At 57.5% G+C, this 57,671-nt stretch carries 52 protein-coding genes and 1 pseudogene (2 of these 53 cut by a window edge); 21 read left to right on the top strand and 32 right to left on the bottom strand.

Annotated elements, in window-relative coordinates:
* The 5 genes and pseudogenes from queC to GOV53_RS05555 all read left to right on the top strand — a co-directional run.
* Positions 1 to 312, top strand: the end of a protein-coding gene (gene queC / locus GOV53_RS05575) for a 7-cyano-7-deazaguanine synthase QueC (RefSeq protein ID WP_170464666.1). 387 nt of this gene lie to the left of the window's left edge; the window shows 312 of its 699 coding nt (coding positions 388–699); its start codon lies beyond the left edge, outside the window; it ends in the stop codon at positions 310 to 312.
* Positions 312 to 665, top strand: coding sequence for a 6-carboxytetrahydropterin synthase QueD (gene queD, locus GOV53_RS05570; protein ID WP_170464665.1), 354 nt, complete (start codon positions 312 to 314; stop codon positions 663 to 665). Before queC ends, queD begins: the two co-directional genes overlap by 1 nt.
* A pseudogene (gene queE / locus GOV53_RS05565) lies at positions 662 to 1,362 on the top strand (7-carboxy-7-deazaguanine synthase QueE). The gene queD and the pseudogene queE overlap by 4 nt, the downstream one beginning before the upstream one ends.
* Before the next feature lie 16 nt (positions 1,363 to 1,378).
* Positions 1,379 to 1,843: a preQ(1) synthase gene (queF, locus tag GOV53_RS05560; RefSeq protein WP_170464664.1), complete on the top strand. Its 465-nt coding sequence runs from the start codon at positions 1,379 to 1,381 to the stop codon at positions 1,841 to 1,843.
* A 150-nt stretch (positions 1,844 to 1,993) separates the two neighbouring features.
* Complete coding sequence (locus tag GOV53_RS05555; protein WP_170465065.1) at positions 1,994 to 3,850, top strand: SLC13 family permease; 1,857 nt, start codon at positions 1,994 to 1,996, stop codon at positions 3,848 to 3,850.
* Between the two features lie 540 nt (positions 3,851 to 4,390).
* On the opposite strand, the gene GOV53_RS05550 is transcribed toward GOV53_RS05555, so the two are convergent.
* From GOV53_RS05550 to GOV53_RS05485, 14 genes are all read right to left on the bottom strand, one after another.
* Positions 4,391 to 5,149 carry a methyltransferase domain-containing protein gene (locus GOV53_RS05550; RefSeq protein ID WP_170464663.1) on the bottom strand — a complete coding sequence of 253 codons (759 nt, stop codon included), beginning with the start codon at positions 5,147 to 5,149 and terminating at the stop codon, positions 4,391 to 4,393.
* Entirely contained in the window at positions 5,146 to 5,766 is a 621-nt protein-coding gene (locus tag GOV53_RS05545; RefSeq protein WP_170464662.1) for a pimeloyl-ACP methyl esterase BioG family protein, read from the bottom strand. The genes GOV53_RS05550 and GOV53_RS05545 overlap by 4 nt, the downstream gene beginning before the upstream one ends.
* Positions 5,763 to 7,049: an adenosylmethionine--8-amino-7-oxononanoate transaminase gene (bioA, locus tag GOV53_RS05540; protein WP_170464661.1), complete on the bottom strand. Its 1,287-nt coding sequence runs from the start codon at positions 7,047 to 7,049 to the stop codon at positions 5,763 to 5,765. Before bioA ends, GOV53_RS05545 begins: the two co-directional genes overlap by 4 nt.
* Positions 7,046 to 7,666: a dethiobiotin synthase gene (bioD, locus tag GOV53_RS05535; protein WP_170464660.1), complete on the bottom strand. Its 621-nt coding sequence runs from the start codon at positions 7,664 to 7,666 to the stop codon at positions 7,046 to 7,048. The genes bioA and bioD overlap by 4 nt, the downstream gene beginning before the upstream one ends.
* Positions 7,663 to 8,796 (bottom strand): 8-amino-7-oxononanoate synthase, encoded by a 1,134-nt coding sequence (locus GOV53_RS05530; protein ID WP_170464659.1) that lies wholly within the window; start codon positions 8,794 to 8,796, stop codon positions 7,663 to 7,665. The genes bioD and GOV53_RS05530 overlap by 4 nt, the downstream gene beginning before the upstream one ends.
* A complete protein-coding gene (gene bioB, locus GOV53_RS05525) occupies positions 8,793 to 9,773 on the bottom strand; it encodes a biotin synthase BioB (protein WP_170464658.1) in 981 nt (326 codons plus the stop codon). Before bioB ends, GOV53_RS05530 begins: the two co-directional genes overlap by 4 nt.
* Positions 9,774 to 9,917: 144 nt before the next feature.
* Positions 9,918 to 10,844: a 3-hydroxyacyl-CoA dehydrogenase NAD-binding domain-containing protein gene (locus GOV53_RS05520; RefSeq protein WP_170464657.1), complete on the bottom strand. Its 927-nt coding sequence runs from the start codon at positions 10,842 to 10,844 to the stop codon at positions 9,918 to 9,920.
* Positions 10,844 to 11,584 carry an SDR family NAD(P)-dependent oxidoreductase gene (locus tag GOV53_RS05515; protein ID WP_170464656.1) on the bottom strand — a complete coding sequence of 247 codons (741 nt, stop codon included), beginning with the start codon at positions 11,582 to 11,584 and terminating at the stop codon, positions 10,844 to 10,846. Before GOV53_RS05515 ends, GOV53_RS05520 begins: the two co-directional genes overlap by 1 nt.
* Positions 11,584 to 13,002 (bottom strand): aminobutyraldehyde dehydrogenase, encoded by a 1,419-nt coding sequence (locus GOV53_RS05510; protein ID WP_170464655.1) that lies wholly within the window; start codon positions 13,000 to 13,002, stop codon positions 11,584 to 11,586. The genes GOV53_RS05515 and GOV53_RS05510 overlap by 1 nt, the downstream gene beginning before the upstream one ends.
* Positions 13,003 to 13,013: 11 nt before the next feature.
* Positions 13,014 to 13,943, bottom strand: a complete 930-nt coding sequence (locus GOV53_RS05505; protein ID WP_170464654.1) for a 3-keto-5-aminohexanoate cleavage protein — start codon at positions 13,941 to 13,943, stop codon at positions 13,014 to 13,016.
* Positions 13,940 to 14,734 carry an SDR family NAD(P)-dependent oxidoreductase gene (locus GOV53_RS05500; RefSeq protein ID WP_170464653.1) on the bottom strand — a complete coding sequence of 265 codons (795 nt, stop codon included), beginning with the start codon at positions 14,732 to 14,734 and terminating at the stop codon, positions 13,940 to 13,942. Before GOV53_RS05500 ends, GOV53_RS05505 begins: the two co-directional genes overlap by 4 nt.
* Positions 14,731 to 16,266 (bottom strand): choline-sulfatase, encoded by a 1,536-nt coding sequence (gene betC, locus GOV53_RS05495; protein ID WP_170464652.1) that lies wholly within the window; start codon positions 16,264 to 16,266, stop codon positions 14,731 to 14,733. The genes GOV53_RS05500 and betC overlap by 4 nt, the downstream gene beginning before the upstream one ends.
* The gene (locus tag GOV53_RS05490; RefSeq protein ID WP_170464651.1) at positions 16,263 to 17,402 is read right to left on the bottom strand and encodes an aromatic ring-hydroxylating oxygenase subunit alpha; all 1,140 of its coding nucleotides are present in this window, start codon (positions 17,400 to 17,402) and stop codon (positions 16,263 to 16,265) included. Before GOV53_RS05490 ends, betC begins: the two co-directional genes overlap by 4 nt.
* A 138-nt stretch (positions 17,403 to 17,540) precedes the next feature.
* Positions 17,541 to 18,551, bottom strand: a complete 1,011-nt coding sequence (locus tag GOV53_RS05485; protein WP_170464650.1) for a GlxA family transcriptional regulator — start codon at positions 18,549 to 18,551, stop codon at positions 17,541 to 17,543.
* 224 nt (positions 18,552 to 18,775) lie between these two features.
* On the opposite strand from GOV53_RS05485, the gene GOV53_RS05480 reads away from it, so the two are divergent.
* Together GOV53_RS05480 and GOV53_RS05475 are read left to right on the top strand one after the other, a co-directional pair.
* Positions 18,776 to 20,497, top strand: coding sequence for a type I secretion system permease/ATPase (locus GOV53_RS05480; RefSeq protein WP_437436790.1), 1,722 nt, complete (start codon positions 18,776 to 18,778; stop codon positions 20,495 to 20,497).
* Positions 20,497 to 21,813, top strand: coding sequence for an HlyD family type I secretion periplasmic adaptor subunit (locus GOV53_RS05475; RefSeq protein ID WP_170464649.1), 1,317 nt, complete (start codon positions 20,497 to 20,499; stop codon positions 21,811 to 21,813). Before GOV53_RS05480 ends, GOV53_RS05475 begins: the two co-directional genes overlap by 1 nt.
* 14 nt (positions 21,814 to 21,827) lie before the next feature.
* Here the strand turns inward: GOV53_RS05475 and GOV53_RS05470 are convergent, their stop codons facing one another.
* The 4 genes from GOV53_RS05470 to GOV53_RS05455 form a co-directional block, all read right to left on the bottom strand.
* Entirely contained in the window at positions 21,828 to 22,076 is a 249-nt protein-coding gene (locus tag GOV53_RS05470) for a hypothetical protein (protein WP_170464648.1), read from the bottom strand.
* Positions 22,077 to 22,288: 212 nt separating this feature from the next.
* Positions 22,289 to 22,987, bottom strand: a complete 699-nt coding sequence (locus GOV53_RS05465) for a response regulator transcription factor (protein ID WP_170429183.1) — start codon at positions 22,985 to 22,987, stop codon at positions 22,289 to 22,291.
* The gene (locus GOV53_RS05460; RefSeq protein WP_254439196.1) at positions 22,987 to 24,852 is read right to left on the bottom strand and encodes a PAS-domain containing protein; all 1,866 of its coding nucleotides are present in this window, start codon (positions 24,850 to 24,852) and stop codon (positions 22,987 to 22,989) included. Before GOV53_RS05460 ends, GOV53_RS05465 begins: the two co-directional genes overlap by 1 nt.
* Positions 24,853 to 24,982: 130 nt before the next feature.
* Positions 24,983 to 26,515, bottom strand: coding sequence for an alkaline phosphatase family protein (locus GOV53_RS05455; protein WP_170464646.1), 1,533 nt, complete (start codon positions 26,513 to 26,515; stop codon positions 24,983 to 24,985).
* 263 nt (positions 26,516 to 26,778) lie between these two features.
* Between GOV53_RS05455 and GOV53_RS05450 the strand changes: the two genes are divergently transcribed.
* The 4 genes from GOV53_RS05450 to GOV53_RS05435 are packed head-to-tail and all read left to right on the top strand — an operon-like array spanning position 26,779 to position 30,677.
* The gene (locus GOV53_RS05450; RefSeq protein ID WP_254439195.1) at positions 26,779 to 27,891 is read left to right on the top strand and encodes an ABC transporter permease; all 1,113 of its coding nucleotides are present in this window, start codon (positions 26,779 to 26,781) and stop codon (positions 27,889 to 27,891) included.
* A 1-nt stretch (position 27,892) separates the two neighbouring features.
* Positions 27,893 to 28,708 carry an ABC transporter ATP-binding protein gene (locus tag GOV53_RS05445; RefSeq protein ID WP_170464644.1) on the top strand — a complete coding sequence of 272 codons (816 nt, stop codon included), beginning with the start codon at positions 27,893 to 27,895 and terminating at the stop codon, positions 28,706 to 28,708.
* Between the two features lie 5 nt (positions 28,709 to 28,713).
* Positions 28,714 to 30,030 (top strand): MlaD family protein, encoded by a 1,317-nt coding sequence (locus tag GOV53_RS05440; protein WP_170464643.1) that lies wholly within the window; start codon positions 28,714 to 28,716, stop codon positions 30,028 to 30,030.
* Entirely contained in the window at positions 30,027 to 30,677 is a 651-nt protein-coding gene (locus GOV53_RS05435; protein WP_170464642.1) for an ABC-type transport auxiliary lipoprotein family protein, read from the top strand. Before GOV53_RS05440 ends, GOV53_RS05435 begins: the two co-directional genes overlap by 4 nt.
* Before the next feature lie 40 nt (positions 30,678 to 30,717).
* Here the strand turns inward: GOV53_RS05435 and GOV53_RS05430 are convergent, their stop codons facing one another.
* The 3 genes from GOV53_RS05430 to GOV53_RS05420 all read right to left on the bottom strand — a co-directional run bounded on the left by GOV53_RS05430 (position 30,718) and on the right by GOV53_RS05420 (position 34,816).
* Positions 30,718 to 32,637 carry a VWA domain-containing protein gene (locus GOV53_RS05430; RefSeq protein WP_170464641.1) on the bottom strand — a complete coding sequence of 640 codons (1,920 nt, stop codon included), beginning with the start codon at positions 32,635 to 32,637 and terminating at the stop codon, positions 30,718 to 30,720.
* Complete coding sequence (locus tag GOV53_RS05425; protein WP_170464640.1) at positions 32,634 to 33,173, bottom strand: RNA polymerase sigma factor; 540 nt, start codon at positions 33,171 to 33,173, stop codon at positions 32,634 to 32,636. The genes GOV53_RS05430 and GOV53_RS05425 overlap by 4 nt, the downstream gene beginning before the upstream one ends.
* A 62-nt stretch (positions 33,174 to 33,235) precedes the next feature.
* Positions 33,236 to 34,816, bottom strand: coding sequence for an FMN-binding glutamate synthase family protein (locus tag GOV53_RS05420; protein ID WP_170464639.1), 1,581 nt, complete (start codon positions 34,814 to 34,816; stop codon positions 33,236 to 33,238).
* Between the two features lie 216 nt (positions 34,817 to 35,032).
* Here GOV53_RS05420 and GOV53_RS05415 point away from each other — a divergent pair, with 216 nt between their 5' ends.
* Positions 35,033 to 35,440, top strand: coding sequence for a fluoride efflux transporter FluC (locus GOV53_RS05415; protein WP_367648756.1), 408 nt, complete (start codon positions 35,033 to 35,035; stop codon positions 35,438 to 35,440).
* Positions 35,437 to 35,799, top strand: coding sequence for a fluoride efflux transporter FluC (locus GOV53_RS05410; RefSeq protein WP_170464638.1), 363 nt, complete (start codon positions 35,437 to 35,439; stop codon positions 35,797 to 35,799). The genes GOV53_RS05415 and GOV53_RS05410 overlap by 4 nt, the downstream gene beginning before the upstream one ends.
* Here the strand turns inward: GOV53_RS05410 and GOV53_RS05405 are convergent.
* From GOV53_RS05405 to GOV53_RS05380, 6 genes are read right to left on the bottom strand one after another with little or no spacing between them, the layout of a single operon-like run.
* Positions 35,796 to 37,319, bottom strand: coding sequence for a DHA2 family efflux MFS transporter permease subunit (locus GOV53_RS05405; protein WP_170464637.1), 1,524 nt, complete (start codon positions 37,317 to 37,319; stop codon positions 35,796 to 35,798). The genes GOV53_RS05410 and GOV53_RS05405 overlap by 4 nt on opposite strands.
* Positions 37,316 to 38,299, bottom strand: a complete 984-nt coding sequence (locus GOV53_RS05400; RefSeq protein WP_170464636.1) for an HlyD family secretion protein — start codon at positions 38,297 to 38,299, stop codon at positions 37,316 to 37,318. The genes GOV53_RS05405 and GOV53_RS05400 overlap by 4 nt, the downstream gene beginning before the upstream one ends.
* A gap of 33 nt (positions 38,300 to 38,332) precedes the next feature.
* Positions 38,333 to 38,659 carry a cytochrome o ubiquinol oxidase subunit IV gene (locus tag GOV53_RS05395; protein WP_254439194.1) on the bottom strand — a complete coding sequence of 109 codons (327 nt, stop codon included), beginning with the start codon at positions 38,657 to 38,659 and terminating at the stop codon, positions 38,333 to 38,335.
* Positions 38,652 to 39,284, bottom strand: coding sequence for a cytochrome c oxidase subunit 3 (locus GOV53_RS05390; protein ID WP_170464635.1), 633 nt, complete (start codon positions 39,282 to 39,284; stop codon positions 38,652 to 38,654). Before GOV53_RS05390 ends, GOV53_RS05395 begins: the two co-directional genes overlap by 8 nt.
* A complete protein-coding gene (locus tag GOV53_RS05385) occupies positions 39,281 to 41,371 on the bottom strand; it encodes a cbb3-type cytochrome c oxidase subunit I (RefSeq protein WP_170464634.1) in 2,091 nt (696 codons plus the stop codon). The genes GOV53_RS05390 and GOV53_RS05385 overlap by 4 nt, the downstream gene beginning before the upstream one ends.
* Complete coding sequence (locus GOV53_RS05380; protein ID WP_367648755.1) at positions 41,368 to 42,330, bottom strand: cytochrome ubiquinol oxidase subunit II; 963 nt, start codon at positions 42,328 to 42,330, stop codon at positions 41,368 to 41,370. Before GOV53_RS05380 ends, GOV53_RS05385 begins: the two co-directional genes overlap by 4 nt.
* Positions 42,331 to 42,505: 175 nt before the next feature.
* On the opposite strand from GOV53_RS05380, the gene GOV53_RS05375 reads away from it, so the two are divergent.
* The 7 genes from GOV53_RS05375 (at position 42,506) to GOV53_RS05345 (ending at position 52,010) form a co-directional block, all read left to right on the top strand.
* Positions 42,506 to 43,741, top strand: coding sequence for a lytic murein transglycosylase (locus tag GOV53_RS05375; protein ID WP_170464633.1), 1,236 nt, complete (start codon positions 42,506 to 42,508; stop codon positions 43,739 to 43,741).
* Between the two features lie 400 nt (positions 43,742 to 44,141).
* Positions 44,142 to 45,770: a peptide ABC transporter substrate-binding protein gene (locus GOV53_RS05370; protein WP_170464632.1), complete on the top strand. Its 1,629-nt coding sequence runs from the start codon at positions 44,142 to 44,144 to the stop codon at positions 45,768 to 45,770.
* Positions 45,771 to 45,836: 66 nt separating this feature from the next.
* Positions 45,837 to 46,760, top strand: a complete 924-nt coding sequence (gene oppB / locus GOV53_RS05365) for an oligopeptide ABC transporter permease OppB (protein WP_170429129.1) — start codon at positions 45,837 to 45,839, stop codon at positions 46,758 to 46,760.
* A 10-nt stretch (positions 46,761 to 46,770) separates the two neighbouring features.
* On the top strand, positions 46,771 to 47,700 hold the full coding sequence (locus GOV53_RS05360; RefSeq protein WP_170464631.1) for an ABC transporter permease subunit: 930 nt from the start codon (positions 46,771 to 46,773) through the stop codon (positions 47,698 to 47,700).
* A 1-nt stretch (position 47,701) separates the two neighbouring features.
* Positions 47,702 to 49,507 carry an ABC transporter ATP-binding protein gene (locus tag GOV53_RS05355; RefSeq protein WP_170464630.1) on the top strand — a complete coding sequence of 602 codons (1,806 nt, stop codon included), beginning with the start codon at positions 47,702 to 47,704 and terminating at the stop codon, positions 49,505 to 49,507.
* A gap of 308 nt (positions 49,508 to 49,815) precedes the next feature.
* Entirely contained in the window at positions 49,816 to 50,709 is an 894-nt protein-coding gene (gene galU / locus GOV53_RS05350) for a UTP--glucose-1-phosphate uridylyltransferase GalU (RefSeq protein WP_170464629.1), read from the top strand.
* Between the two features lie 224 nt (positions 50,710 to 50,933).
* Positions 50,934 to 52,010, top strand: coding sequence for a DUF2793 domain-containing protein (locus tag GOV53_RS05345; protein WP_170464628.1), 1,077 nt, complete (start codon positions 50,934 to 50,936; stop codon positions 52,008 to 52,010).
* 34 nt (positions 52,011 to 52,044) lie between these two features.
* On the opposite strand, the gene fcl is transcribed toward GOV53_RS05345, so the two are convergent.
* The 3 genes from fcl to GOV53_RS05330 form a co-directional block, all read right to left on the bottom strand.
* Positions 52,045 to 53,022: a GDP-L-fucose synthase gene (gene fcl, locus GOV53_RS05340; protein WP_170464627.1), complete on the bottom strand. Its 978-nt coding sequence runs from the start codon at positions 53,020 to 53,022 to the stop codon at positions 52,045 to 52,047.
* Positions 53,023 to 53,029: 7 nt separating this feature from the next.
* Positions 53,030 to 54,154: a GDP-mannose 4,6-dehydratase gene (gmd, locus tag GOV53_RS05335; RefSeq protein WP_170464626.1), complete on the bottom strand. Its 1,125-nt coding sequence runs from the start codon at positions 54,152 to 54,154 to the stop codon at positions 53,030 to 53,032.
* Positions 54,155 to 54,282: 128 nt separating this feature from the next.
* A complete protein-coding gene (locus GOV53_RS05330) occupies positions 54,283 to 55,167 on the bottom strand; it encodes a phytanoyl-CoA dioxygenase family protein (protein ID WP_254439193.1) in 885 nt (294 codons plus the stop codon).
* Positions 55,168 to 55,274: 107 nt separating this feature from the next.
* Between GOV53_RS05330 and GOV53_RS05325 the strand changes: the two genes are divergently transcribed.
* Entirely contained in the window at positions 55,275 to 56,165 is an 891-nt protein-coding gene (locus GOV53_RS05325) for a LysR family transcriptional regulator (RefSeq protein ID WP_170464625.1), read from the top strand.
* Here the strand turns inward: GOV53_RS05325 and GOV53_RS05320 are convergent.
* Together GOV53_RS05320 and GOV53_RS05315 are read right to left on the bottom strand one after the other, a co-directional pair.
* The gene (locus tag GOV53_RS05320) at positions 56,138 to 57,217 is read right to left on the bottom strand and encodes a helix-turn-helix domain-containing protein (protein WP_170464624.1); all 1,080 of its coding nucleotides are present in this window, start codon (positions 57,215 to 57,217) and stop codon (positions 56,138 to 56,140) included. The two genes, GOV53_RS05325 and GOV53_RS05320, sit on opposite strands and share 28 nt — an antisense overlap.
* A gap of 59 nt (positions 57,218 to 57,276) precedes the next feature.
* A protein-coding gene (locus GOV53_RS05315) for a hypothetical protein (RefSeq protein ID WP_170464623.1) crosses the window boundary here: on the bottom strand, positions 57,277 to 57,671 show its 3' portion. 349 nt of this gene lie beyond the right edge of the window; the window shows 395 of its 744 coding nt (coding positions 350–744); its start codon lies off the right edge, out of view; the stop codon is at positions 57,277 to 57,279.

The raw sequence follows: 57,671 nt of genomic DNA, 5'->3' as shown, positions 1-57,671 counted from the left end.
CCAGATTGCCGTCCCTCATTCACCGACGCGTTCGACAGAATGCAACGCGCCGCGCTGGACGGCTATGCAGACGTGGCGCTTTACGTCCCGTTTGTACACCGCAGCAAAGCCGATATTGTCCGCGAGGGCGCGCGGGTCAACACTCCGTTCGACCAGACGTGGTCCTGTTACAAAGGCGGCGAAGTTCACTGCGGACGTTGCGGTACATGCGTTGAACGACGCGAGGCGTTCGATGTGGCCGGTGTGGCCGACCCTACCCAATACCAAGACGCTGAGTTCTGGAAATCGGCCATCGCTGAGGCGCGCGTCTGATGTACAGAATTACCAAAGAGTTCCACTTCTCCGCTTCACACCAGCTGGCTCATCTGCCTGAGGATCACCAATGCGCCCGCCTGCACGGTCACAACTACATCGTTGTCGTCGAACTGGCAGGGCGTGATCTGAACAGTGATGGGTTCGTGCGGGATTATCACGAACTAAAGCCGCTCAAGACCTATATCGACCACGAGTTCGACCACCGACATCTGAACGATGTGCTGAACGTCGTGTCGACCGCCGAGAACCTGGCGCGGCATTTCTTTGATTGGTGCGCGGTTCGTTGGCCAGAAACCGCAGCGGTCAAAGTGTCCGAGACGCCCAAAACCTGGGCCGAGTACCGCCCATGACGCTGCGCATATCCGAGATTTTGGCCCCACGGTACAGGGCGAAGGCGCTCTGATCGGACAACCCACAGTCTTTGTCCGCTCAGGTGGATGCGATTTTCGCTGCAGCTGGTGCGACAGCTTGCATGCGGTCGACAGCGCTCATCGCCATGACTGGGCGGCGATGGAGACTGAGGCGGTCTGGCGCGAAATCCTCCGTTTGTCTGGCGGGCATCCCTTGACCGTGTCTCTGTCGGGCGGCAACCCCGCTATTCAGGACTTTGGACCGCTGATCAAGCGTGGTGTGGCCGAAGGTTATGCTTTTGCCTGTGAAACGCAGGGGTCGATTGGCAAACCATGGTTCTCCGATCTGGCAATGCTGGTTCTCAGCCCCAAACCGCCAAGCAGCGGTGAGAACATGGATTGGGCAGCGTTCGAGGCTTGTCTGGCGGTTCGCCCCGCTCAGACGGCCCTCACGATTGTGATCTTTGACGATGCAGACTTCATCTGGGCCCGCGGCGTTGCAGATCGTTACCCGGACCTGCCGCTCTATCTGCAACCGGACAACCCGGACACCGACTCGACCAGCCCGGTTGACCTGACCAAAGCCACCAGCCGCTTAGAATGGCTGATCGAAAAGGCTCTGACCACCGAATGGTTCGCGCCGCGCATCCTGCCCCAGCTGCATGTGCTGGTCTGGGGCAACAAACGCGGCGTTTGACCGTAGGAGAGATAACATGACCGACAACATCTACAGCAACCTCGCCCAACTGGGCGGAGAAACCAAAATGCCCGCCAACCCGGAAGAGGCCGTTTTGGAGCGCGTTCAGAACCCGCAGGCGGACGTGGACTACAACGTGCGTTTTACAGCGCCCGAATTCACCTCGCTCTGCCCAATGACGGGACAGCCAGACTTTGCGCATCTCGTGATCGACTATGTGCCCGACCAGTGGTTGGTGGAAAGCAAAGCGCTCAAGCTGTTCCTGGGCTCGTTCCGCAACCACGGCGCGTTTCACGAAGATTGCACCATCTCTATCGCGCGTCGTCTGCAAGAGTATCTTGAGCCTCGCTGGTTGCGGATCGGCGGCTATTGGTACCCGCGCGGAGGCATCCCGATTGACGTGTTCTGGCAGACCGGCCCGATGCCCGAAGGCGTTTGGATCCCCGATCAGGGTGTGCCGCCGTATCGCGGACGGGGATGACGCAAAACCGGCCATCTTGCGCAACTATGTTTCGCCTCGCCGCACCAGTTTGAAACATCATGACAAGGCCAATCAAATGGGTTAGGTGTTCTTGTTACGAAGAACGAATTCCCGGTGAAGTTTGTGGAACAGGTGGCCTTTAATTTTGAGATGGGCGTTGTATGCGCCCTTCTGGCCTTCACTGTTTTTCTCTTTGTTTCCGAAATCGTCCGAATAGACCTGTCCGCCATTCTGGTTCTGGTTCTGATCGGCCTGCTCAGCTATGCGCCCGGTCTTGAAAACCTGGCGGACGTCCCGCGCCTGTTTGACGGGTTCGCCTCGAACGCGGTCATATCCATCATTGCGGTCATGATCGTGGGGGCCGGTCTGGACAAGACCGGGATCATGAACAAAGTCGCTGCCGTCATCCTGAAATATGGCGGCAAATCCGAAAACCGGGTTCTGCCGATCGTCTCGGGCACGGTGGGCGTGATTTCGTCATTCATGCAGAATGTCGGCGCGGCCGCTTTGTTTCTGCCCGTGGTCAGCCGGATTTCCTCGCGCTCCGGCATTCCGTTGTCTCGCCTGCTGATGCCAATGGGGTTCTGCGCAATTCTGGGCGGCACGATGACCATGGTCGGATCATCACCTTTGATCCTGCTGAACGATCTGATCCAGACAGCCAACAATGGGCTGCCTGCAGATCAGCAGATGGAGCCATTTGGCCTGTTTTCAGTTACCCCCATCGGGGTGGCTTTGATCCTGACCGGTATCGCCTATTTCCTGCTGCTCGGCCGCTGGGTTTTGCCGGGAGATGAAGGGTCTGACAACACCGGGACGGGCCAAGGTACGCAAGAGTACCTGCAGCGGGTTTATGGTCTGAAGGCGGATGTCTTCGAGGTGATTGTACCCGCAGAAAGCCCTCTGGTCGGGCAAATTCTGGCGGACATTAACCACGAAAACCACCTGTACATCATCTCGACATTCTACCGAGGCAAGACCTCGATGGTTCAGGTCCTGACTGCGGAAATTGCCGCGCCTTGCCGGTTGGCGATCATCGGACGTCGTTGGGTGGTCGAGGAATTCGCGCAAAAATACGGGCTGACGGTGCTGCCCGAACTGGACATTTTCGTAGAAGAGTTCGCCCCAACAAACGCAGGCATTGCCGAGGTCGTCATCACGCCCGATAGCAAACTGATTGGTAAATGCCCGCGCGAACTACTGTTCCGCAAAACATACGGCATGTCCCTGCTGGCCATCCATCGCGGTGAGGAAACACTCAGCCATGTCGAGACGGAAACACACCATTCCACCCAGATCGGGTTAGAGAAATTTCAGGCTGGTGACATGCTTGTCGCCCATACGCGATGGGACAACCTGATGCGCATCAAGCGCGACCCGGATTTTGTCGTTGTAACGACCGACTTTCCACAAGACGAATTGCGTCCACAAAAAGTCGGGTGGGCGCTGGCCTTTTTCGCGATTTCGCTATCGTTGATTTTGTTCACCGACGTGCGGCTGTCCCTCTGCCTTTTGACTGGCGCCGCGGGAATGATGCTGACCCGCGTTCTAAGCGTCGATGAAGCCTATCGCGCGGTCGGGTGGAACACCGTTTTTCTGCTGGCGTGCTTGATCCCCTTGGGACAGGCAGTGCAAAACACGGGGACTGCGGCGTGGATTGCACAGCAGATCATGGTCATTCTGGACGGCTGGCCGATCTGGTCGCTGCAAGCCGGCGTGGCCATTCTGGCCACTGCGTTTTCGCTGGTGATGTCGAACGTCGGGGCTACGGTTCTATTGGTGCCACTAGCCGTTTCCATTGCCGTCGCGGCTGGCGGGAATCCAGCCCTCTTTGCGCTGACGGTGGCCATATCGACATCGAACAGCTTCATCATTCCCACACATCAGGTGAATGCCTTGATTATGGGCCCCGCTGGGTACAAGGTCATGGACTTTGTAAGGTCCGGCGGAGTGATGACCATCCTGTTTCTGATTGTCTCTATGCTGATGCTGAATGTGCTTTACTGAATGCTAAGGCTAGCGTTCGTTGAAGGCGCGTTCCATGGTCATTTGCACTGGCTTCAAAAGGTACGCCAACAAGGTTTGCTCCCCTGTCGTCATCTCTGCGACGACTGTCATCCCAGCCTGCAATGGCCGTTCCCAGGAGCCAGCCCCAATCCTGTCTTCAGACAATTCGAAAGCCGTACGAAAATAGGTCTCACCGGTTTGTTCATCTGTCATGGGGACTGGATAGATTGACTTAAAACGGCCGTCGATTTTACCAAAAGCGACCTCAGAAATACCGTTCGAGCTGGGCGTTGGTCACGACCAAAACGGTGACGATAAATTGGGGTCGGAACTGGCTGATACCCTCGCAGCAACCTCCTCCGCTGACACGCCACCGCCTTGGCATTTGGATCAGTCTGACCACGAAAGCAATCAGGACGGAGATGTCATGGCCGAAGCCATTTTGTCCCATTCGGGCCCTGAGATCTCTTGCATCCAGACCGAGGCATATGAACGTATAGACTGGTAGTCGGTGCCTGGGCCTATGTTAGACTGGCGCGTTTATTTTGGCTTGCGCGCAACGACCCATGTTGGGTGATAAGTCAGCGGAACACCGGCATCGGTGCCAAAATCCCGAACGTAGTGATCCGTGAACTGAGCCAGGCTGGTTTTGGTCCAAACCTTCTGCGCCCGCCCGTTGACCCCGGTTCTCCGCAGGTGCTCAAGAACCTTTCTCGGGGATGGGAAATTCATTGATGAGAGACTCTCGCCGCTGGATACGATGTCCAGCTGGTCTTCGATAGCCGCAACCATATCGCCCGATCCGCATAGGCCCGGCGCTTTGGCATTTGATCCCACACGCACAAGTTCCCGGTACTGTTCTGGCCCAAAACCTGACACAACCAACCACCCCCCGGGGGCAAGTGCTTGGGCAGCGCGCTGCAAAAAGGTTCTGGGATCATGCAACCATTGGATCATCGAGGCCGAAGTGATCAGGTCGGGTCGTTGAGGCCATTCAACCGTTTCGGCGTCCCCGCACAAAAAAGCGGCGCGGACGGCTTCGGCGGTTTCCGCCGCTTCGGGTGAAAGGTCATTGACCGTCAGATTTTGAAAGTCAAATTCAGTACACAACCTGTGTGTCAGATGGCCGGTTCCGCAGCCAAACTCCAACGCGGCGGCAAACTGCTGAGGCGCGCCGCCAAGACGCATTTCTTCCACTAAGCGATCCGCGATTTTGGCCTGTTGGCTGGCCGAGCCGTGGTAGCTGCGAAAACTGCGGCTGAAACTGCGTTGCACCCGGTCGGTGATCTGGGCGTTCATGACAACCACTCCTGCCAGCTTTGGCCACTGCGAAATGGAACATGGGGCGCGGCGATACTGCGCACGGCGTCAAGGTGGTCATGCCAAGCGGCCTCTTGCGCACGTGTTGGGATGATCCGGTCCCGTTCAGGTATCCAGATGCGGTCAAACACTACGTCAGGGCAATCGCCCCGGTCAATCACGGCGTGAAGCTCGGCCCGGGCGGCAGATATATCAATTCTAGGTGCAGGCCCCTCCAAACCCGCACGACGGCAGAATTTGGCAAAGCTGCTTTCGGTCAGATTGTCTGCCGTGGCGCGGATCATATCCGGGGTAATTCCGCGCTCGGGGTCTGCTGGACACAAAGTGCCGCTGACCGCAACCAGGCGCTTGGGGCGGAATCCAGTTTGCGCCAACCAATGGCCCGCGGATGCGACGCCAAAGGAAAAGGCGATCAGGTCGACGTGGTCGTATTGCTCAAGATCCGGCAACGGATCGTCAAGCCGGGTATAGTCATCAACGAACAGCACGTCCCCGCCCCCAACAAGGCCGGCAAATGGCGCGGCTCCCAGCGCCCACCCGCCAAAAATCAGGATCAGATCATTCGCACCATTGCGCGACAACCATCTCTGTTTCATGACACGCCCCGAACCAGCGAAACCATTGCTGCGGTCACGCGGCTGAGTTCATCAGCCGAGATGATATAGGGCGGCATGCAGTAGATGTTACGCGCAAACGGCCGCAGCCATACGCCTGTTTCCGGTGCCAAAGCGTGCGCGATTGATGGGTCAACCCATTGCTCCATCTCGATGACACCGATTGCCCCAAGGACGCGCACATCAGCGACGCCGGGCAAGTCGCGCGCGGGCGCAAGCTCTTGCTTCATCTGTTCCGCAATAGAATGCACCTCGGAGCGCCAATCCCGGACGGACAGCTGGTTCAGGCTTGCCAGAGCAGCCGCGCATGCCAGCGGGTTCGCCATATAGGTCGGGCCGTGCATCAGAACGCCGGCCTCGCTTTCGCCGATCCTACGGGCAACCGTCTCGGTGGCAACGGTCGCGGACAGAGTGATGTGCCCGCCGGTCAGAGCCTTGCCGAGGCAGATGATGTCAGGAACAACGCCCGCATGCTGCATCGCAAACAACTCGCCCGTGCGACCGAAACCCGTGGCGATTTCATCAAAAATCAGCAGGACATCGTGGACTTTGCACAGCTCTTGCGCGTGTTTCAGCCACTGGGGGTGATAGAAGTACATACCACCCGCACCCTGCACTACGGGTTCAAGGATCAATGCAGCGATCTGATCCGCCTTACTCTCCAGCAGCTTTTCCAAAGCGTCCAATCCGTTCAAACTGGAGTCGTCAGTCCAGTCCTGATCGAACGAAATGGGCGGCCGCGGCAGGAAATGCTGGATCGAGAGCGCCCCGCTGAACAGCCCGTGCATGCCGTTCACGGGATCACAGACACTCATCGCCTTCCACGTATCTCCGTGATAGCCGCCCCGGATCGTGGCGAATTGCGTGCGTCCGGTGTTCCCCAGCGCCATCTGGTACTGAACGGCCATTTTCAGCGCGACCTCGATCGCGACCGATCCGCTGTCACTGTAGAAAATTCGGTCAAGTCCACCTGGCAACAGATCCACAAGGGTGCGCCCAAGTTCAATCGCCGGGTTATGCGTGAGGCCGCCGAACATCACATGCGGCATCTGTTGTAACTGCGCCTGCATCGCCGCGGTTATCGCCGGGTGACGATGCCCATGGGCCGCGCACCACCACGACGACATAGCATCGATCATCCGAGTGCCATCGTCACGGGTCAGCCAGACCCCATCAGCCTCGGTGATCAGGTGCATCGGACCAGGGTTCAGAACGTTTGTATAGGGGTGCCACAGATGTTGGGCGTCAAACTCCAAAGCAGTCACAACATCCCCCGGATCGTATCCACGTCGATGGCGTCAAAGGCGTCCGACAGAGTTTCGCGCGACAGCGGGTCAATATGTGGCAGGCGACCCAGATGGGTGACCTGACACATCTGAACGATGGTCTCCTCTACATCGGGTTCAGCCTCACCTACGAAAGCCACGCCAACCACATTGCAGCCCGCGCGTCGCAGGGCCATCAGAGACAGGCTGGTGTGGTTGATCGTCCCCAGTGCGGTGCGTGCCACCAAAACGACCGGTGCCTGCCATTGAGAGATCACATCGAGGAAAAAGACCTTCCGGTTCAACGGCACCATGATGCCACCGGCGCCTTCCACAACCAACGGTCCCTCGACTTGCGGCAAGGCAAGGCGATCAGGCTCGATCTCAAGCCCCATATCCTCGGCCGACAAATGCGGTGAGGCTGGCATGTTCAACCGATAAGCCTCTGGCAGAACCGTGGCGCCGGACAAAGACTCGACTGTTTCAGTATCCGTCGCGTCTTCGAGCCCGGATTGCACAGGCTTCCAATAGGTTGCACCCAGCGCGGCGGTCAGGCCCGCTGCAAATACGGTTTTACCAACACCGGTGTCGGTGCCTGTGACGATAACAGTGCTCATGCCGCCTCCGCCTGTTGTTGTGCCAGTGTTTCGAACAGAGCGCTGATGTCATCCTCGCCCACATTCCCAGTGATCGATACCCGCAAGCGCGACGTGCCCCGCGGTACGGTCGGCGGCCGGATACCACGAACGTCAAAGCCTTTGGCCTGTAACGTTGCGGCCATTTCCATGGTTTTGGCGTCATCACCCAGAACAACCGGAATGATTTGACTGTTCAGAGCTTCTTGTCCAATCCCGGATTTCTTCGCGACGGCATGCGCATGTGTGATGCGGGACTTAGCGGCCTGCGCTAGAGACGTGTCCTGTTGCAGATGCTGCAAGACAGCCCTCACAAGTGCCGCGTTGAATGGTGACGGGGCCGTAGCAAAGATAAAAGGGCGGGCGCGGTTGATGAGGGTATCAATCATGACCCGAGAGCCGCAGATCAAGCCACCTGCAACGCCAAGACCTTTACCACATGTGTGCAAGGTCAACAGTTCAGCCTTGAGGCCATGAGCCAGGCCCTGACCGTTGGGGCCAAACACGCCTGTGGCATGGGCCTCGTCAACAACCAAGATGGCACCGTATTCGCAGGCAAGATCAGACAGCTGCGTCAGAGGTGCCATATCACCTTCCATCGAATAGACGCTTTCAACGGCGATCCAGATTTGACCCACCGCACCTTCGGCCAGCCAATTTTCGATCACAAGGCGTGCAGCACCCACGTCATTGTGCGCAAAGGCCCGCGCTTGGCCGCGCCCCGTCCGCATACCTTCATGCGCGCTAGCGTGCACCAAATCATCGTAAAGGATCAGGTCTTCGGCTGCAGGAAGTGTCGAGAAAATCGCTTGGTTCGCCTGAAACCCACCCCCCATGAAAAGGGCGGCTTCGGCCTCAAAGAAAGCGGCGGCCTCGCGCTCCAGCGCTTCATGTTCCGGGTGGTTGCCGCGCAATAACCGCGATCCGCCTGATCCCAAAGGAACAGCGCGTGCCAAAGCTTGTTGAGCTGCGTCCTGCAACACAGGAGACTGCGCCAGTCCAAGATAGTCGTTGGAGGCAAAGTCCAGTCCACGCCGAGGTGAGAGCACCCGGCGGCGGTGCCGGGTGTCCAGCAGTTCAAGCATCGAGCGCAGACGACTCAATGCTTTCATTCAGCGGCGTCCAGACAGCTTTGTTCCGAAGCCGTTTCAGCCTGCAACCCCAGCTTGGCAAACAGGATGGCATCGGTATCTTCTTCGGGGTTCTCCGCCGTCAAAAGCGTTTCACCAACAAACATCGAGTTCGCACCGGCGAAGAAGCACATGGCTTGCAACTCATCGCTCATGTCGCTGCGACCTGCCGACAGGCGCACGTAGGAAGTTGGCATCATGATGCGTGCGACTGCGATGACTCGAACGAAATCGATCGGGTCAATGGGTTTCGCATCGGCCAGCGGAGTGTCTTCCTGCGGCATCAGCATGTTAATCGGAACAGAATCCGGTGCTGGATTCATGTTGGCAAGCGTTACCAGCATATCCACGCGGTCCTGAACCTCTTCACCCATGCCAAGGATACCGCCAGAGCAGACCTTGATCCCGGCTTCCTGCACCCGGTTCATCGTGTCGATCCGGTCTGCGAAAGTACGGGTTGTGATGACCTCGGAATAGTACCGTTCGGACGTGTCGATGTTGTGATTGTAGTAATCCAGCCCAGCGTCGCGCAGGCGGACCACTTGGTTGTCGTCCAGCATGCCCAGAGTCATGCATGTTTCCATGCCTAACTCGCGCACACCTTCGACCATTGCAACCAGCGCATCCATGTCCCGGTCTTTAGGCTCGCGCCAAGCAGCGCCCATGCAGAACCGGGTAGCGCCGCCATCGCGCGCCTTGCGCGCTTCGGTCAGAACACGCTGAACCTCAATAAGCTTGGAGGCCGACAGCTTCGATCCATTTCGAGCTGACTGCGAGCAATAGGCACAGTCTTCGGCACATCCACCGGTTTTGATCGACAACAGCTTAGAAGTCTGGACCTTGTTGGGATCAAAGTTTTCGCGATGCACCGACTGGGCGCGAAACAACAGATCCATCAGCGGAAGGTCGTACAGTGCTTGCGCATCTTCACGGGACCATAGCGGTGTGGTGTTTTTCATTTTATCGATACTTTTCGCAAACTCTCATGGCTACCCGATCTTTTATAGATAAAGGAGGGATTCACAACTGGAATCTGCCGCCCGCGTCATTCCGACCGATTCCTGCATTTGCGATTTACCAGAAGACGGCCACCAATGCCTTTGTCATCGCATTCCCGATATCGACTTTTGCAGGGCCACGATCAGGGCATCGCGTTGTTGCGAAAGTTCCGCAGGCGTTTTTCCTTCCGCCTCGGCCTGAACGCCGTCGACCAGTTGCCGGGTCACATCTTCCGACAGATAGACCTCACCCATGTCATCCCACCAACCGTTGAAGGTTTGGGTGAAGTGATCGCAAAAAGCCCGCAGCCCGCCCTCACCGGCACCCAGGTTGAACAGCATCGTTGGCCCCATTGCCGCCCACCGCAGCCCGGGGCCTGCCCAAACAGCTTTGTCGACATCTTCGACCGAGGCGACACCAGACGTCACCAGATGAATAGCTTCGCGCCAGATCGCGGCCTGGAGACGGTTTGCCACGTGACCGGGCACCTCTTTGTTTACGCGGATCGTCGTCTTGCCGAGGCTTTCGTAGAGACGTTGTGCGGCCTCGACCACGCCATCGGCAGTTTTGTCATTGCCCAGCACCTCGACCAGCGGGATCAGATGCGGAGGGTTGAACGGGTGGCCCAGCACAAACCGTGCTGGATTCTTCCAACCCGGCTGCATCTGCCCAAGGGTGAGCCCCGAAGCAGAACTGGCGACAATTGCATCGGGGGTCAGGGCGGGCTCAATCTGGGCGAAGGTGGCGTGCTTGATCTCGAGACGCTCTGGCACGTTTTCCTGGACGAATGCTGCACCCTCGACAGCGCTGGCAGCGTTTGGACTGAATGAGATCGCCTCAGGCGTGCCACGCTCCGCCAACCCCAGCTCGACAAGCGCGGGCCACGCAGTTTCGATATAGGAGCGCACCTTTTTTTCTACGTCGGGGTCCGGGTCGTACATCGCAACTGAACGGCCAGACGCCAGAAACAACGCGGCCCAGCTGGCGCCGATCACGCCGCCGCCAAGGCAAGCTGTGTGTTGTGTGTCCATCAAAACAATCCCGGATTAAGAGGCGAAGCAGCCGTCATACCGCCATCCACCGTGAACAACTGACCCGTCGCGAACGCCGCCTCATCCGAGGCGAGCCAAACGGCCATACTTGCAATATCCTCGGGCCTGCCAAACCTCCGCACGGCATGCCGCGTCAGTGCGTCCTTCCGCGCCGCGGCCGGGTCTGACGCCAGATCAAAGCCTGCATCCAACATTCCGGTTTCAATCCACCCGGGACAAATGGCATTGCAGCGAATTCCGGGGCCGTGGTCGACCGCAATCGACCGTGTCAGACCATGCACAAACGCCTTGGACGCATTGTAAAGCGCCATAGACGGGTCCGCGACTTTACCCGAGATCGAGCCAATATTGATGATCGACCCGCCCTCGGGCATCCGCGGGATGTAAGCGCGGCAGAGGTTGAACACGCCCCGGCAATTGGTGCCGATCACTGCCTCCCAATCCGCATCCGTACTGTCGGCTACGGTCTTTTCGACCTGAACCCCCGCGTTGTTGACAAGGATATCGGTGCCACCTGTCATTTCAGCGAGCTCACCGACGGCGATAGCGTCGGTAACGTCCAGCGGATACCAGGTGATGTTGTCTGACAGCCCCTCGGGCCGAGGCCCTCGACCGCAGGTGGTGACAACCGCACCTTCGCGAACGAATGCCTCGACGATCCCTCGCCCGATCCCCTGTCGACCACCGGTGACCAACGCTTTTTTTCCTGCAAGCCGCATCAGTGGGCCACCATCACATGGCGCACCGATGTGTAGGCGTCCAGCGCATAGACCGACATATCGCACCCGGTCCCTGATCCCTTCATCGCGGCCCAAGGCATTTCGGCAGCGGGCATCCCATGCGTGTTCACCCAGGTCATGCCATAGCGCAAACGCGAGGTCATCTGCATCGCGGTCGACACATCCTTGGTCCAGACCGACGACGCCAGACCGTAGCGTCCGGCATTTGCAATTCTCAGAGCGTCCTCAGCCTCAGTGAAACGTGACAGAGTCACAACGGGGCCAAACACCTCGTTGCAGGCAATTTCGGCATCGTTGTCCACATTCGCAACTACTGTTGGATGATAGAAGAAACCGGCTCCGTCACCTACCTTGCCACCTACGGCGATCTCGGCGCTGCTTCGGGCGCGGTCCACGAAACCGGCGACGCGGTCGCGTTGAACTGCCGACACGACGGGACCCATTTCCGTGCCTTCTGCCTTGGGCGCTCCGATCTGAATTTGGCTCACCTGATCGGCCACTTCGGCTACCAGACGGTCGTATACCCCATCTTGAACCATGACGCGGCAGGGCTGCGCACAATCCTGCCCGGCATTGAAAAACGAGCCATATCGGATCGTTTCGGCCACCGCATCGATATCAGCATCACCAAAGACAATGACCGGGGCCTTGCCGCCAAGTTCCAGATGCACATGGCGGATTTGGTTTGAAGCCGCCCGCATGGCCGCCATACCGGTCGCCGGAGAGCCGGTGACCGAAATCCCCTCGATCCTTGGATCATTGATCAGGCCGTCGCCGACAGATGCACCCCGACCGTGGACAACGTTCAACACGCCCTTTGGCAAAACATCCGAAAGCAATTCAGCCAGTCGGAGCGTGGCCAGCGGCGTAATCTCAGACGGCTTGATCACAATGGTACAGCCTGCGGCCAATGGCGCAGCGATTTTCCAAGCCGCCATCATTAGGGGATAGTTCCACGGCGCAATCGACGCCACAGACCCGATTGGATCCTTGCGGATCATCGAGGTATGGCCTGCCGCATACTCCCCCGCGACCGATCCCGTCATCGTACGCGCGGCCCCCGCCATGAACCGAAAGGTGTCGATGGTCAGCGGCATCTCTTCGTTACGGGCCATCGGCCAGGGCTTTCCTACATCCAGCGTTTCCAGCTCGGATAGTTCCTCGATGTTCTCATCGATGACATCCGCAATGGCCAAAAGCTGCGCTGATCGTTCCGCAGGAGCTGTAAGGCGATAGGTCTCAAAGGCTTCCTCGGCCGCGCGTGTTGCGGCTTCGATCTGCTCGGTTGAAGCCTCTGGCACTTGGGCAACAGACTCTCCGGTCGCCGGGTCCAGCACGGGCAGAGCGTCCCCGGCCCCCTCGACCATCTCGCCATTGATCAACATCTTTGTCTGCATGCGTTCCCCCATCAGAATGCCGTCTGGTCATTGCCCTTAAGACCTAAACGCTGACGCGCCTGGTCCGGAGTGGCGACCGACAGGCCAAGGTTTTCAATGATCCATCGGATTTTGCGTACCTGATCGGCGTTGGATTTCGCCTTTTCGCCGGGACCGATATACAGACTGTCTTCCAGACCAACACGAACGTTGCCACCCAGCAGCGCGGCTTGTGTGGTGAAGGCCATTTGGTGACGACCCCCCGCCAGCACCGACCACTCATAGCTACCGCCAAACAGCTTTTCGGCAATCGTGTGCATGTGCATCAGGTTGTCCAGATCCGCGCCGACCCCGCCCAGAATGCCGAACACCATCTGGATAAAGAACGGCGGCTTGACCCAACCCTGATCGACCACCCATGCAAGGTTATAGAGATGACCAAGGTCGTAGCATTCAAACTCGAACTTGGTGCCGTGACCATCGCCCAGCTCCTTCATCGCGTATTCGATATCGGCAAAGGTGTTGCGGAAGATGAAATCGCGGGTCATCCCAAGAAACTCGGGCTCCCACTCGTGTTTCCAATCCGAGTATTTCTGCATCATCGGGAAGATGCCAAAGTTCATCGACCCCATATTCATGCTGGCCATTTCCGGGCTGGCCCGCAGGGCGGCGCGCAGGCGTTCCTCGCGCGTCATGCCCAGCCCGCCGCCTGTCGAGACGTTCATCACTGCGCCGGTTGCCTGTTTGATGCGGGGCAGGAATTGCATGAACAAGTCCGGATCAGCATCGGGTCGGCCGTTGTCCGGGTTTCTCGCGTGCAGGTGGATGATCGAAGCCCCGGCCTCGACCGCGCCTATACTGGCCTCAGTGATATCGTTCGGCGTGATCGGCAGGTGTTCCGACATGGTCGGCGTGTGGATCCCGCCGGTTGGCGCGCAGGTGATGATGACCGGTTTGCTCATAGCTTCATCTGCTGAACCTGCGCGCTCAGCCCTCCGTCCAGAACCCAGAGTTGCCCGCTGGCATATCGCGCCTCATCCGAGGCCAGCCAGTTGACCAGATTAGCGATGTCCTCGGGCGTGCCATAAGTGCGCATGGGATGTACGTCCCGAACCGCTTGCTGCAGCTGGTCGATCGTTTTGCCGCCTGCGCCAGAGCCATCTCCAGTGAAAAAGCTCTGCAACATAGGCGTGTCGACATAGCCTGGGCAAATTGCGTTGACCCGGATGCCTTCTGGACCATGATCGCAAGCCATGGCCTTGGTCAACGCGTGGACTGCGCCTTTTGTTGCGCAATAGGCAGCCAGACCTGGGTCGGCGATGAATCCGTCATAGCTGCCGAAATTGATGATTGAGGCCGACGTGCCGTCGGCAGCCGCTTTGCGCATAAGCGGCAACGCATGTTTCGACGTTAGAAACGTCCCTGTAACGTTGACCGCAAAAGACAGGTTCCATTCCTCAAGCGAAGTCTCCTCAATTGTTTTTTCAATCTCGATCCCTGCGGCGTTGACAAGGATGTCTAGCTGGCCCGCCGCGGCACCCACCTGCTCCATCGCGGCTATTGCATCTGCTTCTTGCGTGACATCCAGCTTCACAAAAACACTGCCGTCATTGTCATGAGCGGCCAAGGACCCCTGAGGCGTCAGGTCTGCCGCATAGACCCGCGCGCCTTCGCGTAGAAAGCGTGAGACAATGGCGCGCCCGATCCCCCCGCGTCCTCCGGTCACCAATGCGGTTTTGCCGTCCAGCATCATTCGTTGTTCTCCTTAAGCGGCGGGTAGCGGTAGCGCGTTGCGGCGACCGTCCAGTCCATGTGATTGCGTACATATTCCTGCGTGGCGTCACGCGGCGGGTTGTAATCCCAGGCCTCATCCGCGCCAGTTTCCATCGCCGCATGCAGTGTCCGGCGGGATTTCTGCGTAGCAATCACATCAGCGCGCAGTTTTTCGCTATCCCAGCGTCGAGCGACCTCAGCAGCGAACGCGGCAGTCTGATCGGCGTATGCCGGATCGTTTGCGACGTTCACTTTTTCCAGCGGATCAGCGGCCAGATCGTAAAGCTGTGGTGGATCCGGGTCGCAATGAATGTATTTCAACGTCCCGCGCCGGATCATAAAAACCGGATAGGGTGTCATCTCGGCGCAGTATTCACCGATGGCTTCGTCCACCGGATCAGTCTCTCCGCGTGCCAACGGCATCAGCGACCGCCCATCGACCGGCTCACCATAAAGGTCGTCCGTACCCCCTGCGATGTCCATAAAGGTCGGCAAAAGATCCAGCAAAGAGCAGGCATTTGGCGCGTGCCCCTGCGCCACGCCCGGACCGGCCATGATCAGAGGCACTCTGGCCGAGTGCTCAAAGAAGTTCATCTTGTACCAGAGGCCACGTTCGCCCAGCATGTCCCCGTGGTCAGCGGTGACAAGGACGATGGTATTCTCCAACTCACCAATATCCTCGAGCGCTTTGACCATCGCACCGACCTTGCTGTCGAAATAGCTGACATTAGCCAGATAAGCGCGTCGTGCGCGCAGAACCTCTTCGTCTGTCAGAGGAACATAACTCGCCTCGATCCCATCCATCACCCGGCGCGAGAACGGGTCTTGTTCCTCGGGCGTAAGCGTGAACTCCGGCATCGGGACATCTGCGTCCGAGTAGAGGTTCCACCATTCAGGCTTGGCCACGTATGGATCATGCGGATGGATGAAACTGGCCACCAGACAGAACGGCGCGTTATCCCCTGCTGCGCGGTCCCGGCCCCGGTCGATCAGCCATCTGCGCGCGGCGAACTCGACCTCATCATCATAGTCGGTCTGATAGGTCGCGACAGCCTCGCCGCTTTCCTTGATCGTCTGCATGTTGTGATACCACTTGTCGATGCGTTCGTCCGGGGTTTCCCAATCCGGGGTCCAGGCAAAATCGGCCGGGTAGATGTCGGTGGTAACGCGATCCTGGAAACCATGTTTCTGATCGGGGCCGACAAAGTGCATCTTGCCCGACAGGCATGTGCGATACCCCAACGCCTTGAGGTAATGCGCAAATGTTGGAACCGAGGCCCGAAACTCGCTGGCATTGTCATAGGCCGCAATCCGGCTGATCAGTTGTCCGGACATGAAGGCAAAGCGCGACGGAGCGCAGAGCGGTGAATTGCAATAGGCCGCGTCAAACCGCATCCCACGTGCTGCCAATTCATCGACGTGGGGCATTTTTGCAGTTGGGTGTCCATAAGCTCCGCAGAAATGCGGAGCCAATTGGTCAGCCATGACCACAACGATATTGGGCCGTGTCACGGAGCAGCCTTTGCGTAAGCGTCCAGAACCAGCCCATGGAAGTGATGCACCGCATGTTCGGATTTGCCCGACCCGTTCGGGTCATGCACGATCCGGCCCTGAGTGAAAGCTGGCGTGCTCATCCCACGCTGAACGCTTTCGACAATGTCGATGTCTTCGCGCTGCAAAACCTCATCCAGGTACCGGATGGCCTCAAGCTCGGCTTCGTCCGGCTCGGGGGTTTCGAGGAAAAAGTCATACGTCTCAAGTGTCCGGTCGGGACCCACGGGGATGATGTTCAGAACGATCATCGACGACCGGCCCGGATAACGCATCAGGCAAGTCGTGGGCCAAAGCCACCAGACCGCATGGGTGCGCACGGTCGCGTTCGAAACGTCATAGGCGGTGTTCGCTCCCTTGCCTGCCTCGGCCATATGGCTGGAGTAGATGCCGTATGTGGTCACTTTATAGGTGTCCATGTCGACCAGATCACAAAAATCCTTGTGCGCGGTCGGACAGTGGTAGCATTCCAGAAAGTTGTCGACGACGTTCTTCCAGTTGGATTTGATGTCATAGGTCAGCCGATGGCCGAAGGTTAGCCGTTCGATGTCCGGGGCCCAGTGACGAATCTCGGTTTCGAGATCACCAGACACCTCACGCAATGGGCGCGCTGCAGGATCCAGATTGACGTAAATGAAGCCCGCAAATTCTTCTACTTGCACCTGATCGAGACAGATATCTTTGGTGTTGAAGTTGGACAGATTCTCGGTCTCAGGTGCGCGCACAAGCTGACCGTCCAACTTGTAGACCCACGCGTGGTAAGGGCACATGATCCGCGTCGTTTCGCCCTCACCCGTCAGCAAATGGTGCGCACGGTGTTTGCAGACATTGTAAAATGCGCGCAGATCGCCTTCGCGGTCGCGCACAATGGCGATCGGGCGGCCTGCAATCTCGACCGTCACATAGGACCCAGGCGCACGCAGTTTTTCGACGTGACACACCCATTGCCAGGTTTTTGCGATGATTTCGTTCAGATCCACCTGATGCCAGGCCGGATCGACATAGGCCTCAGCCTTCAAAGAGCTTGTATCTAAAGGATCAGAGCTGAAGCCTTCGGATATACGTTGAAACTGATCTTTGGACGGCAGCTCGCTCATCGGAAACTCCACAACTCTGGGGCAGGCAACGACCCATTGGCTGACTGTTGGACGATAGTCTCTGACCAAATGCGTCCACGCACTTTACTTTTTTCGCCATCGAATTTATATTTTTCGCCAATCGCCGCTGAACTGTTTTTACCTTGCCGGCTTGCGATGCATCGGCCATGCCCGGAATTCAAAGGGCACGCGACCTTCCACCCTATCCCGGCTGGGCGGCAAGCCGAACCTTTCCTTATATGCCCGACTGAAGTGCACCTGACTGGCAAACCCCGAAGCAATCGCGACCTCGGCGATCGGCAATTCGGTCTGTGTCACCAAACCACGCGCCCGGTCCAGCCGAATATCTCGGTAATAAAGCGCAGGTGTTTTTTTGATGTATGTTGAAAATAGTCGATCCAATTGCCGATGGGAAATGCCGACCTTCCTGCAAATCTCCGGCACCGACACCGGCTCTTCTAGGTTGGCTTCCATCGCCTGAATAGCGGCCCGCAGCTTGGCTGGAACTGTTGTGCCCAAAGGCTCGCGGCCTTGAGGCTGCTGCATGTCGGATGGTCCTCTAAGCCGGTCGTGGAAGATATATCTGGCTGCCGCATTCGCCAAAGCGCTGCCATAGATGCCCTGAACAATCTGCAAGCCGAAATCCACCGCAGCGCTTCCGCCACAGCACGAAATACGATTGCCGTCCAGCACGAACAGATTTTCGACCACTTCGACATCCGGATACAGTTCCTGAAAGGCATCGATATGCTCGTAGTGAACCGTCGCCCTGCGTCCTTTCAACAAACCGGCCTGCGCCAGAACGAACGCTCCGGTATCCAGAGCCCCTAGCGTGGCACCACTCCGTGCCCAATGTCGCAAAGCGTTGCCGGTTTTTTGGGTCAGGTGTTTTTCCGGCGTCCAGCTTGTGGATACAACCACAATATCCGCTGAAGGAACATCAGCCATAGCAACGGTGGCAATTGCGGCTCCGTTGCTTGCAACACAGGAGCCACCCGTCTCTGACGCAAAATCCCATTTGAAATACGGCTTTCCGTCCAGATAGTTGGCCGCACGAAACGGATCGATGAACCCCATCGTTGCGGCCATGTTGAAGCTGGGTGCAACAACCACAAGCACTCGGGTAACAGGGTCCGCATCAGGCAACATATGGCATAGGCCTTATCTGAGCTAAGTTTGTGTCAACAAAATATCTTTTGCCTAGATCGCGCAAGTTGGGTGTCGCTCGTTACACCGCATCGGCGACATATGGACTATCCGTCACGAGGTGCATTTCCACCGTTGCAACATCTGTTTAGGATGCCGCCGAATGCACGCATTCAATGCCTGAGCAACAAATTCGAAAGCCCTTGTTCGTGAATACTGAGAATCGCATGGCCGCGCGGCCCAGACGTGAAATGCAATCCGCGCGTAATCAGGGGATCACGTTCCTGGCGCTCGCATTTCTGTTCAGTATCTTCGTAAATCTGCTGATGCTGACTGGCCCGCTGTTCATGTTGCAGGTCTATGATCGCGTTCTGGGGTCTCGGGCTGTTGAGACTTTGGCGGCACTGTTTCTGTTGGTGGCGTTGCTGTACGGCCTTATGGCGATGCTCGACTATGCGCGCGGCCGGATTGTTGCGCGGTTTGGAGCGCGTTTTCAGTCCCAACTGGATGAACGCGTTTTCGATGCAACCTTGCGACGGTCGCTGCACCCCCGCGCTCGTGCGGCACCAGCAACAGCGCTGCGGGATCTGGAGTCGATCCAGAACCTGTGTTCATCGCCGGTGCTTTTGGCAGTCATGGACATCCCCTGGACGCCGGTTTTTGTGGCCGCGATATTTCTGTTCCATCCCCTTCTGGGTTGGCTGGCCGTGGCGGGCGGCTCGCTTTTGGTGGTCATAGCCCTGCTCAACCAGATGATGACGCGCCGCAAGGTTGCATTGGCACAATCTGCGTCCGCCAAGGCCAACAACTTTTCGGAACATGCCAGACAAGCCGCCGAGGTTGTCCGTGCACAAGGGATGCAAGAAGACATTACCCGGCGGTGGCAAAGGCAGCGCACAAACGCCTTGCAACAAACGATTGCCGCCAGTGACTGGACCGGCAGCTTTACTTCTGTGACTAAATCCCTGCGCCTGTTCCTACAATCCGCGATGTTGGCACTTGGGGCCTTGCTTGTGTTGCGCAACGAACTGACCCCCGGCGCGATGATCGCAGGTTCGATCTTGCTAGGACGCGCGTTGGCACCAGTTGAGCAGGTCGTAGGACAATGGGGCGTCGTTGAACGCGCCCGAACAGCATGGGCGTCGCTGAATCGGTTTCTCGATGCCACGCCGCCCGAGATGCCCCGAACCAAACTACCAGTACCCGAGGCCCAACTGACCGCCAAAGGTGTAACCGTGATCCCACCCGGTGCAGAGACGCCGACTCTGCGCAATGTCTCGCTCAACCTCTCGCCAGGACGGGCACTAGGCGTGATCGGCAAAAGCGGATCGGGCAAGTCTACGTTGGCCAAAGCGCTCTTGGGTATCTGGAAACCCGCCGCAGGCGAAATCCGTTTAGGCGGCGCAACACTTGATCAATATGACCCAACCGATCTGGGTCAGCATATCGGGTACCTGCCGCAAGAGGTCACGCTGTTCAACGGAACGGTCACGGAAAACATCGCGCGCATGTCCGAAGACCCCGATCCAAACGCGGTTGTCGCAGCCGCCAAGAAAGCCAACGCGCATGAGTTGATCCTGACGCTGGAAAAAGGGTATGACACCATTCTGGAAGGCAATGACAGTCAGCTTTCGGGCGGGCAAAAACAACGGATCGCCCTTGCGCGCGCCTTGTACGGAAGCCCGGTCTTGCTGATCCTGGATGAGCCGAACTCGGCTTTGGATGCAGATGGGACCGAGGCGCTGAACGCCGCCATCCGAGGGCTTAAGGCCGAAGGCAAATCCGCGATCATCATGACCCACCGACCCCAAGCCATTTCGGAATGCGATGACCTTGTGGTCGTCGAGCGCGGTCAGGTGGTAAAAGCCGGACCGCGGGATGAGGTGTTGAGCGCCGTCGTGCAAAACGCAGGATCGATCAAGCGCAATCTCAGCAAGGCAAGCAACTGATGCAGGACACAGCGGCAAACACTTCGCGCCCGGTATGGCGCATCACGATCCCCGCGCTGGTTGGCTTTCTGGCCTTGGGTATTCTTGTCGGCGGCTTGGGCCTGTGGGCAGTTAACACCCGACTGGCGGGTGCAATCATCTCGCAGGGTATCATCGAAGTCGAAAGCAATCGCCAAGTGATCGAGCACCCCGATGGTGGCGTTGTGGGCGAAATCTATGTGCGCGACGGGGATGCGGTCAGCAATGGCGATCTGCTGTTGCGGCTGGACGATACGTTCTTGTCCTCTGAAAAAACCATCGTCGAAGCGCAACTGTTCGAACTGCTGGCCCGTCGGGCACGGCTGGAAGCCGAACGCGATGGCGCGGATGCCAAGGCGCTGGCCGTTCGACTGGCCGAGATACAGCAACAGGAAAACATCGACCCCGATTTGATTGCCGGTCAGCAGCGCCTGTTCGAGGCGCGACTGAACACGTTGAACCAGCAAACCGAACAGCTAAGCAAACAAACCATCCAGATCGAAAGCGAAATTGCAGGAACCGAGGCGCAACTGGTCTCGCTGCGCCGTCAGGTCGAGTTGATTCAGGAAGAGTTGGAAGACCAGCAAAGCCTGTTCCAGCGCGGCCTCACACAGGCGAGCCGTGTATCAGCCCTGCTGCGCGAAGAGGCGAGCCTGACCGGTGATATCGGTCGATTGGAAGCCGCTGTTGCACGCCTTAAAGGCCAGATTTCGGGAACTGAGATTGCGATAGTGGAACTGGAAGCAACCCGACGGGAAGAGGCCATCTCGACCCTGCGGGATATTCAATCGCAGATTTCAGAGCTGGCCGAGCGCCGCCTGTCTTTGGACACACGCCTGTCTCGACTGGACATTCGCGCCCCGGTTTCGGGTACCGTCTACGGCAGCCAGGTCTTTGCCCTTCAATCGGTGATACAACCTGCCGAACCCATGATGTATCTTGTACCTCAGGACACACCCTTGCTGGTCGCAGCGCGGGTCGATGCGATTCACGTCGATCAGTTGCACGTGGGCCAGCCAGTACTGTTGCGTTTTCCTGCATTCAACCAGCGTGAAACTCCTGAAATTGACGGGCTGGTCGTCACCGTTTCCGCTGACACGTTCACCGACGACAACACGGGCCAGACGTTCTATCGCGCCGAAGTCGTGCCGCAAAAAGGTCAGGTCGAGCGTTTGAACGGTCAGGAACTGCTGCCGGGTATGCCGGTTGAGACCCTGATCAAAACAGATGAGCGGACACCGCTTTCTTATCTCGTGAAGCCTTTGGCGGATTACTTCAACCGGGCGTTCAGGGAATGATTGCCCGACCCGCGTCAGGGGGCTTCGAGGTTTCCCAGCAGGATCGAGGTCATATCGACTGTTATTACGCTGTCCACGGCCGTCACATCGACACCAGTATCGTATGAGACGTTGTTCCGGGTGATCCCCGACAGGTCCGCGTTCGAGTCGATGAACACCCATTCCGGCTGGGCCGCTGTCGGCTGACCAACGGCCACTTGCAGGATCGACAACGCATCCAACGCATTAATCTTTTTGCTCGCAGTGGAGTAGGACTTAATCATATCGAACTCACATTCGAAGCGACCACAATGTAAGTCAAGATCAAACCTCTCGTTACTGTGCGCGCGGGCGGTTATGGTTGCGCCACCGGTTGGGGTTAACCGTGATGGACTATCTTCTGCAGCCGGTGATCAAGATCAAGGATCGTGCGCTGCGAGAATAGCTTACAGGCCTCTCATTCTGAGTCGAAGCGCGGGTCAACGCCCGCTCCACCTCACCAGTCGACATCACCGAGGAAAATATATCCGGCACCATAGATTGTTTTGATTAGCCTGGGATTCTTTGGGTCTTCTCCCAATTTTGTCCGCAGACGCGAGATCCTGACATCCATTGCGCGGTCAAAACTTTCGCCTGCAGCACCCCCCAAAGCTTCTTGCATTTGCGCACGGCTGATCAAACGCTTGGGGCTTTCCAGAAACAGCCTCAACACTTCGCCTTCAGCATGGCTGAACGGGGTTTCTGCCCCTGAACTGTCTTCAAGAATGTAGCGGTCGAAATAGGCGGTCCAACCATTGAAACGCGCCACATCCGACTGTGCGGCCTGCACCCTTGGTGATCGCAATCGGGCGCGGACGCGCGCCACAACCTCGACCGGATCGAACGGCTTGGTGATGTAATCATCCGCCCCAAGCTCCAAACCGGTAACGCGGTCTTGTACCTGAGCGCGGCCGGATATGATAATGACCGCCGCGCCTTGCTCGAGCGCCAGCCTGTGAACCAGTGCCAACCCGTCGGTATCCGGCAGAGACAAATCCACGAGGCACACATCCGGTGTGACGCGTTTCAGCGAAGCTTCAAATTCCCGCGCGCGGGAAAAGCTCTGGGTTCGGAAACCGGCATCCTCAAGCGCATCGGTCAGAATACGCCGAATTTCGGGTTCATCATCGACGATGGTCACCAGTGGTTGAGTCATCAGGCGGCCTCGTCTTGGATCAGGGCGGACAGCTGCGCCCGCGTGAATGGTTTGCGAAGCACAGGCGCGCGTTGCAGCGCCGCGCGATGCAGCGGATCGGAATATGGCAAGGATGTCATCAGAATACAGGGCAATGCAGGATCAAGCTTCGCCAGCAAGTCCAAGCCGGTTTCTTGCCCCTCAAGTCTGATATCGGAAAGTACAAGGGCAATGTCACTGACATCCTTTGTCAGGACGAACGCCTCGTCAAACGAGGTCGCTTCAATCACCGCAAAACCAAGCTCGACCAACATATCCCGAAACTGGCTGCGCAGGTCGTCGCTGTCTTCGACCAACAAAACCAATCCGTCCTGAACCGGAGGGGCCGGCCGGTACGGCAAGCGCAGCACAACAGATGCGCCGGAGGGTGTGTTCCGCAGACTCAGATCACCGCCAGCCAATTTGACGGTGTCATAGACCATCGGAAGTCCCAAGCCTGATCCTTTATCGCCCTTGGTTGTAAAGAACGGGTTCAGTGCCTTTTCAAGTGCCTCTTGCGAAAACCCGGGGCCGGTGTCCGATACAGCGATTTCGACCCAAATCCCGCCAATGGTGTGAGCACTGATTGTGATTTGCCCGGATTCTCCGCAGGCGTCACGCGCGTTCAGCACCAAATTGAGCAGCGCGTCCTGAACCATCCCGGGATCCAGCATAAGCGCCTTGTCTGGCAGCGTGTTGACCACGGACAAACCGACGCCGCGCGGCAACGAAGGCGATGCCAAAATCCGCAAATCCTCCAACAAACCGCGCATGTCTGTCGCTTTGGGCTGCGGGGTTCGGTTTCCGGTCATGTCGGCAATTCGATTCAGCAACTGCCCGCCCCGTCGGGCGGTCTGTTGGGTTGCGGCAACCAACTCTCGGGCGTCTTCGGACAGTCCCATTTTTTCCAACCGGGATTGCATGCCCAGAATAATGGTCAACAGGTTCGAGAAGTCATGCGCAAGTCCGTTTGTCATCTGCGCAGCCATCGCCCTGCGGCGGGTCTGTTGCAGGGCAACCCGAGCCTGGGTTTCTTCGGTGATGTCAACGGACATTACGTAAACGCCGCCTTCGCCATCGGGTGTAAACGACACTCGGATACGTCTTGAGTCCTGATCTTCCGTAAACTCAAACACCGATACCTCACCTCCATAGGCTTTATGCAAGTGAGTTTCGACGCGGTTATAGGCAACAGAACCCAAGGCCTGAGAGATATGCATTCCCAATATCTCGGAAGGGCGGCCGGGCATCACGGAGTTAAGCCGCCGATTGGAATAGTCATACCGGCCCTCAGAATCCAGATGGGCGATATGGGCCGGCATCATCTCGGTCGTCATGCGAGTGCGCGCTTCGATTTCGGTCAGTTGGCGTTTGGCCTCTTCCAGCGCCGCATTGGTCGCCGCCAATTTGCGGTTTGCAGCCGAAAGTTCTTCGGCCCTGCCGAGCAATTGGTCCGACAATTCTTCTGAACGGGCACGCAACAGAGCTTCGGCCTGTTTCGTGTCAGTGATGTCCGTATAGACCGCCACCCAACCGCCTTTGGGCAAAGGCGCGCCCTCGACCGAAATGACCTGACCATTGGCCCGCACGCGTTCGATGTAATGAGGTTCAAAAGCGAGCGCCTGTTTGACCCGCAGATCGACGACCTCTTCAATATCTTCGACCTCGCCGTAGTCACCGATCGACGCCAAAAATCTGATCGTATCGCTGAACAAGGCACCGGGTTGAACAAGATGGTCCGGCAGGTCGAACATTGTCTGAAACGGTCGGTTGCTGACCACCAGCCGCAATTGGCTATCATAGATAGACAGCGCCTGCCCGATCAGGTTCAGACCGGCTGTTGTCATGGACTTGATCTGTTGTTCGGTTATTTCCAAGTTCACCCTCTCCGCGACATATGCGTAACACCTGATCTGTTTCAGGTGTAGGGGGCAAGCGCGCGACACTTTGGGGTCGCGCGCTGGCAGCGTGGGGCAATCAATACCGGGATTTGGACTTTGGACCTTCGGCTGTGATGGAGTCCAACGACAGCGTATGATCCATATTTCGCATCCGGTGCCGCAACATTTGTCGACTTAGTCGCGTCAAATCCGTCAGATATTCTGGAACCTCGGCAACATTCTGCAATTCTCCGTCTTTGCTGTGATCAAACAACATCGGCGGAAGATCCGCCGCGAACTCGACCAGAGTGAAACGGTCGTCCCGCAGAATGCCAAGACAAGAGTCACTGTTGCCCGTGCCCAACTCTTGCTGCCACAGGGTCGGCTGCTCGGGTTCTGCGAAATCCAGTTCGCTGAAAGTATAGGTCCGCCAATCCTCAGGCGGCTGCCCGTGCAGCAATGGCAACAAGGAACGACCGTCCATTGCGTTCGGGATCGATTGGCCGATCCAGTCCAAGATTGTCGGCGTGATATCTACGGATTCCGTCGGCTCCGAGACCACTGATCCAGCCCGCGTTTTATTGCCCGGCATGCGGATCATCAAAGGGGTTTGATATGCGGCATCATAGACCGTCATTTTACCCCAACTGTGCCGGTCGCCCAGCATTTCACCGTGATCTGCGGTGATCACGACCAACGTATCTTCATACTGCCCACTGTCTTTCAGAAACTGGATAACGCGGCCAATATGGTGGTCGACCTCGGTCGCGAGCCCCAGATAAACAGCGCGCAATGTCTGGATGTTTTCGACTGTTGGCTCAACTGCGTCAAAACCCAGAACGAAATCGCCGATTGTCGAATTGTCGATTGCAGGGCCAAAGAATGGGTGCATCGCCAGCTCGTCCGCCGGGTCGGTCGAACCAGCGGGCCGAGGCAGCGTCGTCGGGTCATACATGGCGTTATACGGTGCCGGCGCGACCAGTGGCGGATGGGGCCGGATGTAAGTCAGATGCGCAAACCAACCTTCGCCGACACGCGGGGCCATACTTTTCAAAAACACATCCGTCAAAAAGGCTGTGTCGCTGTCATCGGCGCGATAGAGCGCCGGATCGTTCAACCGCGGTTTTTTACCTTCAGGCGACACCGGCTTGTGAACGTCCCAGTAATCATCAAACGCGTACCCTTTTTCCATCAGGTACGCCCGCCAAGGATAGGATTCCTCCAACCGCATCTCGAGGACTTCCTCAAATCCAGCCATTGGCCGTTCATAGGACTTAAGGATCGGATCGTTGTGGTCGTGCGCGCGGGGATCAGCCGAAGTGTCCGTATAGCCGAACAGCATTGGAAGATACCCCGCCTTGCGCATTTCGGTTGCAAGGTTCGGCGTATCGTGCCGCAGCGGCGTTCCATTGCGCACCGAGCGATGGTTCATCGCATATTGCCCCGTCAGGATCGACGCACGCGACGGGCCACAGGGGTTGGTCACCGAGTAGTGGCGATCGAAAGTCACTGCCTCGTCCATGAAAGCACGCAGATTTGGCAATTCGACATGGGCTGCCAACGCACCGTTCAAACAATCCGCGCGCAACTGATCTATGATAATGAACAGGACATTCTTGGTGTCCGGCATGTCGCTCTCCCTGATTCCACCGGTTTGGTGCAGGGCGAACTCTGGAGCGGATCAAAAGGCCCGGCAACTACTTACTCGCGCGCCAACACGTTATTGCTTGGTCACTCGAACCGGGATTGTTTTGAAGACTGAGGCTCATCAGGGAAATTTTGTCTCAGATATTGTCGCCCCAACGCTATTGCCCGCGACATTTACGGGATCCATCGCAAAAACCCGTTGCAGGTCAAAGCCCTTTGACATCACATACGCCCATGACACAGCCAATGATACAGTCGGACCAGAACGCCAATGGCGTTTACCTACGGGTCTCGGGTGATCTGCTGACTCAGTCATTGGACAAAGTCGAAAACGCGTTTGCCGGGTTTCGCGCGGATGGTTCAACGCTGACCGTCGATATGTCACAAATTAGTGCCTTGGACACGGGAGGAGCTTGGTTGATCGCCGACCTGGCGCGCCGCGCCCGAGCCAATGGTGCGACCGTGCAGTACGAAGGGTTGAAGCCCGCGCATTCTGCGTTGCTGGAAACTGTTGCGGAAAACATTCCGGATGACCCCGGCGTAGAAGCTGAAGAACGCAGTTTCACTGATTGGGTCGCGAGTGTGGGCGAGCGTACGGTGCAGGCTGGCAAGGATGGCCTGTCACTGCTGAATTTTTTCGGTCTGACATTGCACCGTCTGGCCCGCACCGTTGTGATGCCACGCCGGTTGCGTAGGGCCGCCCTGGTTTCGCAGATGGAAGAAACCGGGTTCAAAGCCATCCCCATCGTTGCTCTGATGGGGTTCCTGATTGGTGTCGTGCTGGCGTTTCAGGGGGCAACCCAGTTGAAACAGTTCGGGGCCGAGATATTCGTGGTCGAGTTGATCTCGATCTCTGTTCTGCGCGAGTTGGGTATTCTGCTGACCGCGATCATCGTTGCAGGTCGATCCGGTTCGGCTTTTACGGCGGCCATCGGTTCTATGAAGGTTCAGGAAGAGATCGACGCGATGCGGACGCTCGGATTGGACCCGGTCGAAGTGCTTGTGATCCCGCGAGTCGTGGCCCTTTTGATCATGCTGCCAATCCTAGGGTTTATTGCCGACATCGCTGCCCTGTTCGGCGGCGGATTAATGAGCTGGATCGACCTGGGAGTCAGTCCTGGAATGTTCATCACTCGGCTGAAAGAGAACACGGGCATTTGGCACTTTGCCATTGGCATGATTAAAGCCCCGTTCTTTGCCCTGGTCATTGGCGTGATCGCCTGCTGGCAAGCGATGCAGGTCAAGGGGTCGGCGCAAAGTGTCGGGCAGCGAACGACTGCGTCCGTGGTACAATCGATTTTCATGGTCATCGCGCTGGACGCGCTGTTTTCGATCTTCTTCTCGGTGTTGGGGGTCTGACATGGACGGCACGACACTTGAGCAATCTTCAAAGTCGGACGCACAGCGCGAGGCAGTGATCCGTGTCCGGGGCCTGACAAACCAGTTCGGGCCACAAGTGGTGCATCAGGACCTGAATCTCGATGTTTGGCGTGGCGAAGTGCTGGGCATCGTAGGCGGGTCGGGAACAGGGAAATCCGTACTGCTCCGCACGATTGTCGGCCTGAACAAACCAGCCGCCGGCAGTATCGAGGTTCTGGGCGTTGATGTTCTGAATGGCCCCGAAGATGAGCGCCGTCGGATCGAACGCCGTTGGGGCGTCGCGTTTCAGGACGGAGCGTTGTTCTCGTCACTGACAGTTTTGCAGAACGTAATGGCGCCGCTGCGCGAGCATACGGGGCTCAGCGAAAGCCTGATGTGCGCGCTTGGCAACCTGAAGATCAGCCTTGTTGGCCTGCCGCAACTCAGCTGCGGGAAACTTCCATCCGAATTGTCCGGAGGGATGCGCAAGCGCGCGGCCTTGGCCCGCGCCTTGGCGTTAGACCCCGAAATCGTGTTCCTGGATGAACCCACCGCCGGTCTCGACCCGATCGGAGCCGCCGCCTATGACGAATTGATCGGCGAATTGCAGCATGCTTTGGGCTTGACGGTGTTTATGGTCACACATGACCTCGATAGCCTTTACGCCATTTGCGATAGGGTCGCAGTTCTCGCAGAAAAACGCGTGCTGGTTGAAGGTCCGATTGAAGAAATGACCAAAGTCGACCATCCTTGGGTGCAGGAATATTTCACCGGCCCCCGGGCCCGCGCGGCGCAAGAGAAGGGGCAGGACAGGTAAAGGCTATGGAGACCCGAGCAAACTATATCCTGATCGGTGCGTTCACCATTGCGGGCATCCTTGGTGCCCTGGGCTTTTTCCTTTGGCTGGCCAAGTTCGAGGTGTCGCGGCAATACGCCTATTACGATGTTCTGTTTGACAACGTATCCGGCCTGTCTGCAGCGGGTGGGGTGAGCTTCAATGGTCTGCCTGTAGGTCAGGTGATTTCTTTGAATCTCGACGATGATGATCCGTCAAAAGTTCGGGTCAGGTTAGAGGTTGACGCTGACATCCCGGTCACCGAAGAAACCATTGCGCAGCTCCAGTCTCTGGGTGTCACCGGTGTCAGTTATGTGGAATTGACAGGTGGCAAAAGCGGCGACCGGCGCTTGCCGGAGAACAGCGTCATTAAGAGCAAGCGCAGCGCTATTCAATCCCTGTTTGAAGGGGCCCCCAAGGTGCTTGATGAGGCAGTCACCCTGCTTGAAAGCCTGAATCAGGTCGTGGACGACAAAAATCGCCAATCCGTTAGCGAGATTCTGGACAACCTGGCATCGGCTTCTGGAAGGCTGGATAAGACGCTGTCGGACTTTGAAAGCCTTTCGACCGATCTGGGCGGTGCAGCCCGGCAACTGGGCGACTTTACAACCCGGCTTGAAACCCTGGCCGATACGGCTGAGACGACCCTGACAACAGGAACCGAGACACTCAAAAGCGTGCAAACTGCATCTGAGTCTGCGACCGCGGCCTTGGACAGCGCCAAGACCACAATTGAAACGGCGGACGAGGTTATTCGTGACGATGTGAAGCCGTTTATCGAACGGGCTTCCACACTGGCCGAACGTCTGACGGATCTATCTGATGAAGGCAGCGTTGCCCTGGCAACGGCCACAGAAACGTTTTTGAATGCGAACAAGACGCTCGGCTCGGTGTCGGCCGCGATGGAGACCGCAAACAGCACCTTGGCTTCCGCAGAGCGTGCGTTCGACTCGGCCAATGACGTAATCAACAATGATGTTGGTGCAGTCATGGACGACATCCGCAACGCCGCCAATCAAATCGCGACTACAGTGTCTAACGTGACTGAGAAACTGGACGCCATCTCGACCGATATCCTCAGCGCGTCGCGGTCTGCATCCGATCTGATCGGGACCATCGATGGCATCGTTCAGGACAACCGGCGGCAACTGTCAGACTTCCTGCGCGTTGGACTTCCTCAGTTCACGCGATTTGTTGAAGAGTCACAGCGGCTGGTCATCAGCCTGGATCGGCTGGTCGACAAGTTGGAACGCGACCCGGCACGCTTTTTGCTGGGAACCCAAGCATCGGAGTTTCGCCAATGATCAGGCTGTTTCTATTGGTTCTGGCGTTGGTGTCGCTGGGTGCATGCACGGGTCTGGGCACTCTGCGTCAAGCATCTAAGCCGAACGATTTGTATCTTTTGACACCAAAAAGTACGTTTTCGTCGTCCTTACCGCGAATTCAAAAACAGATCGTTGTACAGGAGCCGACCGCGACCGCCGCGGTCAACACCGATCAGATCGCTATTCAGCCAACGCCGCTGCAGGTGCAGTATTTGCCGCGCGCCCGTTGGGTAGACCGCGCCCCCTTGATCGTTCAGGCGCTGCTTGTCGAAAGTTTTGAGAATAGTGGCAAGGTTGCCGCTGTCGGGCGCTCTACCGTGGGACTGCGGGCCGACTATGTCATTGTGCCCGATCTGCGGGAATTTCAGGGCCTTGTTGTCGCGGGCGCCGACGGGTCTTCGGCCATTCGCGTCGAAGTTCGCATGAACATAAAGATCATCGATGAATTCGAAGACAAGATCATCGCCTCAGACTCGTTCCGCGAATATGTCGTCGCAGCAAGCGATAAGACCCCGGATCTTGTGAGAGCCTTCGATGAAGCTTTGGGAAGAACCATGCGAGACGCTGTTGAATGGAGCGTGCGCAGGATCAATTCCCACGCGGCCAGCACTCAGAGATCATTTTGACCGCGAGGCGCTGCGCGACACCTCACCCCGCCGACGAGTCTCACCGCGAAAGCGTTTCAGCCAACCGCATCAAAGTGACTGCTTCGGCGCGATAGCCGAACGGGTCTTCGCCTCGCGCCGCGTTTGCCAGTGCAATTGCGTCCTCGTATGTCCAGTCATTCAGGTACGCGCCACCGCGCAATAGCTGCCCGAACCCCGCGATCGCATACGCAAAACGCACGTCGTCAGAAGCGTCGCCGTGCGCTGAAAAAATGGGCTGTTCAATCATTTGGCTTTTGTCTGACCCAGGCGTTTTGTAGCGCAGCTTGAAAAACCCGATCTCATCCGATCCGCCCCCCACCTTTTGCGTGCCGTAGCGCAACGGATCATTGCGGATCGCATCAGAGCCGACCGGGGTGACTTCGTAAATCGCAGTCACCGCGTGACCCGCGCCGATGTCTCCGGCATCGACCTTGTCATTGGCAAAGTCTTCGCGGCGCAGGGCGCGGGTCTCATAGCCGATCAAGCGGTATTCGGCGATTTGCGACGGGTTAAACTCGACCTGTATCTTGACGTCATTCGCAATCGGAAACAAAGCGCCAGTCAATTGATCGACCAATACTTTACGCGCCTCGCTCAACGTGTCGATATAGGCGGCCTGCCCATTCCCGTTCTGAGCCAGAGCCTGCATTGTGGCGTCGTCAAGGTTGCCCCGCCCAAAGCCCAGAACGCTCAGGAATGTGCCGCTGTCCCGTTGGCGCGCAATATAGTCTTTGAGCGCATCCGGGTCAGACAGCCCAACGTTGAAATCACCGTCCGTGGCCAGAATAACGCGTGTGACCTCTCCGTCTGCAGCCATGCTTTCAGCCACCTGATAGGCCTGCTGCAAACCGGCTTGACCGGCGGTCGAACCCCCTGCTGCAAATTTGTCGAGCGCACTAAATATCTTTTCACGCTCAGATGCTGCCGTCGGCTCCAGAACCTGACCTGCGCTGCCAGCGTAGGTCACGATCGAAACCTGATCTTCCGGCCGGAGTTCAGACAGCAAAAGGCGGAAGGACTGTTTAAGCAGAGGCAGCTTGTTTTCATCTTGCATGGATCCGGATGTGTCGATCAGGAAGACGAGGTTTAAAGGTGGTCGATCCTCGATCTGCGGCAAAGCCCCTTGCAAGCCGATGTGAACAAGCTGTGTGCCGTCATTCCATGGCGTCGGCGTCACTGTGATCGTAGGCCGGAAGGGCGCGTCCCCTTCTGGTGCAGGATAGGAATACGGAAAATAGTTTACCATCTCCTCGACCCGGACGGCCTGTTTCGGCGGCAGTTGACCACGCATCAGAGACGACCGGACAATCGCATAGGACGCCGTATCAACGTCGATCGAAAAGGTGGACACAGGCTCTTCGCTGGTGACTTTAAGAGGATTGGTTTCAGCGTTGGCAAACGCCTCAGTGTCAGGTTCGGGGACAACGCCGATCTCAGGCCGCACCCGTGCCACGGCGACTTCGTCCGACATCGCGCGCAAACCCACGCTGCTTCCTGCCATGCCACCCGCTATGCCGAATTGGGGCGCTGCGACCTTGGACTGGGCGGGTGCCTCGCTTTCTTCGACAATCACCGGGGCTTCGATAAGGGACTCTGCAAGATCGGCCTCGGGTGCGGCAACGCGGCTTTCGCTGCGCGATTGCGGGCTTATGGCGATATCTCGGGCCTGCGGCACGATCATGATCAGTGCAACGGCGGCAATTGCAGTCGTGGCGGTCAGAGCACCGCGATGTGACAAAGCATTCAACATGGATTTGGCTCCTTCTGTTATGCGGACCAAAAGGCCCCGCTTAACAGTCGGACGCATTCCGGCAGGTGATCCTTGGGCACGTGCGAAGTTTTTCTGAGCCTGTTCCAGATTCGCGGCCCGCCGTGCGGCATCCGGTGCCGTGGTCGCCGCGTCCATCAGGGTTTTGAAGTCCTCGAGATCATCGGTCATTGTGCCAATTCCTCTTGTCGCAGGGCCCGCAGGCGTTTGCGGATATCGGACATCCGCCAGGACACGGTGCCTTCGGACACCCCCAAAACTGCGGCAGCTTCGGCATGGGTCATCTCGTCCTCAAGCGTAAGCGCCAGAGTGTCCTGTAGCTCCGGCGGCAGACTGCGCATGGCGCGCTGCAACCAATCCAGCGCTTCGGCCGCGTCTGCAGCTTCGGCGCGCCGCATCTGTTCGACATCGCCCCAGTCTGAGGCGGCGCGACTGTAGCTCGCTTTGCGTCGTCGCGCATCTTCGGCGGCATTGACCACAACTCGATACAGCCAGGTCGTGAACTTTGCCTGAGCTCGGAATCCAAGGATTTTGCCGGGCAACGCCACGCAGATGTCTTGGGTCAGATCCTCGGCCTGATCCGCCCGTCCTGTCAGACGAAACGCCAGACGATAGATCCGATCGTAGTGGCGCTGCAAAAGGGTGGAAAACGCGTCAGCGTCCCCTTCTGCAGCGGCTTTGGCCAGGTCTTCATCCGATGTTGTCATGCGCATCACGATGGGTATGACGGATCGGAAACGTAAATCCTTGGCGGCAGCTTCAAAAAAAATCAGAAGTGATTTGCCGAGGCCAGTTTCCAGTCCGCAGCAAACTCGGTCGGGACATTATCTGTCAGCAATATCCCGTCTTCGATGAAGGTATAAAGTTCGGCGTACGACCGTTCCCGTTCATCCGCAGTGCGGCGGCGAATATCGCCCGGACGCAGATCCGAGACCTTCTCTTTGCCCATCGCACCCAAGAGTTCGCGAAAGCTTTCCAAAGTCGCATCATGAAAACGGTGAACGCGCTGGCGTTTTTGCGGAACGTTGACCGCCCTGCCCCGGATTGGGTCCTGAGTGGCAACACCGGATGGGCAACGGTTCGTGTTGCAATGCAGCGCCTGAATACAGCCCACAGCGAACATCATTGCACGGGCGGCGTTGCACATGTCAGCGCCCAGGGCGAATTTTTCGACCATGTCATAACCGGTCGCCACCTTGCCCGAACAGATAATGCGGATCTTGTCGCGCAGCCCGACTCCGCGCAGGCAGTTGTTCACAAAAATCAGCGCCTCGTTCAGCGGCATGCCCAGTCGGTTGGTAAATTCGACCGGCGCTGCTCCTGTACCACCTTCGGAGCCATCAATTGTTATGAAATCCGGCAGAATGCCCGTTTCCAGCATCGCTTTGCAAATCGCCATAAACTCGGACGGACGACCTAAGCAAAGCTTGAAACCGATCGGTTTGCCACCTGACATCTCCCGCAGGTGCTGCACAAAGTGCATCAGGCCCGTTGGACCTTCGAATGCCGAGTGTATAGGCGGAGAAATTACGTCCTGATGTTCGGGCACACCCCGTATCTCGGCGATTTCCTTGTCTACTTTCGCCGCGGGCAAAACCCCGCCATGCGAGGGCTTGGCCCCTTGGGAAAGTTTGATCTCAATCGCTTTGACGACTTCATTCTTGGCTTTCTCGGCGAACTTGTCCTTGTCGAAACCGCCTTCGGGCGTGCGGCACCCGAAATAGCCAGTACCAATCTGCCAGATAATGTCCCCACCTTCGGCAAGGTGATGCGGGGACAGCCCGCCTTCACCGGTGTTATGGGCAAAACCACCGTCCTTGGCCCCGCCGTTCAGTGCCCGGATCGCGTTGGCGCTGAGTGCACCAAAACTCATCGCTGACACGTTTAATCGCGACGCGCTGTAAGGCTGCGAGCATTGCGGACCACCCAGCATCACACGTTCTTCGCTTTCGTGCACATCCTTGGGTGCCAACGAGTGGTTCGCCCGGTGATAACCGACCGTCATGATGTCGTACTGGGTGCCGAAGGCCTGCGTATCCACCTGCCCTTTGGCACGCGAATAGACAAGGGAACGCACGATCCGGTTGAACGGACGGCCGCTTTCGTTCGTTTCCACAAAATACTGGCGGATTTCCGGGCTGACGAATTCCAGCATGTAGCGGAAATGTCCCAGAACCGGGTAGTTGTTCAGCACGTTGTGCTTGGTTGTCAGCATGTCATACAGGCCGATCAGGGCGTACGGGACAAGCAGCACCAACAACCAATGGGCAGGTGGCCAGTAGAAGCCCCACAGCAAGGTCAGCGGCAGACACACATAGGTCAGGACATAGTAGAGTCTGCGTACAATCATTCGTACTCTCCCGGAATGGCTTGGTTTCTGGCCGGCTGTAGCGGGCGCGTGATGTGCCAAAACTGGGGCAAATCGGCTTTGAATTGCAAGCCTTTGCGGACACGCTCACGCAAACGGGCGAACATGTGAATTCCGCCACTCATTTCACCTGCGGTTGATCCGCGTATCGTATGCCATTATGCCCGAATAGATGAGTTCGGAGCAGGACAACGGTCTGTGAAACAAAAACGAACGGATGTTCGGACCACGGCTTTGATGTTTGGTGCCGTTTTTATCGGTGGGGCAGTCGGGTCGCTGCTGCGCGAAATGTTCTCGGTGACAATTCCCGGCGCGGTGTTTCTGACACAGACATTTGGCATCAACGTCGTTGCGTGTTTCATCCTTGGGTGGCTGTATTCGGTACGCCACCGCGTCCATGCCCATGTGCTGCATCTTGGTGCCGTCGGGCTTTGCGGAGGCCTGTCTACTTTTTCCTCTTTTGTCGCCGATCTGGAACGGTTGGCCCTGTCCAACATCTGGGTCGCAGCTTCTGCCGCCGCATTGGAAATTGCGGTTGGACTGGCCGCCGCCATTCTGGGTGAGGCTATCGGACGCCGCGTTCACCTGCGGGGAGCCTCTGAATGAGCGAACTATACCTGCACGCGATGTTCGGTTTGGGCGGCGGTCTAGGAGCGGTTCTGCGCCACTGGATCGCGCTGCGGGTTGTTCATGACCTACCCTTTTCCACACTGATCGTTAATGTTCTGGGCAGTTTGCTGTTGGGTCTGTGGATTGGGTATTTGGGGGGGGCCGTCGAGATGGGCGAAGAGGAAAAGCGCCTCGTCTTCGGCTTTTGCGGCGGCTTCACGACTTTTTCCAGTTTTGCCTATCAGTCGCTGGAACTGAGACGCGAACGAACCATCGCGTTGGCCGCTGGCAACATCGTCCTCAGTCTCGGGTTGTGCTGGGCGGCTCTGGCTTTGGGGCTGTTACTGCTGAGTTAATGCGCAGGTACAGACGCTTGAGTTCCCGGCTTGGGAGCCTTGCAGAAGAACAGCAACGGGATGGTGGCCAACGCCAAAAGCCCAAGGTTGTTGAAAACGGTCAGGTATGAGATCAGCTCGGCCTGCTCTGCGATCTGCTGTCCCAGAATGGCCGCCCCCTGCGCGCTGTCCGGCGTCAGATTCAGGGGCGCAAGATAGGCCTGTGCCGCAGGGTTATAGGGCGTCACATTCTGGCTAAGAACGGCTGTATTTGTTTGCAGCCCGCGCACGACCCAGGTTCCAACAAGCGAGATGCCGACCGACGATCCCAGTTGCCGGGTAACGTTGAATAGGCCCGAGGCCTCGTCCTGACGGGATTTTGAGATGCTCTCGAAGGCCAATATAGACATCGGCACAAACACAAGGCCCATGCCCAGCCCGCTGACTGCGCCGGGCCACGCCAGCTCCCAAAACCCGGCATCCATGTTGAGCGATCCCATCATGAAATTGCTGACAGCGGTCAGAAACATTCCCAGCCCGGCCAGCACGCGTGGATCGAACCGTGCGACCAGAACAGCGCCGGTCAACACCATCGATATACCGGCCGCGATGCCGCGTGGGATGAAAAGATGCCCGGATGTGATCACCGGGTAATCCAGTAGGTTCTGGACGAAAGTCGGCAGGATCGCGATGCCGCCGAACAACGAGATGGCAAAACCGGCAATCACCAGATTGCACAGCGCAAAGTTCCGGTCCGCGAAGAAACGCAAATCAACCACAGGCTTTTCTGTGGTCAGGACATGCGCGATGAACCCCAACGCGCCCAGAACCGAGGCGATGACCGCCACCTGAATGACGCGGGATGACAACCAATCCTTGGTTTCGCCCTGATCCAGCACAAATTGCAGACAGCCGATCCCGATCGCCAAAAGGGCAAGGCCTGCCCAGTCGATGCGCACCTCTTCGGTTTCGTCTTCGGGCAATTCTCCGGCCAGCAGAAGCAGGGCCATTGCGGCTACCGGAAGGTTGACGAAGAATACCATCCGCCACGAGAAGTACTCGGTCAGGATTGCTCCGACCGTCGGGCCCAAAACCGGGGCAACGACAACACCCAGGCCGAATACAGCCATAGCCTGACCGCGTTTTTCGCGCGGGAAAGCGTCGAACAGAATGGATTGGGACAGCGGTATGAGAAACGCACCAAACATGCCTTGAGCAAGGCGAAAGGCGACAATGGTCTCAAGGCTCCACGACAGGCCGCACATAACCGACATGGTGGCAAATCCAGTAACGGCGGTCAGGATCAGACGGCGGCGTCCGACCCGGCGGGCAACAAACCCGGTCAGCGGCATAACCACAACGGCCGAGACGATATAGCTGGTCAAAATCCAGGTGGCCTGATCGGTCGTCGCACCAAACGCGGCCTGAATATGCGGCAGCGCCACGTTGACGATGGTGCTGTCGAGCACTTCGAGAACGGCGCTCAGGACCACGGCGATCACGATCACCGGATTGACGCGGCTTGCCGCCTTAGAGGTCATTTATCAGCCTGAGAAACGGTGGTGTCGACGGTCACCTTGCTGCTGCCCCCGACGCGCAGCGGCGCGTCCGTCGGGTCAAGTTCGACCCGAACCGGGAAGCGGCGCGTAACCTTGACCCAGTTCCCACTGGCATTCTCGGACGGCAAAAGTGAGAAAGTATCCCCCGACCCTCGCCCAATGGATGCAACCTTGCCGGTCAGGGTTAAACCGGGCAGCATATCGACCTTGACGGTGACGGGCTGGCCGGGGCGAATACGTGGCAAGGACGTTTCTTTGAAATTGGCGTCGACCCACCAGTCAGAGGACTCGACAATCGAAAACTGTGGCGCGTTGGCAGAGACCGACGATCCGGGTCTGAGGGTCAGATTGGCGATCCACCCGTCCGCTGAAGCAAAAACTTTGGTCCAGTTCAGATTGGCCTGCGCAATCTCTACCTGCGCTTGTGAGGACAGAATATCATCCTGTTTGGCCGCCAACCCGCTTTGCAAGGCAAGCAAGCTGGACTGGCTGGTGGTCAGTTGGGCTGCCGCCTGAGCGAAATCAGAGCTGGTCTGATCCAGCGAGGCCTGTGCCAGATCACCCGTCGCAAACAGTGCTTTGGCACGTTCCAGATTGCTTTGCGCCGTGTTGTAAGCCGATTGCGCACTTTCGACAGAGGCCTGCGCAGCTGCAATCTGAGTGGAGTACGACTCCGCCTGCTGCACCGCGCTGTCCAGATTGGCCTTGGCCTGATCGACCGAAGCCTTGAACTGCGTGTCATCGATTGTGAACAGCAGGTCCCCATGTTTGACGGGTTGGTTTTCGTCAACCAGAACGTCGGCCACCTGTCCTGTAACCTGCGGAGCAACATAGATGATATTAGCCCCAACATAGGCGTCGTCGGTCGAGGGGTATCGCTCTTGATGACGCCAATATAGCAACAGACCAGCGGCGATTGCGCCTATGATGCAAATGGCACCGACGAGCTTTATCGATTTCATGAACCTGCCCCCTTCGTTTGGTTTCGTCGGCTGTTACATCGGGATGGTATGCATCCGAACGGCCAGATTGCCCATGATCCAAACCGTGCCAAGGATGATGATCAGCAGCACAAGCGTTGAGAACAGGACAAGGTCCAAATCCTCACGGCTGCTGCGCCGGCGGTCGATGTGAAGAAAATAGACCAGTTGAACGATCAACTGAGCCAATCCAAGCAGCGCTATGGTCAGATAAACGCCCTTCGTCTCGATCCCGTATCGGTAAGCGATCCCGAACACAGCGAACGTCAGCAAAAGCGACCCGCCATATCCGACCACATAGCGGCGACGTTCGCGGCGGTGCATTTCGCTGCGTTTATCCATAGGTGAGCCCTCCGAAATAAACGATCGTGATGATGCCGATCCAGATCAGATCAAGAAAATGCCAGAACAGCGCCAGCCGCACCACGCGCGACATTAGCAGATCGGTGAGACCAAAAATCCGCAGCTGAATCCCCAACACGACCAGCCAAAGACACCCGGCGGCAACATGCAGCCCGTGCAGGGGCACCAACCCGTAAAACGCCGACAGGAAGCCACTGCGCTGCGGGATACCGCCCTTTTCGGCCATCGCCATGAAGTCACGGATTTCCAGAACCAAAAAACACAGACCTAATACCAGCGTGACCGAGAACCAAAACACGATCCTCCATCGCGGCAGGTTGTACTTGAGCGCAAGCATCGCCAGACCCACCGTGAGACTGCTGGTCAAAAGGATCATGGTTTGCGCAAAAATGCTTGTCAGGTCGAACAGCTCATGCGGCCCCGGACCACCGGCCTGGGCGTCGATCATGGTGATGTAGATGGCAAACATCAGGCCGAAATAGACCAGATCGCTCATCAAAAAGACCCAGAAGCCGAAGGTGACGACCTCGCTGGCTTTGTCGGCACTTGCGTGACGCCGTCCGAGGTTCAGGCCGGGATAGCTGTGTCTGGGCGCGCGCTTCATGTCACGGCCTCCAGATCGGGGGCGGCAAGGCCGCGATTTTCCGGGGCCGTTTCGTGGTCTCGATCAACAGGTGTGGCGCTGTGCACCAAATCCAACCATGCCTCGTGCTCTCTTCGGACCTCATCCGCCGGAACAACGCGTTCGGTTTCGGTCTTGAATGTCCAGGCAATAAAGGCGCTGAGCATCAGAAGGCTTGCCAGCACGGCCAGCCACCAGATCCACCAGACCAGCGCAAACATCCATACACCGCTAAGAACACAGAGGATGAACCCGATCCCAGTGTTGAGAGGCACCGAGATATCCTCGTAAGCATCCGGTGACGGGTATGCGTTGCCACGCTCTTTCGCGGCAGCAAAGTTGTCTCGGTCTGTGACCTGCGGGATGATGGCAAAGTTGTAAGGCGGTGGCGGGGCCGGGATTGACCATTCAAGCGTGCGCGCGTCCCATGGATCTCCGACCGGTACGCGCGTTTCGTTCCGTTGTCGGATGCTGACCCAAAGCTGAACGACCACCGACAGCAGGGCCCCAAGAATAACCAGCGCGCCGACTACGGCGACAATCATGTATGGGTGAAAGCTAGGGTCCTCCCAACTGAACGACCGGCGCGGCATGCCCATCAGACCGACGAAATAAAGCGGCAGGAATGTCAGCATAAAACCCACTGTCCACAGCGCGACCGAGACGCGGCCCCAAAACTCATTCAGACGGAATCCAAAGGCTTTGGGGAACCAATAGTTGTATCCGGCGAGCAACCCGAACAGTACACCCGGCAGCAGAACGTTATGGAAATGGGCAACCAAGAACAGCGTGTTGTGGACCTGATAATCCACTGTCGGGTTCGCGAGTATCACACCAGACAACCCGCCGATTACGAACAGCATCAAGAACGCCAGACCATAAAGCATGGGCACGGAGAACCGAATGCGTCCCCGGAACAGGGTTGCCATCCAGTCATAGACTTTCACACCGGTCGGGATCGCGATCAGCATAGTGGCGATGCCAAACACCGCGTTGATCAACGCGCTTTGGCCCATGGTGAAGAAATGGTGTAACCAAACGGTGAACGACAGAACCGCGATCGACATCGTGGCAATGACAAGCGAGTTGTAGCCATACAGACGCTTGGCCGAAAATGTCGCGAACACCTCGGAATAGATGCCGTATGCGGGCAGAACCAGAAGGTAGACCTCAGGGTGACCGAACAGCCAAAACAGGTTGGCGTAGTTCATCATGTTGCCACCAAGGTCGTTGGTGAAGAAGTGAAAATCCAGATACCTGTCCGCAGCCAGCATCAACGCAGCGACCCCCAGCGGCGGCATCGCAAAAACAATCAGGATCGAGCTGCAGATGATCGTCCAGCAATACATCGGCAACCGCATGAACTTCATACCGGGTGCGCGCAGCTTGTAGATCGTGACGGCAAAGTTAATGCCGGTCAGAGTAGTCCCAATACCGGATACAACTATGGCCCAGATCCAGTAGTCGGGCCCTACCCCCGGATTGAATGCGGCACCGGTATAGGGTGGATAAGCCGTCCAGCCACCGGTCGAGAACTCTCCGACCACCAATGAGACCATCAGCATCATCCCAGCCGAAACAGTCAGACCCAGACTGATCTGGTTCATCACGGGAAAGGCAACATCGCGCGCGCCGATCATGAGCGGGATCAGGAAATTCGCAAGGCCGAACACAAAAGGGACGGCCACGAAAAAGATCATAATCGTGCCATGTGTGCTGAATAGTTCTGCGAAATGCTCGGCCTCTAGGAAACCCTCACCCGGCCCGGCCGCCTGCTGGGCGCGCATGACGACGCCCTCCAGCACTCCGCGCGCAAGCATCACGATTGCGAAGACGATATACATAATACCGATCTTTTTGTGATCGGCACTGGTCAACCAATCGCGCCACAAAGCCCCCCACAGGCGAAACCAGGTCAGCGCACCGACCACAATAATGACACCGACAATCACAATGGCCGCTGCCGCGTTAGCAACAATCTCATTGGTGTTGGGGTTCTGGATAAGTCCGGCCAGGGGGATCGCGTCCCAGCTCAGACGTCCGAAAAAGGCGGAGTCGGTGTTGGTCATTTCGGCGCCTCCTGCCCGAATTCCACGGTCCCCGGTTGTTGATCGGTCGATAGCGCCTCGCCACCGTGATAGCGATGCACGATGGAATTGAACAATCCGTTATCATCAAGCGTGAAATACAATGCGTTATCAGGCATTTGCGCTGTACCTAAGGCGGCCTGAACCTCATCCCTATCTGACCGCATTGCCAAAACGCGATAGGTTTCATCATCCAACGCAATACCGTTGCTGCGCACCTTTTCGACCCACGCAGCGAATTCATCGGCGGGCATGGAGAGGGTCTGGAACTTCTGCTTGGTAAACCCCCGCCCGTTATACTGAGTGTTTTCGCCCTGCATCGTGGCAGGCGCATCCGATACGAGATGCAGCTTGGTTGTCATACCGGGCATGGCATAGATCTGGCCGGCCAGAGCCGGGATCATGAAAGACTGCATCACAGTGTCCGTTGTCAGCGTCATAGCGACCTGTTGTTTGACTGGGATGCCAAGCTCTCCTACGCTGGCGATGCCAAGGTCGGGATAGATGAACAGCCATTTCCAATCCAATCCCACGACCTGCACATTCAGCGCAGGTGTTTCGCCAAAAGCAGCCGAGTAGGGATCAAGACGGTGTGTCGCTTTCCAAAGGTAAAAAGACAAAAGCGCCACAATCACGACGGGTACACCCCACATGACAAATTCCAAGCGACCTGAGAAATCCCATTTGGGCCTGTATACGGCGTGACCATCCTTGCGCCGCCGGTAACGAAGGGCGATCAACGGGACGAGGACAAGAACCGGGACGACTGCGATCAGGATAAGAGCTGTCGCTCGCAATAGGTGTACCTTTTGAACAGCCGCGATCGGGCCCTGTGGGTCCATGAAGCTGTCGCTCGCGCTTGCAGTCGCTGCCGTTGCAACAACCAAAGCGGCTGAGACAAGCGCCGTCAGCGCGCCATGTGACAAGCGGAATAGTGCCACGCGTGATTGCCCTCCTGAGCGATCCAATTGGCCAACTATCGACAGAGGCGTAAAATTTCTCAAGGATTTTTCCGGATCAACAGAGACTTGACCGTTTTGAATGATCATTTGCGCGTTGAGGCGCAGACTAATCTCTGAGTTGACTTAACCGCCTAGTCCAGCCAGCCTTTGGCCAATGCGTTGGATTGTATTTGCCCTCGGCCTTTTGTGCCTGACAACAAGCGCGACCGCACAAGACAGGGACGCGGTCGAGAAGCAATTCCAGTTATGGTTGAACGAAACGGTCTGGCCGATGGCCAAGGCAAAGGGTGTTTCGCGTCGCACAATGCGGCAGGCTTTTGATGGGGTTACGCTTAATTGGAAACTGCCGGATCTGGTGCCGCCTGGCCAACAAGCGAGCACCCCGAAACGGCAAAAACAGGCTGAGTTCGGATCGCCAGCGCGCTATTTCAATGCCGGGTCGGTGCAGGGTGCAACATCGGTCGGACGACAAATGGCTCGACGATACGCATCGACATTATCCCGCGTCGAGGCTGAAACCGGCGTCCCCGCACGCATCATTCTGGCCATCTGGGGCCGGGAAAGCGGCTATGGTCAGGTACCAATCCGGCACGACATGTTTCAGGTACTGGGCACCAAAGGGTTCATGAGTACCCGCGCGGACTACTTCACGCAGGAACTGATCGCCGGGCTGCAAATCGCCGAAGCCAGAGCCGCCCCTTCGGGTGCGATGAAAAGCAGTTGGGCGGGTGCTTTGGGTCAACCGCAATTCATGCCCTCAAACTATCTGGCCTATGCCGCGGACGGGAACGGAGACGGAAAAGCCGACATCTGGACCTCGCCCGAGGATACGATTGCCTCGATCGGAAACTATTTGGCGATGCACGGCTGGGTCAGCAGTCGCGACTGGGGGTTCGAAGTTTTTGTACCGGAAACAGTGTCTTGCGCGCTGGAGGGACCCGATCAAGGGAAACCCATTCGGGACTGGGCGGCAATGGGTATCAAGCGCGTATCGGGCAAGCCATTTCCCAAGCATGAACAAAAAGGTGAGGGCTATCTGATGATGCCAGCCGGGCGACACGGCCCGGCTTTTCTCGTGACTCCGAATTTCTATGTCCTGAAGGAATACAACAAGAGCGATTTGTATGCTCTGTTCGTTGGCCATGTCGGAGATCGCATTCAATACGGTGTCCCAGATTTTCGCGGGCGCTGGGGAAAGATTGACAGCATGTACCGCTCTGACATCGCAACCATGCAGCGTAGGCTGGAACAAGAGGGGCATGATGTCGGTGGGGCGGATGGATTACCCGGCTTCAAGACGCGGCGGTCGATTGGCCGATGGCAACAGACAAGTGGGCGCGCGGCGACATGCTTTCCGAGCAAGAGCCTTCAACAGGCATTGACCCGGTAGCGATTCGCCCTAGCGAATTGCTTGGTGGAGAATCATTGCGCCGCGGAAACCGGAAAACTGAAATCTGCAAGCTTCACGAAAATGTCACGAAGTCCGTACGTTTCAGCATAAAATTTCCGAGACATCCCCGGTTTCATTCACAATCCACCTCTGGTTGCCCAATTTTAAGGCAAAGGGTTTAACCTTTTTTGAAATGGTGTCACCTTCTGCCACAGTGAAAGGCGACTTTCGCAAACACGTTCCCGACTACAAACCGAAAGACTGCGACGCGGTGTCCATTGCGATCTGAAAAGCAAATTTCGAACCGGTCCTGGTCGGCTTCTGGGTCGGACAAACAAGGTGGCCTGCCGCCATCCCAAAGGGGTGCGTGCGCGATGTCAAAAAATGGGAGTAAACAAACATGAACAAGTACATTCGGAAATCTCTGGCGGGGCTACTGACCTCGACCATGATCGCCGGCGCTGCTTTTGCGGCAGGAACCCATCCGGAAACGGGCGAAGCGCTGGCGGATGACCAGACCTTTACTTACCGTATCCTTGACGAGCACAGCTCGGTCGACCCGCAGGTTGTTGAAGATGTTTCCGGCGCTGAGATCGTCCGTGACCTGTTTGAAGGTTTGATGAACCAGGACGAAGACGGCAACCTCGTTCCCGGCGTTGCCACAGGTTACACGACCAACGACGCCAAAGACGTTTATACCTTTACCCTGCGCGATGAAGCGAAGTGGTCAAATGGTGATCCGGTGACTGCAGGTGACTTTGTTTACGCCTGGAAACGCGCCGTCGATCCCGCCCTGTCCTCGCCTTATGCGTGGTTCATGGAGCTGATGTCGATCGAGAACGCATCCGAAATCATCGCTGGCGAAAAGCCGGTTGATGAACTGGGCGTCAAAGCCATCGACGACCACACGCTGGAAGTCACCCTGAGCGCGCCGCTGCCGTATTTCGCGCAGATGACCACGCACTCGACTACTTTCCCGGCCCCTCAGAAAGTCATCGAAGAGTTTGGCGACGCATGGACCAAGCCTGAGAACATCGTCTCGAACGGCGCATACGTCCTGACCGAGCACCTTCCGCAAGAACGTTCGGTCCGTGAGCGGAACGAAAACTACTGGGACAACGACAACACAATCATCGACAAAGTTGTAGCCTTGGTCATCAACGATGAGAACGTCGCCCTGACCCGTTACCTGGCAGGCGAGCTGGACCGCACCGAAGTACCCGCTGGTCAGTTCCCACGTCTGCAGAAAGAGCATCCGGAAGAGGCAATCAGCTTCCCCCGCCTGTGTAACTATTATTACACGTTCAACCTGTCCGATGGTGGCCCGGAAGCCTTCAAGGATCCGAACGTCCGTCAGGCCCTTTCGCTTGCCGTAGACCGCAAGATCATCACTGAGAACATCATGGCAGGTGGTCAGCCTCAGGCTTACACCTTTGCACCGGCTGCAACTGCTGGCTTTGATGTCCCGGACGTAGAAATGGCCTCGATGTCTCAGGCCGAGCGTGACGAGTTGGCAAAAGAATTGCTGGCAGAAGCTGGCTATGGCCCCGACAACCCATTGAGCTTTGAGATGGTTTACAACACCTCGGAAGCCCACAAGAAGGTTGCTGTGGCGCTGAGCCAGATGTGGAAGCAAAAGCTGGGCGTCAATGCTGAGCTGGCCAACATGGAATGGAAGATTTTCCTGGAAGAGCGTGGGAACCAGAACTTTGATCTGGCCCGTGGCGCATGGTGTGGTGACTACAACGAAGCCTCGACCTTCCTTGACCTGCTTCAGTCGGACTCTGGCTACAACGACGGCAAGTACAACAACGCCCGCGTTGATGAACTGCTGGCCGAAGCCAAAACGGCGGATGACGCCGCACCTCTGTACACCGAGGTCGAGCGTATCATCGCGCAAGAGACCCCCGTTATCCCGATCTATCACTATGCTGGCGTCTACATGATGGACAGCGACGTCGGTAACTGGCCGGTCAATAACGTAGAGCAGAACTGGTACTCCAAGAACCTCTACAAAGTCGCCGAATAATCATCCTTAGACCACGCTATGCCCCGGAGGCTTCTCTGGGGCATAGCCAATAATTGGGGGCATGAAATGCTTGCCTATGTCATCCGGCGGTTGTTGGCCGCCGTTCCGACGATCCTTTTGCTGATCGTCGCAAGTTTCTTTTTGATGCACTTCGCGCCAGGCGGACCCTTCACCTCGGAACGGCCACTGCCGCCCGCGGTTCTGGCCAATATCGAGGCGCGGTACGGGTTGGACCAGCCGCTGTGGAAACAGCTGTGGGATTACCTGTACAACATTGTCGTGCATTTCGATTTCGGCCCGTCCTTCAAATTCAAGGACCGGGACGTGAACGATATCATCGCGCAAGGTTTCCCGATCTCGCTGACCTACGGCTCGCTCTCTTTCCTGGTGGCGACGTCCGTCGGTGTCGCTTTGGGAATTGCTGCCGCAATCAAACACAATAGCTGGATCGACTATTTCGCCGTCGGTCTGGGTATTGCGGCACAAGCGCTGCCGAACTTCATCATGGGCCCGATCCTGATCCTGACCTTCACTTTGTGGCTTGGCTGGCTGCCTGGCGGTGGCTGGAACGGCGGTCAATGGCAGTACCTGATCATGCCGGTGATCGCGCTGGCGACGTCCTATATGGGTTCGATCGCACGGATCACGCGCTCATCGATGCTGGAGGTTCTGAACTCGAACTTCATTCGTACTGCACGAGCCAAAGGCCTGCCGACCAGAACCGTAATCTGGCGCCACGCGCTGAAACCGACCTTGCTGCCAGTGGTGTCCTATCTGGGCCCGGTCTTCGTCTACGTGCTGACCGGTTCGGTCTTCGTGGACATCTACTTTTCAACCGGCGGATTGGGGCAGGCCTATGTCGGCTCGGCTCTGTCGCGCGACTATGCCGTCCTGTTGGGGGTCACGATCCTCTATGGCGTGCTGACTGTCCTCGTGAACTTGTTGACCGACCTGGCTTATGCCTGGTTCGATCCAAAAATCCGCTACTGAGGGGCTGGCAATGCTTGGAAAATCACAAAAAGCCGCCCAATTGGCCGAAGATGTCACCGACTACACGGTCATTCAGGGGCGCTCTCTTTGGCAAGACGCGCGTATGCGTTTTGTCCGCAACAAGGCAGCAATGGCGAGCCTTTTCATTCTGGGTCTAATCGTTCTGTTCACGATCATCGGGCCTTACTTCGCGGTCTGGAACAACGAAGAGATCGACTGGAACGTCATGGGCGACGTGCGCGGCATGGGCATGCCGTCCATCGAAACCGGTCACTACTTTGGGGTCGATGACCTTGGGCGCGACCTATACAGCCGCGTCATTCAGGCGACGACAACGTCCCTGCTGGTGGGTCTGATCGGAGCCGCCACAGCTCTGATCGTCGGCACATGTTACGGTATCACCGCCGGGTACATTGGGGGCCGCACCGACGGCGCCATGATGCGCTTTGTCGATATCCTGCTGGCAATCCCGGCGACGCTAGTCATTATTCTTCTGCTTGTTGTTGCAGGACGATCTTTCGTGATGCTGTTCATCGCCCTCGGTGCGGTGGGGTGGCTGACCATGGCCCGGATCGTAAGGGGGCAAACGCTGACCCTGAAGAACCGCGAATTCATTGAGGCCGCACGCGCCGCAGGTGTCAGCGAGTTTACTATCATGTATCGCCACATCCTGCCCAACCTGCTGGGTGTGGTAATCGTATACGCCTCGCTGCTGGTTCCCGAAATGATCCTGACCGAGAGTTTTATCTCGTTCCTCGGGCTGGGTATTTCTGAACCCTACACCTCGCTTGGTCGCCTGATCGCCGAAGGCGCGGGAACCATGGGCTATGGAACCCTGTGGCAACTGTTGTTCCCCCTGACTTTCTACGTCGCAATCATCATCACCATGTTCTTCATCGGTGACGGTTTGCGTGACGCTCTGGACCCGAAGGATCGCTGATATGAGTCTGTTTTCCGTAAAGGACCTGAGCGTCCAGTTCGACACCCCTGATGGCGTGGTCGAGGCTGTCAAAGGTATCAGCTTCGACATCAACCCGGGCGAATGCCTTGGCATCGTGGGCGAAAGTGGATCCGGCAAAAGCCAGACCTTCATGGCCGCGATGGGCCTGTTGCCGCCTGCCGGGCGCGCGATGGGTTCCGCCATGCTGAACGGTCAGGAAATCCTGAACCTGCCGATCAATAAGCTGAACAAGATCCGCGGCGATGACGTTGGCATGATCTTTCAGGACCCGCTAACGGCCCTGACACCGCATTTGCGGATCGGGCAACAGATGCGCGAAGTTCTACAGGTTCACGAGGGTCTGCAAGGCTCGGCCGCCCGGGCGCGGTGTCTGGAATGGCTGAATCGCGTGCGTATCCCCGAAGCCAATCGACGTCTGGATCAGTACCCCCACGAGTTGTCGGGCGGCATGCGCCAGCGGGTCATGATCGCAATGTCGATGCTGTGTAATCCAAAGCTCTTGATCGCTGATGAGCCGACGACAGCGCTGGACGTTACGGTACAAGCCGACATCCTTGATCTGATGGTGCGCCTGCAAAAGGACGAAGGGACCGCGATTGCCCTGATCACCCATGACATGGGCGTTGTCGCCCGCATGTGTGACCGGGTGCAGGTCATGCGCCTGGGTCAGTTCGTCGAAGCCGGTGAGACGCGCGAAATCTTCCGCGCGCCCAAGCACGAGTACACGCGAACCTTGCTTGAGGCGATGCCGCGGATCGACGCCGGTGATGCTCCTAAAGCTCTGGAAAAGGTCGAAGAACCCTTGCTGAAAGTCGACGACGTCAAGGTTCATTTCCCGATCCACGTTTCGGGCGGGTTGTTTGGGCACAAAGTCCCTTTGAAAGCCGTTGACGGCGTCAGCTTCGATATTCGCAAGGGCGAAACGCTGGGTGTTGTGGGCGAGTCGGGCTGCGGGAAATCCACTTTGGCTCGGGCTGTTTTGCAACTGATCGAACCTAGCGCGGGTAACGTCAGCTGGCTGGGTCATCCCATCGTCGGACTGAAACGGCGCGAACTGAACAAGTACCGCAAGGACTTGCAGATCGTGTTCCAGGATCCTCTGGCCAGCCTTGATCCACGGATGACCATCTCGGCGTCAATCGCGGAACCGCTGAAAACCTATCGCCCCGACCTGACCGACCGTGAACGCAAAGACATGGTCGCAGCAATGATGGAACGGGTCGGTCTGAAAGCCAACATGATCAACCGCTACCCGCATGAGCTGTCGGGCGGGCAAAACCAGCGTGTCGGCATCGCGCGGGCCATGATCAACAAACCCAAGCTCATCATCTGTGACGAGGCAGTGTCCGCTTTGGACGTCTCGATTCAAGCACAGATCGTAGAGCTGCTGCGCGAATTGCAGCAGGAGTTTGGTTTGTCGATGATCTTCATCAGCCACGACCTGTCGGTCGTGCGGGCAGTGTCAAACCGGATCATGGTTCTATACCTGGGCCGGATCGTTGAACTGGGCGATGGTGAAGTGATCTGTTCCGATCCGATCCATCCTTACACCAAGTCGCTGATCTCAGCCGTTCCGATCCCGGACCCTGACGTTGAACGCAGCCGAACACGACTGAAGCTACCGGGCGAGCTGCCATCTCCGATGGATCCGAAGGCCGCGCTGCGATTCCTGCCAAGCCGTCTGGCGTCCGGGGATACAAGCTATGTCCCGAAACTAAGCGAGGTGAGGCCGGATCATTTCGTCGCCGAGCACGACTCGTTGGAAGCGATCATGGGCACAGCATAGAACTCCCCTGCCCCGACAGCGGTGCGTGCCGCGGGGCAGGATTTTCGATAAAAATTCGACTTTAGTCAGAGTTTCCCAAATTCCGACAATCACCCAAAACTTCAAGTTTTGTCTTCTGCCGTACCCACCCAAACAGCCCCGGCGTCGCCAACCAAAGATAGGTCTTTTGACTTCCGAATTGAACAATGGCACGATTCTGTCAAACAAGCTGATTTTCGCCTGTTTGCGTTGAATGTTCGGTGCACCCACAATATCAGGCTGCATGGAAGACATGTATTCGGACTGACAAGATTTTGCTGAGAGGTAGCATGACACGTAAGGTCACCAAGGCGATTTTTCCTGTCGCAGGAATGGGCACCCGCTTTTTACCCGCTACGAAATCGGTTCCAAAAGAGATCATGACTTTGGTTGACCGTCCTTTGGTGCAATACGCCATCGACGAGGCGCGCGCCGCTGGGATCACCGAATTTATTTTCGTCACCTCCCGCGGCAAATCGGCCTTGGAGGACTACTTCGATCATAATCAGATTTTGGAACAGTCGCTAAAAGAAAAAGGCAAAGACGACCTGCTGGAGACGCTGCAAGCAACGAACATGGAAAGCGGGGCTATTGCTTACATCCGGCAGCATAAGGCTCTGGGTCTGGGTCACGCCGTCTGGTGCGCGCGCCGCCTGATCGGGGACGAGCCGTTTGCTGTGATGCTGCCGGACGATGTGATATCAGGGCCAAAACCCTGTCTGCAGCAGATGATCGAAGCTTACGAGGAAACCGGTGGCAATATGGTGGCCACCATGGAAGTCCCGGAAGAAAAGACCAGCTCATACGGTGTGCTGGACGTTGGCGACAATATTGGCCAAGTTGTGCGTGCCCGAGGCATGGTTGAAAAACCCAAACCCGGCGAAGCACCGTCAAATCTGGCGGTGATTGGTCGCTATGTTCTGCGTCCCTCGGTTCTGTACAACCTAAACCAAAACAAGCTGGGCAGCGGTGGTGAGATTCAGCTGACAGATGCCATCGCAGAAGACATCAGAAACGGAGTCCCGGTCTTTGGCTACAAGTTCGACGGTCAGCGTTTTGACTGCGGCTCCAAGGCCGGATTCCTGCAGGCCACCGTCGCCTTTGCCTTGGCACGCGAGGATCTGTGTGATGACCTGCGGCAGTATTTGCACGACGTGGTCGCAACTGGCCAGGCCGCTCAATAGGAAACATGCTTCGGTTATTGGCAAAACGGGACAAACCGCGATAGGCGCGGGTTGTCCTTGGCTTCTTGGGGAAGATACTTTTCTGAGTCCCTGAACCTAATTTCAATTCAATCGTTAGCAAGATGTTATGTGGTCGTTCGCGACGGTCAGTCTGGATTCATGAATGCAACGGCAGTTTGGCCCGCAATTCATGTGTCAAACGGACTACCAACGGAGGATGCCCCTTGCCCCAGAACTCACCCAGATTGAACCTGCCCCTTCTGCAACCGTCACAGGCGCAAAAGCCCGTCACGCATAACGAGGTTCTACGGCGTCTGGACCTCATCGTCCAACTGACCATCATTTCTACAAACGCGACAACCCCTCCAGCGGCACCGGCCCAGGGTGACATTCATGCCCAAGGGGATACACCCACCGGAGACTGGGCAGGACACACCAAAAAGCTGGCCGCCTGGCTGGATAACAGTTGGCATTTCCTGTCCCCCGAACCGGGCTGGCGCGCCTGGGATCAGAGCAGCAGCAGCTTGAAACGGTGGGGCGGATCGGATTGGGTCGAGCCGCCTTCGACCACTCAGAACCTGCCAGGTATCGGTATTGCCACCGGACACGACAGCACAAACCGATTATCGGTCAGATCGCCAGCAACTCTGCTCACCCACGATGGTGCGGGCCATCAGTTGAAGGTCAACAAAGCCGATGCGAGCGAAACGGCATCGCTGTTGTTTCAGTCAAACTGGACCGGACATGCCGAAATGGGCCTGTCTGGCGACACGGTTTTTTCCATCAAAGTCTCGCCGGACGGGTCGAACTGGGCTGAAGCGCTGCGCTTTGATCCGGCGACCGGACTGACCTCTGGCACCGCCGTTCAATCCAGCGCAGATGACACTACGGCCGGGCGGTTGATGCGAGCCGATTATGGCTATGGGCCTGGCAATCTGTTGGGAACGGTCACGCAAAGCAGCGGCAATCCGACTGGAGCGGTAATCGAACGGGGCAACACGCCAAACGGCGAGTTTGTCCGCTTTGCCGACGGCACTCAGATTTGCACCGCGAAGCTTACCTCAACCGCCTGCACAAACAGCGAGGGCGCTTTGTTCGCAAGCGCCCTACAGACATGGAACTTCCCCGCAGCCTTTGCGACAGGCACAACGCCTGCCCTTAGCGGCAGTGGCGGCGCTGCGGGCAGGTTCCTGGGGTTTGACGAACCGTCGAACGCTCAGGTCGGACTAAAGGTTCTGTCCACTACATCAGATGCTGCGTCGCTTGCCCCGACAGTGGTTGCGATCGGCCGCTGGTTCTGATCAACATGGCCGCCCGGACCCAGTGTTCGGGCGGTTACTTGGCGCGCAGGGTCGCGTCGGATTGTTCAAGAAACCAAGCATAGGTTTCCCGAACTCCGTCTTCGAGATTTATGCGTGCGCGCCAGCCCATATTCGCCAGACGGGACACGTCCATCAGCTTGCGCATGGTGCCATCCGGTTTGCTGGTGTCCTGGGTGATCCGACCGGTGAATCCGGTAACCTTAGCCACCAGTGCGGCCAGTTCCGCGATCGAGATATCCTCGCCGCACCCAACGTTGATATGGCTCAGCATCGGTTCCGTGTTCGCCTCATAGTCTCCAAGAGGCAAATCAAGGACGAACAAAGACGCCTCGGCCATGTCATCCACATGCAGGAATTCGCGACGTGGTTTGCCGGTGCCCCAGATCACCACCTCGTCCAGACCGTCCTGCTGTGCCTCGTGGAACCGGCGGATCAGCGCAGGCAGAACATGGCTGTTTTCGGGATGAAAGTTATCGCCCGGACCGTAAAGGTTCGTGGGCATAACCGAACGATAGTCGACCCCATGCTGCCGGTTATAACTTTCGCAGAGTTTAATGCCTGCAATCTTCGCCACCGCATAAGGTTCGTTTGTCGGCTCAAGAACACCGGTCAGTAACGCATATTCGCGCATAGGCTGCGGCACGGCGCGCGGATAGATGCAGGAACTGCCCAGTTGCAGCAGGTTTTTGACACCGACAGCAAAGGCCTGATGGATCACGTTGCACTCGATCATCAGGTTTTGGTAAATGAAATCCGCCGGATAGGTGTTGTTGGCATGGATGCCCCCCACCTTGGCCGCTGCCAGGATGACGACGTCGGGACGCTCGGACTGCATGAAATCGCGGACAGCGGCCTGATCGGTCAGGTCCAGCTCGGCATGCGTGCGGGTCACAAGCTCCAACGCTTCGCCTGCGGCCTTGCGATTCTGCAAACGGCGCAGAATAGCGCCGCCAACCATACCCCGATGACCGGCTACATAGATCTTGCGCATCGCCGCCTCAGCCATTTTCCAACGTAACCGGCAGATCGTAGCCATGCTCTTTCAGCAAAGCGTGACGTTTGGCGGTTTTGAGGTCCTCTGTAACCATCTCAGCGCACATTTGCTGTACGGTCAGCTCCGGCTCCCAGCCCAGTTTGTTTTTTGCGTTCGATGGATCACCCAACAGTGTGTCAACTTCGGCCGGGCGGAAGTATTGCGGGTCGATGCGCATGATCACGTCGCCCGGTTTCAGGGCTGGCGCGTTGTCGCCTTCGACCGATTTGACCGTCGCAATCTCATCAACACCCGCGCCCGAAAACTCGAGCGTTATGCCCAGCTCAGCCGCCGACCATTCGATGAACTGACGCACCGAATACTGCACGCCGGTTGCGATCACGAAGTCTTCGGGTGTATCCTGCTGCAGCATCATCCACTGCATCCGCACGTAGTCCTTGGCGTGGCCCCAATCGCGCAAGCTGTCGATGTTGCCCATGTACAGGCATTGTTCCAAACCTTGGGCGATGTTGGACAGGCCACGGGTGATTTTGCGAGTCACAAAAGTCTCACCTCGACGGGGGCTTTCGTGGTTGAACAGAATGCCGTTGCAGGCATACATCCCGTAGGCCTCGCGATAGTTCACCGTAATCCAGTAGGAGTAAAGCTTGGCCACTGCATAGGGCGAACGCGGGTAGAACGGCGTGGTCTCACGCTGCGGCGTTTCCTGGACCAGACCATACAGCTCGGATGTCGAGGCCTGATAAAACCGGGTCTTTTTCTCAAGACCTAGGAAGCGGATCGCCTCGAGCAGACGCAGGGTTCCGATCGCATCAACATCAGCGGTGTATTCCGGCGATTCAAAGCTGACCGCCACGTGGGACTGCGCACCGAGGTTATAGACCTCGTCCGGCTGAACCTCCTGGATGATGCGCGTCAGATTCGACGTGTCGCTGAGATCACCGTAGTGCAGATGCAGGCGCGGGTTGGGCACGTGCGGATCCTGATAAATATGGTCGATCCGCTGCGTATTGAACGACGACGCCCGCCGCTTGATCCCATGAACCTCATAGCCTTTTTCCAGCAAAAACTCGGCCAGATACGAACCGTCTTGCCCCGTTATGCCGGTGATGAGTGCTGTTTTTGTCATGGCTGATTTCCAGGATGTTCACTATGCGCGTGTTCAGTCTGTGAAACAGCAATATTTGCCTGAATGCAACCCAAGGCCAAACTGCGGGGTAGGTTTGGACCCGGACGACGCCTTTATCCGCCTATGTTTCAGGTCGACCCATAAAGTGGAACCTCGCCCGCAGCACCTTCTGCCAAAGCCTTGCTTTGATCGCGGCGAACCGTTTCATAAAGAACCAGCGCCTCGTCAGAGAACAGCCGGGTCGGCGGCGTCACATGAATAAAGTTGCTTTGCCCATCCTGACCGCGTGCCAACATGGCATAGTCTCTTTCGGCGACCAACTGCTTGGCATTCGGGTTGAGATAGCGGATCGCCAGACCGATACGGCGGTCATTGGATCGATTTGGACCGGAACCATGTATCGTCAGCCCGTGATGCAAAGACATCTGCCCAGGCGCCAGTTCGATATGTGTTTTGTCGGTTTCGGCGACATCCACCGCGATCTCCTGACCGCGCGACAACAGGTTGGTGTCCGAATAGGTGTCATTGTGCGGCAGGATCGGGTTCTTGTGGCTGGCGCGCACAAAATCCATACATCCGCTTTCGACCGTGGCAGGTGACAGCGCGATCCAGGCGGTGACCTGATCGGGTGTCTCACCCATTCCCCAGTAGGTCAGATCCTGATGCATCCCAACTGTATGGGCCGTATTGGGTTCCTTTATGAAAAACTCGGCCGACCAGACCATGATATCCGGGCCCAGAACCCCCTCGACGGCATCCAGAACACGAGGGTCCAGCGCGATGCGCGACGCAAGCGGCATCACCAGATGCGCGTTGACCCGTTTGTAAGTATTCAGCGGTAGCGGCAATTCAGCCGAAAGCCAATCGCGTTCGATCTGCTCCAACGCGGCCCGCATTTGTGCGGCTTCATCTTGTGAAAAAATGGTCAAGGGAAAGAGGAAGCCATCCGCCCAATACTTGTCCGATTGCGCCTTAGTCAGGGCGGTGTCGCGCGTTTGCATTTTTTCGGGCATCTGGCCTACCTGTGTCACGTTTCCTCAGACCAGAATAATACGTCCTGCCCACACCGCAGAACGCTAAGTCTTGCCCGTCAGGCTAAGTTTTGCTTAGCCTGCATATCATGTCGTCACGCATTCCCTCTCTGAACTGGCTTCGCGTTTTCGAAGCTGCGGCCAGAACCGAAAGTTTCGCCCGCGCTGCGACACAGCTGAATATGTCGGCCGCGGCGGTCAGCCAACAGGTTAAGGCACTAGAGACACGGCTGGGTACACCCCTGTTCCACCGCCATGCACATTCGGTCACTCTGACTGAAGCCGGACGCGCCTATTTGCCGTCGGTTGAGCAATCGCTACTGATGCTTGAAACCGCGACAACAGGGTTGTTTGGCGAAACACGCGAGCAACGGCTTTTTGTGCAGTCTGTCTTGTTATTCGCTCATGGGATTCTCGCCAGTGGGTTAACAGCGTTTCAGGCCGCGTACCCCCAAATCAACCTGTCTTTGTCGACGGGAAACCAGATGGCAGATTTTTCAAACCGCTTCACCGATCTTCAAATCGTTTTCGGAAACCCAACCCTTTTTGGCACCGAAAGTGACGAGTTGTTGCGGGAGCGTCTATATCCAATGGCCCCACCTGAGGTAGCGGATCAGATCAGGCAACCTCAGGACTTGTTCCGATTTACCTTGATCGAGGTTTCGACACACCGCGCTGGCTGGCCGCATCTATTTCAGCAATTGCGTTTGCCTGCGGGTCAAGCGCGATACTTTTTTGCGGACAACTCACTGATGGCAGCTGAGCTCTCCGCCAGTGGCGGCGGAATCGCTTTGGCGCGTGCCCCAGCGTCAGACCGTATCATGAAGTTGTCCGGGCTTGTTCCTTGCCTGCCCGACATCGATGTCCCGGGTCAGGAAGCCTATCACCTGATCTACCAATCCCGCTCGGCGCTGCGCCCTGCGGCAAAGGCATTCCGCGATTGGATCATCGACTACAGCGCGGCCGTCCAGACCCGGTAACGCCCCTGCCCCGTGACCTCTCGGATCAGGCCGCGGCTCATGAGGCGGTCTATGTTGCGCTGAACCGCCGCTCGCGAGGCCTGAGTCAGCTCTTCGGCAAGCGGTGCCGACACCATTGGCCATGCCGTCAGCGCGTCGATCAAAAGAGGCGGAGTCCGGCCGCTCAGGTCACTGGTCGCCTCACGGGCACGCTGGTCCCACGCGCTGACCCGATCCAGATGTAGTAACGCGGCCAACGCGGCCTGCCCTGCCCCTCTGATCCAGGCCGACAGCTTTTCCTGCGGCTCCCCAACCCCACGCAATGCGCCCGGTCCGGACAGTGCCAGCGGCATGAAAATCGCCCCGCCCCGCCCCATCGTGGCAGCATGACGCGCTGCGATGATCGCGGCCTCGGTATCCTGACCGATGCCCTGTGCGAGGGCGCGCCATGCGTGAAACCCTATGGCGGCCTGCGTTACAGGGTGTAGGCCTTCGGCGTTGCGCATAACCTCCGCGAGGTCGGCAACGGTCTCGGGTGTGTCTTCAATGCCCTGCGCCATGCGATCAAGGAATGCAGTCAGGCCAGGCTCCCACCCCCCATCGGAAGGGCCTGCACCCGACGTCAGACGGCGTACGGCCCAACCCGCACGAAACAGCGCCTGAACATCATCACCTGTCGCGCCAATCCGCAATCCGACCCATAGTGCGAGGCGGTCTACGCCTATCCTGTCGCCCGTCCACCAACCCAGATCGGACACATCCATCAACGCCAGTCGATGCCCCCACCCTTTTGGGCCGGCCCGCAACCGTTCATCCAACGCCCCAAATGCGGCTGCCAGCTCCGCGAGTTCCAGGGACAAATCGGCCTGTGCCGCGCGCCAATCTCTTGGATCAAAAAGAAGGCGGCGATCGGCCATTGGCCCGGGCGGCAGGAAGGCCTCTTGCGCGTGTTCCTCATCTGGGGGCAGAAACCAAAGGTCGTCATCCTCGGAAGGGTCCGCATCATAGATGCTGCGCGGGCCAAGCGCATCGGCGTCCTCATCCGGGTCCGGGATCACGGGTTTCGTCGTCATACCCGCTATATTTCGGTGATTGCGGCCGGTTCACAAGGCGTTTTCTGTCGCCTAGCAGATCACCCCGCGAAAGTTGCGGTCAGAATGTCCAGCTCTTGGTTCAGATCGGTCTGCTCATTGCTGCCAATGAGCATATAGCCATATCCATCCTGCGCCCATGTCGCCGTCGCCAGACCGCTGAGCGCGGCAAGCTTGACGTCCTTTGTCGGCGCGCCCTCACCCTGACGGATCACGCAGAAAGCCAGCGGCTGACCCTGATCATCGGCAAAAACCACTTGTATCAACGGCTTGCCCTTGAATGACAGAACTTGCGCTCGTTTCAGCTCCAACCCGGGCAGCACCTCAAGCGTCGCCCGATTCAAGGGTCGACCCAACTGCGCCTCGGCCAGCGCGAACTGCGCATCAAGCGCCGCCGAAGAGTTGTCGAGGGATGCGATTGTATCTGGCGTATAGA

It is taken from the genome of Ruegeria arenilitoris, from assembly GCF_013035315.1.
Taxonomy (GTDB): Bacteria; Pseudomonadota; Alphaproteobacteria; order Rhodobacterales; family Rhodobacteraceae; genus Ruegeria; species Ruegeria arenilitoris_D.
Note: the sequence above shows the minus strand (reverse complement) of the source record. Positions and strands in the feature narration are given on the sequence as shown.

Coding starts and splice junctions, on each gene's coding strand:
- queD (WP_170464665.1), top strand. CDS start 312: ATGTACAGAATTACCAAAGAGTTCCACTTCTCCGCTTCACACCAGCTG.
- queF (WP_170464664.1), top strand. CDS start 1,379: ATGACCGACAACATCTACAGCAACCTCGCCCAACTGGGCGGAGAAACC.
- GOV53_RS05555 (WP_170465065.1), top strand. CDS start 1,994: ATGGGCGTTGTATGCGCCCTTCTGGCCTTCACTGTTTTTCTCTTTGTT.
- GOV53_RS05550 (WP_170464663.1), bottom strand. CDS start 5,149: ATGAACGCCCAGATCACCGACCGGGTGCAACGCAGTTTCAGCCGCAGT.
- GOV53_RS05545 (WP_170464662.1), bottom strand. CDS start 5,766: ATGAAACAGAGATGGTTGTCGCGCAATGGTGCGAATGATCTGATCCTG.
- bioD (WP_170464660.1), bottom strand. CDS start 7,666: ATGAGCACTGTTATCGTCACAGGCACCGACACCGGTGTTGGTAAAACC.
- GOV53_RS05530 (WP_170464659.1), bottom strand. CDS start 8,796: ATGAAAGCATTGAGTCGTCTGCGCTCGATGCTTGAACTGCTGGACACC.
- bioB (WP_170464658.1), bottom strand. CDS start 9,773: ATGAAAAACACCACACCGCTATGGTCCCGTGAAGATGCGCAAGCACTG.
- GOV53_RS05520 (WP_170464657.1), bottom strand. CDS start 10,844: ATGGACACACAACACACAGCTTGCCTTGGCGGCGGCGTGATCGGCGCC.
- GOV53_RS05515 (WP_170464656.1), bottom strand. CDS start 11,584: ATGCGGCTTGCAGGAAAAAAAGCGTTGGTCACCGGTGGTCGACAGGGG.
- GOV53_RS05510 (WP_170464655.1), bottom strand. CDS start 13,002: ATGCAGACAAAGATGTTGATCAATGGCGAGATGGTCGAGGGGGCCGGG.
- GOV53_RS05505 (WP_170464654.1), bottom strand. CDS start 13,943: ATGAGCAAACCGGTCATCATCACCTGCGCGCCAACCGGCGGGATCCAC.
- GOV53_RS05500 (WP_170464653.1), bottom strand. CDS start 14,734: ATGATGCTGGACGGCAAAACCGCATTGGTGACCGGAGGACGCGGGGGG.
- GOV53_RS05490 (WP_170464651.1), bottom strand. CDS start 17,402: ATGAGCGAGCTGCCGTCCAAAGATCAGTTTCAACGTATATCCGAAGGC.
- GOV53_RS05485 (WP_170464650.1), bottom strand. CDS start 18,551: ATGTTGCCTGATGCGGACCCTGTTACCCGAGTGCTTGTGGTTGTTGCA.
- GOV53_RS05480 (WP_437436790.1), top strand. CDS start 18,776: ATGGCCGCGCGGCCCAGACGTGAAATGCAATCCGCGCGTAATCAGGGG.
- GOV53_RS05475 (WP_170464649.1), top strand. CDS start 20,497: ATGCAGGACACAGCGGCAAACACTTCGCGCCCGGTATGGCGCATCACG.
- GOV53_RS05470 (WP_170464648.1), bottom strand. CDS start 22,076: ATGATTAAGTCCTACTCCACTGCGAGCAAAAAGATTAATGCGTTGGAT.
- GOV53_RS05465 (WP_170429183.1), bottom strand. CDS start 22,987: ATGACTCAACCACTGGTGACCATCGTCGATGATGAACCCGAAATTCGG.
- GOV53_RS05460 (WP_254439196.1), bottom strand. CDS start 24,852: ATGACAACAGCCGGTCTGAACCTGATCGGGCAGGCGCTGTCTATCTAT.
- GOV53_RS05455 (WP_170464646.1), bottom strand. CDS start 26,515: ATGCCGGACACCAAGAATGTCCTGTTCATTATCATAGATCAGTTGCGC.
- GOV53_RS05450 (WP_254439195.1), top strand. CDS start 26,779: ATGATACAGTCGGACCAGAACGCCAATGGCGTTTACCTACGGGTCTCG.
- GOV53_RS05445 (WP_170464644.1), top strand. CDS start 27,893: ATGGACGGCACGACACTTGAGCAATCTTCAAAGTCGGACGCACAGCGC.
- GOV53_RS05440 (WP_170464643.1), top strand. CDS start 28,714: ATGGAGACCCGAGCAAACTATATCCTGATCGGTGCGTTCACCATTGCG.
- GOV53_RS05435 (WP_170464642.1), top strand. CDS start 30,027: ATGATCAGGCTGTTTCTATTGGTTCTGGCGTTGGTGTCGCTGGGTGCA.
- GOV53_RS05430 (WP_170464641.1), bottom strand. CDS start 32,637: ATGACCGATGATCTCGAGGACTTCAAAACCCTGATGGACGCGGCGACC.
- GOV53_RS05425 (WP_170464640.1), bottom strand. CDS start 33,173: ATGACAACATCGGATGAAGACCTGGCCAAAGCCGCTGCAGAAGGGGAC.
- GOV53_RS05420 (WP_170464639.1), bottom strand. CDS start 34,816: ATGATTGTACGCAGACTCTACTATGTCCTGACCTATGTGTGTCTGCCG.
- GOV53_RS05410 (WP_170464638.1), top strand. CDS start 35,437: ATGAGCGAACTATACCTGCACGCGATGTTCGGTTTGGGCGGCGGTCTA.
- GOV53_RS05405 (WP_170464637.1), bottom strand. CDS start 37,319: ATGACCTCTAAGGCGGCAAGCCGCGTCAATCCGGTGATCGTGATCGCC.
- GOV53_RS05400 (WP_170464636.1), bottom strand. CDS start 38,299: ATGAAATCGATAAAGCTCGTCGGTGCCATTTGCATCATAGGCGCAATC.
- GOV53_RS05395 (WP_254439194.1), bottom strand. CDS start 38,659: ATGGATAAACGCAGCGAAATGCACCGCCGCGAACGTCGCCGCTATGTG.
- GOV53_RS05390 (WP_170464635.1), bottom strand. CDS start 39,284: ATGAAGCGCGCGCCCAGACACAGCTATCCCGGCCTGAACCTCGGACGG.
- GOV53_RS05385 (WP_170464634.1), bottom strand. CDS start 41,371: ATGACCAACACCGACTCCGCCTTTTTCGGACGTCTGAGCTGGGACGCG.
- GOV53_RS05375 (WP_170464633.1), top strand. CDS start 42,506: ATGCGTTGGATTGTATTTGCCCTCGGCCTTTTGTGCCTGACAACAAGC.
- GOV53_RS05370 (WP_170464632.1), top strand. CDS start 44,142: ATGAACAAGTACATTCGGAAATCTCTGGCGGGGCTACTGACCTCGACC.
- oppB (WP_170429129.1), top strand. CDS start 45,837: ATGCTTGCCTATGTCATCCGGCGGTTGTTGGCCGCCGTTCCGACGATC.
- GOV53_RS05360 (WP_170464631.1), top strand. CDS start 46,771: ATGCTTGGAAAATCACAAAAAGCCGCCCAATTGGCCGAAGATGTCACC.
- GOV53_RS05355 (WP_170464630.1), top strand. CDS start 47,702: ATGAGTCTGTTTTCCGTAAAGGACCTGAGCGTCCAGTTCGACACCCCT.
- galU (WP_170464629.1), top strand. CDS start 49,816: ATGACACGTAAGGTCACCAAGGCGATTTTTCCTGTCGCAGGAATGGGC.
- fcl (WP_170464627.1), bottom strand. CDS start 53,022: ATGCGCAAGATCTATGTAGCCGGTCATCGGGGTATGGTTGGCGGCGCT.
- gmd (WP_170464626.1), bottom strand. CDS start 54,154: ATGACAAAAACAGCACTCATCACCGGCATAACGGGGCAAGACGGTTCG.
- GOV53_RS05330 (WP_254439193.1), bottom strand. CDS start 55,167: ATGCCCGAAAAAATGCAAACGCGCGACACCGCCCTGACTAAGGCGCAA.
- GOV53_RS05325 (WP_170464625.1), top strand. CDS start 55,275: ATGTCGTCACGCATTCCCTCTCTGAACTGGCTTCGCGTTTTCGAAGCT.
- GOV53_RS05320 (WP_170464624.1), bottom strand. CDS start 57,217: ATGACGACGAAACCCGTGATCCCGGACCCGGATGAGGACGCCGATGCG.